General features: G+C 47.6%; 58 protein-coding genes and 3 pseudogenes (1 of these 61 running past the window's edge). 40 read left to right on the forward strand and 21 right to left on the reverse strand.

What is annotated here, in order from left to right:
- Positions 1-30: 30 nt before the first annotated feature.
- Positions 31-993, reverse strand: coding sequence for a hypothetical protein (locus tag UNITIG_RS14660; RefSeq protein ID WP_235015401.1), 963 nt, complete (start codon positions 991-993; stop codon positions 31-33).
- Between the two features lie 486 nt (positions 994-1,479).
- Here UNITIG_RS14660 and UNITIG_RS14665 point away from each other — a divergent pair.
- A pseudogene (locus UNITIG_RS14665) lies at positions 1,480-2,195 on the forward strand (diguanylate cyclase domain-containing protein); the annotation flags it as partial.
- Positions 2,196-2,216: 21 nt separating this feature from the next.
- Positions 2,217-3,074, forward strand: coding sequence for a bifunctional diguanylate cyclase/phosphodiesterase (locus tag UNITIG_RS14670; protein WP_101759057.1), 858 nt, complete (start codon positions 2,217-2,219; stop codon positions 3,072-3,074).
- A gap of 24 nt (positions 3,075-3,098) precedes the next feature.
- Here UNITIG_RS14670 and UNITIG_RS14675 read toward each other — a convergent pair whose 3' ends face one another.
- Positions 3,099-4,175: an NADP-dependent oxidoreductase gene (locus UNITIG_RS14675; RefSeq protein ID WP_101759058.1), complete on the reverse strand. Its 1,077-nt coding sequence runs from the start codon at positions 4,173-4,175 to the stop codon at positions 3,099-3,101.
- Positions 4,168-5,373, reverse strand: coding sequence for an NAD(P)/FAD-dependent oxidoreductase (locus UNITIG_RS14680; protein ID WP_101759059.1), 1,206 nt, complete (start codon positions 5,371-5,373; stop codon positions 4,168-4,170). Before UNITIG_RS14680 ends, UNITIG_RS14675 begins: the two co-directional genes overlap by 8 nt.
- A 254-nt stretch (positions 5,374-5,627) precedes the next feature.
- Between UNITIG_RS14680 and UNITIG_RS14685 the strand changes: the two genes are divergently transcribed.
- The 3 genes from UNITIG_RS14685 to UNITIG_RS14695 all read left to right on the forward strand — a co-directional run bounded on the left by UNITIG_RS14685 (position 5,628) and on the right by UNITIG_RS14695 (position 8,988).
- Entirely contained in the window at positions 5,628-6,326 is a 699-nt protein-coding gene (locus UNITIG_RS14685; RefSeq protein WP_200821303.1) for a hypothetical protein, read from the forward strand.
- A gap of 183 nt (positions 6,327-6,509) precedes the next feature.
- A complete protein-coding gene (locus tag UNITIG_RS14690) occupies positions 6,510-7,697 on the forward strand; it encodes an MFS transporter (protein ID WP_101759060.1) in 1,188 nt (395 codons plus the stop codon).
- Positions 7,698-7,767: 70 nt separating this feature from the next.
- Positions 7,768-8,988 carry a lipopolysaccharide assembly protein LapB gene (locus tag UNITIG_RS14695; RefSeq protein WP_101759061.1) on the forward strand — a complete coding sequence of 407 codons (1,221 nt, stop codon included), beginning with the start codon at positions 7,768-7,770 and terminating at the stop codon, positions 8,986-8,988.
- Between the two features lie 62 nt (positions 8,989-9,050).
- Here UNITIG_RS14695 and UNITIG_RS14700 read toward each other — a convergent pair whose 3' ends face one another.
- The 4 genes and pseudogenes from UNITIG_RS14700 to UNITIG_RS14720 form a co-directional block, all read right to left on the reverse strand.
- The gene (locus UNITIG_RS14700; protein WP_101759062.1) at positions 9,051-9,416 is read right to left on the reverse strand and encodes a PilZ domain-containing protein; all 366 of its coding nucleotides are present in this window, start codon (positions 9,414-9,416) and stop codon (positions 9,051-9,053) included.
- 79 nt (positions 9,417-9,495) lie between these two features.
- Entirely contained in the window at positions 9,496-11,157 is a 1,662-nt protein-coding gene (gene ettA, locus UNITIG_RS14705; RefSeq protein ID WP_101759063.1) for an energy-dependent translational throttle protein EttA, read from the reverse strand.
- Between the two features lie 135 nt (positions 11,158-11,292).
- Positions 11,293-13,013, reverse strand: a pseudogene (locus tag UNITIG_RS14715) (GGDEF domain-containing protein).
- 97 nt (positions 13,014-13,110) lie between these two features.
- The gene (locus UNITIG_RS14720; protein ID WP_101759066.1) at positions 13,111-13,449 is read right to left on the reverse strand and encodes a hypothetical protein; all 339 of its coding nucleotides are present in this window, start codon (positions 13,447-13,449) and stop codon (positions 13,111-13,113) included.
- 359 nt (positions 13,450-13,808) lie between these two features.
- On the opposite strand from UNITIG_RS14720, the gene glyA reads away from it, so the two are divergent.
- From glyA to ribA, 12 genes are all read left to right on the forward strand, one after another.
- On the forward strand, positions 13,809-15,071 hold the full coding sequence (gene glyA, locus UNITIG_RS14725) for a serine hydroxymethyltransferase (protein WP_101759067.1): 1,263 nt from the start codon (positions 13,809-13,811) through the stop codon (positions 15,069-15,071).
- Between the two features lie 94 nt (positions 15,072-15,165).
- The gene (gene nrdR / locus UNITIG_RS14730; RefSeq protein ID WP_101759068.1) at positions 15,166-15,636 is read left to right on the forward strand and encodes a transcriptional regulator NrdR; all 471 of its coding nucleotides are present in this window, start codon (positions 15,166-15,168) and stop codon (positions 15,634-15,636) included.
- Positions 15,637-15,642: 6 nt separating this feature from the next.
- Positions 15,643-16,752 carry a bifunctional diaminohydroxyphosphoribosylaminopyrimidine deaminase/5-amino-6-(5-phosphoribosylamino)uracil reductase RibD gene (ribD, locus tag UNITIG_RS14735; protein WP_101759069.1) on the forward strand — a complete coding sequence of 370 codons (1,110 nt, stop codon included), beginning with the start codon at positions 15,643-15,645 and terminating at the stop codon, positions 16,750-16,752.
- 45 nt (positions 16,753-16,797) lie between these two features.
- On the forward strand, positions 16,798-17,913 hold the full coding sequence (ribBA, locus tag UNITIG_RS14740; protein WP_101759070.1) for a bifunctional 3,4-dihydroxy-2-butanone-4-phosphate synthase/GTP cyclohydrolase II: 1,116 nt from the start codon (positions 16,798-16,800) through the stop codon (positions 17,911-17,913).
- A 56-nt stretch (positions 17,914-17,969) separates the two neighbouring features.
- Complete coding sequence (gene ribH / locus UNITIG_RS14745; RefSeq protein ID WP_101759071.1) at positions 17,970-18,449, forward strand: 6,7-dimethyl-8-ribityllumazine synthase; 480 nt, start codon at positions 17,970-17,972, stop codon at positions 18,447-18,449.
- Positions 18,450-18,509: 60 nt separating this feature from the next.
- Entirely contained in the window at positions 18,510-18,974 is a 465-nt protein-coding gene (gene nusB / locus UNITIG_RS14750) for a transcription antitermination factor NusB (RefSeq protein ID WP_101759072.1), read from the forward strand.
- 83 nt (positions 18,975-19,057) lie between these two features.
- Positions 19,058-20,059, forward strand: a complete 1,002-nt coding sequence (gene thiL, locus UNITIG_RS14755; RefSeq protein WP_101759073.1) for a thiamine-phosphate kinase — start codon at positions 19,058-19,060, stop codon at positions 20,057-20,059.
- Positions 20,060-20,083: 24 nt separating this feature from the next.
- Entirely contained in the window at positions 20,084-20,566 is a 483-nt protein-coding gene (locus tag UNITIG_RS14760; protein ID WP_101759074.1) for a phosphatidylglycerophosphatase A, read from the forward strand.
- Between the two features lie 16 nt (positions 20,567-20,582).
- Complete coding sequence (locus UNITIG_RS14765) at positions 20,583-21,146, forward strand: DUF4136 domain-containing protein (RefSeq protein ID WP_101759075.1); 564 nt, start codon at positions 20,583-20,585, stop codon at positions 21,144-21,146.
- Between the two features lie 72 nt (positions 21,147-21,218).
- Positions 21,219-22,064: a bifunctional hydroxymethylpyrimidine kinase/phosphomethylpyrimidine kinase gene (locus UNITIG_RS14770; protein ID WP_159931168.1), complete on the forward strand. Its 846-nt coding sequence runs from the start codon at positions 21,219-21,221 to the stop codon at positions 22,062-22,064.
- An 18-nt stretch (positions 22,065-22,082) separates the two neighbouring features.
- Entirely contained in the window at positions 22,083-22,718 is a 636-nt protein-coding gene (locus UNITIG_RS14775; RefSeq protein WP_235015402.1) for a TIGR02281 family clan AA aspartic protease, read from the forward strand.
- A 298-nt stretch (positions 22,719-23,016) separates the two neighbouring features.
- On the forward strand, positions 23,017-23,607 hold the full coding sequence (gene ribA / locus UNITIG_RS14780) for a GTP cyclohydrolase II (RefSeq protein ID WP_101759077.1): 591 nt from the start codon (positions 23,017-23,019) through the stop codon (positions 23,605-23,607).
- A gap of 24 nt (positions 23,608-23,631) precedes the next feature.
- Here the strand turns inward: ribA and dxs are convergent, their stop codons facing one another.
- The 3 genes from dxs to UNITIG_RS14795 all read right to left on the reverse strand — a co-directional run bounded on the left by dxs (position 23,632) and on the right by UNITIG_RS14795 (position 26,835).
- A complete protein-coding gene (gene dxs, locus UNITIG_RS14785) occupies positions 23,632-25,542 on the reverse strand; it encodes a 1-deoxy-D-xylulose-5-phosphate synthase (RefSeq protein WP_101759078.1) in 1,911 nt (636 codons plus the stop codon).
- A 115-nt stretch (positions 25,543-25,657) separates the two neighbouring features.
- Positions 25,658-26,590, reverse strand: coding sequence for a polyprenyl synthetase family protein (locus UNITIG_RS14790; RefSeq protein WP_101759079.1), 933 nt, complete (start codon positions 26,588-26,590; stop codon positions 25,658-25,660).
- Positions 26,587-26,835 carry an exodeoxyribonuclease VII small subunit gene (locus UNITIG_RS14795; protein ID WP_101759080.1) on the reverse strand — a complete coding sequence of 83 codons (249 nt, stop codon included), beginning with the start codon at positions 26,833-26,835 and terminating at the stop codon, positions 26,587-26,589. Before UNITIG_RS14795 ends, UNITIG_RS14790 begins: the two co-directional genes overlap by 4 nt.
- A 331-nt stretch (positions 26,836-27,166) precedes the next feature.
- On the opposite strand from UNITIG_RS14795, the gene pomA reads away from it, so the two are divergent.
- The 5 genes from pomA to UNITIG_RS14820 all read left to right on the forward strand — a co-directional run bounded on the left by pomA (position 27,167) and on the right by UNITIG_RS14820 (position 30,638).
- Positions 27,167-27,925 (forward strand): flagellar motor protein PomA, encoded by a 759-nt coding sequence (gene pomA, locus UNITIG_RS14800; protein ID WP_101759081.1) that lies wholly within the window; start codon positions 27,167-27,169, stop codon positions 27,923-27,925.
- Positions 27,926-27,956: 31 nt separating this feature from the next.
- Positions 27,957-28,976 carry a flagellar motor protein MotB gene (locus UNITIG_RS14805; RefSeq protein WP_101759082.1) on the forward strand — a complete coding sequence of 340 codons (1,020 nt, stop codon included), beginning with the start codon at positions 27,957-27,959 and terminating at the stop codon, positions 28,974-28,976.
- A 29-nt stretch (positions 28,977-29,005) separates the two neighbouring features.
- Positions 29,006-29,587, forward strand: coding sequence for a PilZ domain-containing protein (locus UNITIG_RS14810; RefSeq protein ID WP_101759083.1), 582 nt, complete (start codon positions 29,006-29,008; stop codon positions 29,585-29,587).
- 186 nt (positions 29,588-29,773) lie between these two features.
- On the forward strand, positions 29,774-30,343 hold the full coding sequence (locus tag UNITIG_RS14815) for an HNH endonuclease (protein WP_200821304.1): 570 nt from the start codon (positions 29,774-29,776) through the stop codon (positions 30,341-30,343).
- A 34-nt stretch (positions 30,344-30,377) separates the two neighbouring features.
- The gene (locus tag UNITIG_RS14820; RefSeq protein WP_101759084.1) at positions 30,378-30,638 is read left to right on the forward strand and encodes a hypothetical protein; all 261 of its coding nucleotides are present in this window, start codon (positions 30,378-30,380) and stop codon (positions 30,636-30,638) included.
- 11 nt (positions 30,639-30,649) lie between these two features.
- Here UNITIG_RS14820 and UNITIG_RS14825 read toward each other — a convergent pair whose 3' ends face one another.
- The 6 genes from UNITIG_RS14825 to UNITIG_RS14845 form a co-directional block, all read right to left on the reverse strand.
- Complete coding sequence (locus UNITIG_RS14825; protein ID WP_101759085.1) at positions 30,650-31,249, reverse strand: hypothetical protein; 600 nt, start codon at positions 31,247-31,249, stop codon at positions 30,650-30,652.
- A 238-nt stretch (positions 31,250-31,487) separates the two neighbouring features.
- Complete coding sequence (locus tag UNITIG_RS24430; RefSeq protein ID WP_235015403.1) at positions 31,488-31,982, reverse strand: hypothetical protein; 495 nt, start codon at positions 31,980-31,982, stop codon at positions 31,488-31,490.
- 43 nt (positions 31,983-32,025) lie between these two features.
- The gene (locus tag UNITIG_RS24435; RefSeq protein ID WP_235015404.1) at positions 32,026-32,328 is read right to left on the reverse strand and encodes a hypothetical protein; all 303 of its coding nucleotides are present in this window, start codon (positions 32,326-32,328) and stop codon (positions 32,026-32,028) included.
- A 40-nt stretch (positions 32,329-32,368) separates the two neighbouring features.
- Complete coding sequence (locus tag UNITIG_RS14835; RefSeq protein ID WP_101759086.1) at positions 32,369-32,668, reverse strand: hypothetical protein; 300 nt, start codon at positions 32,666-32,668, stop codon at positions 32,369-32,371.
- Positions 32,665-33,177 (reverse strand): hypothetical protein, encoded by a 513-nt coding sequence (locus tag UNITIG_RS14840; protein ID WP_101759087.1) that lies wholly within the window; start codon positions 33,175-33,177, stop codon positions 32,665-32,667. Before UNITIG_RS14840 ends, UNITIG_RS14835 begins: the two co-directional genes overlap by 4 nt.
- A gap of 180 nt (positions 33,178-33,357) precedes the next feature.
- A complete protein-coding gene (locus tag UNITIG_RS14845) occupies positions 33,358-34,116 on the reverse strand; it encodes a hypothetical protein (protein ID WP_235015405.1) in 759 nt (252 codons plus the stop codon).
- A 41-nt stretch (positions 34,117-34,157) separates the two neighbouring features.
- Between UNITIG_RS14845 and UNITIG_RS14850 the strand changes: the two genes are divergently transcribed.
- Genes UNITIG_RS14850 through UNITIG_RS14860 form a run of 3 tightly spaced genes read left to right on the forward strand, consistent with a single transcriptional unit; the run spans position 34,158 to position 36,200 of the window.
- Positions 34,158-34,973 carry an SDR family oxidoreductase gene (locus tag UNITIG_RS14850; protein WP_101759088.1) on the forward strand — a complete coding sequence of 272 codons (816 nt, stop codon included), beginning with the start codon at positions 34,158-34,160 and terminating at the stop codon, positions 34,971-34,973.
- A gap of 49 nt (positions 34,974-35,022) precedes the next feature.
- Entirely contained in the window at positions 35,023-35,802 is a 780-nt protein-coding gene (locus UNITIG_RS14855) for an Asp/Glu racemase (protein WP_101759089.1), read from the forward strand.
- A 38-nt stretch (positions 35,803-35,840) separates the two neighbouring features.
- Complete coding sequence (locus UNITIG_RS14860) at positions 35,841-36,200, forward strand: YkvA family protein (protein ID WP_101759090.1); 360 nt, start codon at positions 35,841-35,843, stop codon at positions 36,198-36,200.
- Positions 36,201-36,268: 68 nt separating this feature from the next.
- Here UNITIG_RS14860 and UNITIG_RS14865 read toward each other — a convergent pair whose 3' ends face one another.
- On the reverse strand, positions 36,269-36,712 hold the full coding sequence (locus UNITIG_RS14865) for a pyridoxamine 5'-phosphate oxidase family protein (protein WP_101759091.1): 444 nt from the start codon (positions 36,710-36,712) through the stop codon (positions 36,269-36,271).
- Between the two features lie 267 nt (positions 36,713-36,979).
- Positions 36,980-37,186, reverse strand: a complete 207-nt coding sequence (locus UNITIG_RS14870) for a hypothetical protein (protein ID WP_101759092.1) — start codon at positions 37,184-37,186, stop codon at positions 36,980-36,982.
- Positions 37,187-37,617: 431 nt separating this feature from the next.
- On the opposite strand from UNITIG_RS14870, the pseudogene UNITIG_RS14875 reads away from it, so the two are divergent.
- Positions 37,618-37,976: pseudogene (locus tag UNITIG_RS14875) on the forward strand (FKBP-type peptidyl-prolyl cis-trans isomerase).
- A 46-nt stretch (positions 37,977-38,022) separates the two neighbouring features.
- Here UNITIG_RS14875 and UNITIG_RS14880 read toward each other — a convergent pair.
- Positions 38,023-39,369, reverse strand: a complete 1,347-nt coding sequence (locus UNITIG_RS14880) for an MFS transporter (protein ID WP_235015406.1) — start codon at positions 39,367-39,369, stop codon at positions 38,023-38,025.
- Positions 39,370-39,798: 429 nt separating this feature from the next.
- Here UNITIG_RS14880 and UNITIG_RS14885 point away from each other — a divergent pair, with 429 nt between their 5' ends.
- The 7 genes from UNITIG_RS14885 to UNITIG_RS14915 all read left to right on the forward strand — a co-directional run bounded on the left by UNITIG_RS14885 (position 39,799) and on the right by UNITIG_RS14915 (position 48,796).
- A complete protein-coding gene (locus UNITIG_RS14885) occupies positions 39,799-41,508 on the forward strand; it encodes a carbon-nitrogen hydrolase family protein (protein WP_101759094.1) in 1,710 nt (569 codons plus the stop codon).
- A 65-nt stretch (positions 41,509-41,573) separates the two neighbouring features.
- Positions 41,574-42,851: an acyl-CoA dehydrogenase family protein gene (locus UNITIG_RS14890; RefSeq protein ID WP_235015407.1), complete on the forward strand. Its 1,278-nt coding sequence runs from the start codon at positions 41,574-41,576 to the stop codon at positions 42,849-42,851.
- Between the two features lie 62 nt (positions 42,852-42,913).
- Positions 42,914-44,347 (forward strand): aldehyde dehydrogenase, encoded by a 1,434-nt coding sequence (locus UNITIG_RS14895; protein WP_101759096.1) that lies wholly within the window; start codon positions 42,914-42,916, stop codon positions 44,345-44,347.
- Between the two features lie 10 nt (positions 44,348-44,357).
- Positions 44,358-45,143: an alpha/beta fold hydrolase gene (locus UNITIG_RS14900; RefSeq protein WP_101759097.1), complete on the forward strand. Its 786-nt coding sequence runs from the start codon at positions 44,358-44,360 to the stop codon at positions 45,141-45,143.
- A gap of 22 nt (positions 45,144-45,165) precedes the next feature.
- Entirely contained in the window at positions 45,166-45,759 is a 594-nt protein-coding gene (locus UNITIG_RS14905) for an isochorismatase family protein (RefSeq protein ID WP_101759098.1), read from the forward strand.
- A 23-nt stretch (positions 45,760-45,782) separates the two neighbouring features.
- Positions 45,783-47,240, forward strand: a complete 1,458-nt coding sequence (locus UNITIG_RS14910; protein ID WP_101759099.1) for a sodium/proline symporter — start codon at positions 45,783-45,785, stop codon at positions 47,238-47,240.
- Entirely contained in the window at positions 47,237-48,796 is a 1,560-nt protein-coding gene (locus tag UNITIG_RS14915; RefSeq protein WP_101759100.1) for an FAD-binding oxidoreductase, read from the forward strand. The genes UNITIG_RS14910 and UNITIG_RS14915 overlap by 4 nt, the downstream gene beginning before the upstream one ends.
- Before the next feature lie 9 nt (positions 48,797-48,805).
- On the opposite strand, the gene UNITIG_RS14920 is transcribed toward UNITIG_RS14915, so the two are convergent.
- Positions 48,806-49,969 (reverse strand): methyl-accepting chemotaxis protein, encoded by a 1,164-nt coding sequence (locus tag UNITIG_RS14920; protein ID WP_101759101.1) that lies wholly within the window; start codon positions 49,967-49,969, stop codon positions 48,806-48,808.
- Positions 49,970-50,194: 225 nt separating this feature from the next.
- Between UNITIG_RS14920 and UNITIG_RS14925 the strand changes: the two genes are divergently transcribed.
- The 3 genes from UNITIG_RS14925 to UNITIG_RS14935 are packed head-to-tail and all read left to right on the forward strand — an operon-like array spanning position 50,195 to position 52,430.
- Positions 50,195-50,674, forward strand: coding sequence for a TRAP transporter small permease (locus tag UNITIG_RS14925; protein WP_101759102.1), 480 nt, complete (start codon positions 50,195-50,197; stop codon positions 50,672-50,674).
- A 2-nt stretch (positions 50,675-50,676) separates the two neighbouring features.
- Positions 50,677-51,930 (forward strand): TRAP transporter large permease, encoded by a 1,254-nt coding sequence (locus UNITIG_RS14930; protein WP_101759103.1) that lies wholly within the window; start codon positions 50,677-50,679, stop codon positions 51,928-51,930.
- A gap of 41 nt (positions 51,931-51,971) precedes the next feature.
- Positions 51,972-52,430: an SRPBCC family protein gene (locus UNITIG_RS14935; protein WP_101759104.1), complete on the forward strand. Its 459-nt coding sequence runs from the start codon at positions 51,972-51,974 to the stop codon at positions 52,428-52,430.
- A gap of 14 nt (positions 52,431-52,444) precedes the next feature.
- On the opposite strand, the gene queG is transcribed toward UNITIG_RS14935, so the two are convergent.
- Complete coding sequence (queG, locus tag UNITIG_RS14940) at positions 52,445-53,539, reverse strand: tRNA epoxyqueuosine(34) reductase QueG (RefSeq protein ID WP_101759105.1); 1,095 nt, start codon at positions 53,537-53,539, stop codon at positions 52,445-52,447.
- 42 nt (positions 53,540-53,581) lie between these two features.
- Here queG and UNITIG_RS25645 point away from each other — a divergent pair, with 42 nt between their 5' ends.
- The 4 genes from UNITIG_RS25645 to UNITIG_RS14955 all read left to right on the forward strand — a co-directional run.
- Complete coding sequence (locus tag UNITIG_RS25645) at positions 53,582-54,280, forward strand: NAD(P)H-hydrate epimerase (RefSeq protein ID WP_369809168.1); 699 nt, start codon at positions 53,582-53,584, stop codon at positions 54,278-54,280.
- On the forward strand, positions 54,277-55,134 hold the full coding sequence (locus UNITIG_RS25650) for an NAD(P)H-hydrate dehydratase (protein ID WP_369809169.1): 858 nt from the start codon (positions 54,277-54,279) through the stop codon (positions 55,132-55,134). The genes UNITIG_RS25645 and UNITIG_RS25650 overlap by 4 nt, the downstream gene beginning before the upstream one ends.
- A gap of 18 nt (positions 55,135-55,152) precedes the next feature.
- Positions 55,153-55,653 (forward strand): tRNA (adenosine(37)-N6)-threonylcarbamoyltransferase complex ATPase subunit type 1 TsaE, encoded by a 501-nt coding sequence (gene tsaE, locus UNITIG_RS14950; RefSeq protein WP_101759106.1) that lies wholly within the window; start codon positions 55,153-55,155, stop codon positions 55,651-55,653.
- Positions 55,654-55,794: 141 nt separating this feature from the next.
- Positions 55,795-56,316, forward strand: partial view of an N-acetylmuramoyl-L-alanine amidase gene (locus tag UNITIG_RS14955; protein ID WP_235015408.1) — the 5' end (the start) only. Its footprint extends 786 nt past the window's final position; 522 of the gene's 1,308 nt are visible here — the first part of the coding sequence; its start codon is at positions 55,795-55,797; its stop codon lies beyond the right edge, outside the window.

Consider the following 56,316-nt stretch of genomic DNA (forward strand, 5'->3'; position numbering starts at 1 on the left):
TTTAGTTAATCATACTTTTGAAAGCCGTCACTAATAGGATTTTGATACCCGTCCTGGTTTTGTAATGTAGAGTTTGTTTCTTGCTCTCACCAATCGACCTAGTAGCACTGGTAGCCAGGCAATAGCAACAATAATAAATAGTAAGCCATATTCAGCTACGGGTATCCGCACGATTGCAATCATCGCGCCCCAGTCACCAAAGTAACTGAACACAATGGCGGCAATATAAAGTCCGACTATGCTGCAACGGGTTTTGTTACCTAAGCCAATGCCGTGCATTTGGGTGATAACGAACATGGTTAGAAAACCAAATAAAAACATCCGCCACTGTCCACTCTCTGCCGTCATATAAGCCATCAGTGCACCATGAATCAGCACGAAGGTTTCTAATAATAACGTCCAGTGGCGATTGGTGTGGAACCGGGTAAAGAATAAGCTGCCCTGGAGCATCAGCATGATGGTGTAAAAAGTCCCGAGCAGGTGGCCGACGGTATCTTCAATCGGGTGAAACCAAAAGGTATAGATAATCGCCCAGGCAAAATAGTAGCCGTGGTAGCGTTTGAGAAAACCGGCAGGTTTCTCTACTGCTTCGATGGATTTGCCAAAAAATAAACCGCGGCGTTTGTTTTCCATGATCAGCACAAATATCAGCATGAATACTACTGAGGCTTGTGAGGTCCATACCGGAGTATCTTGTGCTAAACCATCGTACCAGTATTTGGTTTGCCAGATGTGCAGCAGAATAAACAAGGCATTAACGGCAATGGCAGCGATATTGACAGGATTTAAGGTTTTGGAGTATTTAGGGCGCTGCAGCTGGGCATAGGCTATTAAGCCCCAGAGGCTTATCTGGTGGAGTGCGTATAAGCTCCAGACACTAAAGCGTGACCAGAAATCCGGATTCTGCAATTTCCAGTAGTACCAGAATGAGCCCTGATCTGGTGCAAACATGGCCGCATTGCTATAAGGGCCCAGGCTAATAATGATAACCATAAGCACCAGGCAGCCTAGTATTCCTAAATAATGTGTACGGGTCATAGTGTTGGGGTTTATTCGCGAATTTACAGTTGATACGGCAGCGCAGGGTTTTTAGATCAGTATGCCGGCATGCCAGTAATACCGTGCAGTCTGTGAGTCATTTGCTAGACTTGTTGGCACTCAGAGTCGTATCTAATGCGGGAATTCATGTCAGTTGAAGAAAACAATAAGAGTCAGTTAGCCTTTCGTGGCAAGCGACTGGAGCAGGTGTTCTGGTTTGTCGAGGCTATTCTTGGCCTGATCGCCCTTCAGCAGTTTTTTTATGAGGCCAGTGGCTGGGTGCCGGCATTGCTGCTGGTGCTGATGCTATGTCTCCTGAGTGTCTATTTCCTGATTAAGCAGGGCCAGATTGATAAAGCCGCGGTAGTGTTAACAGGGAGTATCACTGTTCTGTGCGTGGTATTTATGTGGACTTTTCAGGGGCTGCGCGATGAAGTGTTAATGGCGTTTCCCGGAGTGCTTATTTTCAGCGGCCTATTAGGCAATAGAAAATTATTTTTCACGCTAACCTTTTTTATTATCGCGAATGTGTTGTTGCTGGGGTACTTCAATTCTCAGGGTTGGTACGTCAATGTAATCTCTACCGCTGACTTTTCCGTAGCTGTGGTGTTATCACTTATCCTGTTGCTAGTGGCCTTTAGTATCTGGCTACTGTCGAGTGATCTGCACAATGTGCTGCAAAAACTATCCAAAGAAAACTTCCGGGTTAAAGAGTCGGAGAAGAAAATTCAGCGATTGGTTCATCATGATGCATTGACCAATTTGCCCAATCGATTATTGGCCAAGGATCGTTTTGAACATGCCTATAAAGCTTCCAAGCGGGAGTCCTCTATGGTGTGTTTGATGTTCCTTGACTTGGATAATTTCAAGGTGATTAATGACTCTTTCGGTCATAGTGCGGGTGATATTTTTTTACAGGAAATAGCATCAAGGCTGCAGTGCTCGGTAAGAGATACCGATACTATCTGCCGTCAGGGGGGGATGAATTTCTGGTTATTCTGGAATCTATTACTGCAGAGCAGCAGATTTCATCAATTGCCGTTAATATTCTGGATAAAGTTAAACAGCCTTTTATTATTGGAGATTCATCAGTTGCTGCGACTGTCTCAATTGGTATTGTCGTCGCGCCGGATGATGGCAGTGATTTTGAAACCTTGTGCAAAAAGGCCGATATAGCGATGTATCACGCCAAGAGTCTGGGGCGTAATAGTTATCATTTTTTCAATGAAGGCATGGAGCTGAATGCAGAAAAAAATATTCGCTTGATTGCAGATTTGCGCAGCGCAATTAATAAAAATCAGTTTGAACTTTTTTACCAGCCAAAAATTAATTTAAGCGATGGCTCTATCATCGGAGCTGAAGCCTTGATCCGTTGGCGGCACCCCGAGCAGGGATTGATATTCCCTCTGGATTTTATTCCGGTAGCTGAATCGTCGGGGATTATTTTTGATATTGGCGAATGGGTTATTCAACAGGCTTGCAGAGATTGCAAATCCTGGTCTGATTTGGGTCTGGCAGGACTGGGCGTAGCGATTAATGTTTCGGCAATGCAATTCAAACGCGGTAATATCGCGTCGGTGATCCATGAAGCCTTAATCAAGAGTGAGCTGCCCGCTGCATCGCTGGAGCTGGAGTTAACGGAGTCAACCTTGATTGATGACTCGAAAACGTTTCGTGCGGTATTATCCAGTCTGCGCTCTTATGGGGTGCAATTTTCCATCGATGATTTTGGTACCGGCTATTCAAATTTAGGATATTTGAAAAAAATGGAAGTGGGTATTTTAAAAATTGATCAGTCTTTTGTGCGGCGTTTGCTGGAAGACACACAGGATAAGGCGATTGTGCTTGCAGTAATCCAAATTGCTAAAAGTTTAAATTTAAAAACTATTGCGGAAGGTGTCGAGCAAGAAGAGTTGATAGCCGTGTTGCGGGAAATGGGTTGTGATTATGGTCAGGGTTATTATTGGTCCAGGCCCGTACCCAACGACGAATTTGTGCAGTATGTGCGACAGCAACGTGCCAGCAATCAGACCTGACTGCGTTGCTCTTTTAGTGCGCTATTATAAAGACGGTATTTCCAAAGGGTCTTCGGCTACTCGAATGACACAGCCACCGGTATGACCGCCGGTAAATAAACTGCCTAAAGCGATGGGTGCGCTTTCAAGTCCTTCAAATACATCGTCCACCAATTTTAACTTACCTTCGCTATACCATTGCCGCAGTTTAATTTCGAATTCTGGCCAGCGCGGCACATAATCAAATACGAAAAAACCCTCCATACGCGAGCGCTTGTACAGCAAATTAAAGTAATGTTTAGGGCCGTCGGGGCGCGGGTTTAAATATTCGGTTGAAATCATACCGCAGATAACCACGCGGGCACCCACGGCTATATTTTGTAAAGCTGCATCCAGCATATCGCCACCGACATTGTCGAGATAAACGTCGGCGCCATCGGGACAGTGGCTGGCGATGGCGGTGACCAAGTCTTCGCTTTTATAATCGATGGCGGCATCGCACAGTCCTTGTTCGAGCAGCCACTGGCATTTTTCTTTGCCGCCTGCAATGCCAACAACTTTGGCCGCGCCTTGAATTCGTGCCAACTGACAGGCAACGGAGCCAACACCGCCCGCAGCTGATGAAATCAGTACTACATCACCGGGTTTCACCTGACCAATTTCGATAATGCCGACATAGGCGCTGAAGGCCAGCTGGCCGAACAAGCCCATGATGGTTGTTAGTGGTCGCACAGGCTGATCCACTTTTTGAACGGTGCGTACATTTTTACCGGTGTCGGTTTTGTCATCAGGGGTGAGTGCTACATATTGCTGCCAGCCTAGTGTGGCTTGAATAATATCGCCGCTTTTGAAATCGGGGTGTTTGGATTCCAGTACCAGGCCGACACCGCGGCCGCTCATTACTTCGCCGATTTCTACTGCAATGTGAAAGGTGCGTTGCTCGGTAACGTACATACGTTGGGCGGGACTGGTGCCAAGTAATAAGGTCTGCACCAGTATTTGCTGGTCGCCAATAGTCGGCATCGGCGAGCTAACCATTTCATAATGTTGCTCACCAAGCACTTCATCTGCCTGTACAAATTGCTTTAACAGCCACTGTTTATTCTCTGCCGGTTTATTCAATTTCGCTGGCTTCCTGTAAACAGTTCAACATGGAATTTTCCCGGCAAAAGTCTTTATGGCGAACCGGATCCTGAGTAATTTCAATCATTGCCTGGATTTGTTTGCGGGAGGATTCAGGATCTTTATTTTCCAGCATTTCTTTATTACGTATAGATTGTCGCTGCACAAATTTAGTGGCGATAGTACGACGCTGGCGGTCGTATAAATCAAAGGCGTCTTCACTGACTTCACCGCGTAAAAACGCTACCATTTTTTCTGCCAGATTATAAGCGTCGTGGATGCCGCCGTTCATGCCCATGCCGCCTAGCGGGTTATTGATGTGGGCAGCGTCACCGGCCAAAAACACCCGGCCTTTGTGGTAGGTTTCGGCAACGCGCTGGTGTACCGGGTATAAAGTGCGATGGCCAATTTCGTAGCGGCCTTTTTTCGGCACCAGGCTTTGTAGTGTTTTTTCCAGATAGTCATCCGACATTAATTCTTCCGGGTCGGCGGCGGGGTCGGTAGGTACCAGAATGCGCCAAAGTGGGCGGCAATGCAGCGCCAAAAACCATTGTTCCGGGTCGGCAAAATAACTGACCGGTGCCAGGTTTGGAATGTGTTCATCTAACGCATAAGGTGTGCTGGCAATCAGAAAGCGCTCCGGGAAAGTAAAGCCCTGGTAAGCGATACCTGAACTGACGCGAATATTAGAGCTGGCGCCGTCAGTGCCAATGACGTAGGGCGCACGAAATTCTTTGGTGCCTTCGGGGGTGCGTGTTTTTACCATTACCCAATCGTCGCTTTGCCAGACCGTTTCTACTACGGTATTAAATTGAATGTCGGCATCAGGCAGGGTTTCAAGCATTACCTGAGCGATTTTGGTCATGCGATATTGCTCGACCTGCACACGGTAGGGGTGATTGGTGTCGCCAGCGAGGGTACCTAGATCAAACTCTGCGCACAGATCGCTGCGTCGGTCGCGATACTGGTAGCGAGGGACTTTTAAGCCGGTAGCTACTAACGGTTGGCCAATGCCGAGGTTATCCATCATATCCAGAGTGGGTGGGTGCCAGGTAGAAGCGCGCAGGGTAAGCGGCATTTGTGGCTCGCTTTCAAGGATGCGCACCGGAATACCTTGCTGTGCTAAATACAATGCGAAGGTACAGCCTACAGGGCCTGCACCGGCCACGATAATAGGATTCTCTTTAGAAACTTCCATAGTGCTACCTGAAGAATTTTACGGCGGCATGACGTTGCCGCTATCAGAGTAGCTACACTAACAAAGGCGTAAATTGAAGCCAATAGAGCTGCGTCGGATTAACCATATTTTACTTTTCTTTACAGCAACTTGGCAGCGATCTACGAGCACTATGCGGTACTATATTGGCCGTTATAGCTGGCCAAAAATTGCTGCCGGTGACAAATAAGCATAGTGAATCTGGTCGCTCTTTAAAGCACAAATGTAGAGGTTTGATGATGGAATTTTTGCTGGCCCACGAGCTGGGTACGTTGCGTTGGTTACATATCATTGCCATGGTTTATTGGTTGGGTGGAGAATGGGGGGTCTTTCAAACGTCATTTAATGTGGTTAATCCGCAAGTGTCACTGGATGAACGTAAAAGGCATTTGGAGACGGCCTACCGAATTGATATTTTAGCTCGTACCGGCATTATTTTGTTATTGCCGCTAGGTTTGCACATGGGCTATTTGTGGGGTGTACAGCCTTATGGCGGCATTTGGTTGACTGCCATGTGGATCGCGTTTATTCCCTGGTTTTTATTGTGTTGGTCTGCCTTTTATTTTCGTGAAACTGATCGCGGCATTAAGTTGACCAAAATGGACGAAAAAATTCGCTGGGTGGTTATTCCATTATTAATGATTTCCGCGGTTTCTTCGTTGCTGGGTTATGGTCCTTTTAATGCAGGAACTATGCAGAAATGGTATTCGATTAAAATTTTCTTATACGGTGGTACTTTAATTATCGGCTTGCATCTACGCTACGTTATGCGTGAGTGGACGGTGATGTTCCGTCGCTTGGTGACTGAGCCCGAAAACAAAGCAGAAATCGAAGCCGTGCTGGACCGTTCTATTCGTATTACTCGCCGCGAAGCGTATTTTTATTGGATTATAATTATGTCGATTGCCTTTTTGTGTGCGACTAAGCCGCTGTAATTTCGACTAGCTAGCGCGCAGTAACGATGCGATTTTTTAGCAGCGAGTAATGAGCCGCAATAAGATCTGTTGGCTGATTACTCGTTTTATCTTTTATAGGATGCGCGGAAAAATATCGGACCTAGTCGCTAAGTTGCAATCAATAACATTGTTTGTAATAGAACTATTATCAGAACTGATGCTATGACATTATTATTTTTTACAGTGCTTATCGATCTCATCGGTTTTGGAATTATCATTCCTATATTGCCTTTTATGGCACCGCAGTTAGGTGCCAGTTACACCGACGTATTTATGATTACTGCGATTTATTCATTGTGTACTGCTGTGATCAATCCGTTTTGGGGAAAAATGAGTGATCGTTTTGGCCGCAAGCCGGTGCTGCTGGTTTGCTTGGGTGGGGCCTGTGTTTCTTATTTGATGTTAGCGTTTTGCACTACCTTGATTGCGGTGTATCTGGTACGTGCTTTTGCAGGATTGATGGCGGGTAATTTTGGTGTAGCTTCGGCGATGGTAGCGGATATGACCGACGCTGAGAATCGTGCCAAAGGTATGGGCATGATTGGTGCTGCGTTTGGTTTGGGCATGACTATTGGGCCAGGCTTGGGTGGTGTGTTATCCGGGGTGGAAGCAAATTTTGTTATCCCTTCGTTTGTTGCTGCAGGATTATCATTTGTAGCGATGCTATGTGGCATGTTTTTTTTGAAAGAATCCCTGGATGTGGAGAGTCGTGCTGAGAACGCCAGACACAGCAAAGCCAATCCATTATCCATTTTAGGAATGCTGCGACAAACCGGCAATATGTTATTGGTATTACAATATTTATTATTGAATAGCTGCGTGAGTTTAATGACGGTGATGTTTCCGATTTGGACCGGGGCGCTATTGGGTTGGACGCCGGTAGAAGTGGGTTACACGCTGGTGGTGCAGGGTTTTATTATGGCCTTGATGCAGGGAACTTTAATTGGTCCGTTATCAAAATTTTTCGGTGAGCTACGGTTTTTATTAATGGGGATTGGTCTGTTAGTGGTGGGGACATTATTGGCGTCGCAAGCCATGACGGTATCTACTATTGTGATTTCGTTTTTTGTATCTCTTACCGGGGCTACTTTTTGTACGCCAGTGATGAACTCTATTACCACCAAACGCACACCGCCGCAGCTGCGCGGTAGAATGTTGGGCTTAACATCTTCGATGGGGGCCATGGGACGAGTGGTGGGTCCGGCAGTAGGTGCCCTAATGATGAAGTTTTCAGGATTTGAAGCCGCTTGGTTATTTGCAGCTACGGTAGCTGTTTTATACGGCGCGTGGGCATTTAGCCAGTTGCGACGCTACGGTATCAACGTCAAAGATATTGCAGAGCAAACCTAGCTCTGCGCCATCGATCGTTGGTGATTAGGTGTTATTTGATAAAATAATTAACAGTTTGAGGAATCGTTGAATGCCAGACTTCCATCGTCATGTTGAACAATACAAAGTCTTAATTGCGCAGCGACAATATGACCAAGCTTGCCATTATTTTATTGAGCACCTGGACAAGCCAACAGTGCAAGGTATCGGTGAGCCATGTTTGATGCGCGCCAGTTTACTGGAAATGCTATTTCCCGATGGCGTTGAAAATGAAACCGGATTAACTGAGCCTGCCAATAATATTTTTGTGCTGGCAGCATTGCCAATCACCTATGGTCTGACCGGGGGTTATCCGGGCAAGGCGGTGCCTTTATATGAGCGTCATGCCAAAATTTGTAAGCAGCAAAATGCAATGGAGTCGTTGGCGGAAGCCATGGGAAATCACTCCAAAGCGTTGCGCCAAACCGGCCGTTTTCGGGAAGCAGAAATAATTGCGTTAAAAGGTTTGGAATTACAACGCAGTGTCGGCAAACGAATGAAGGAAGCGGTAAATTTATATTGGGTGGGAACGGGCTTTGCACATCGCGGCGTGAGTGATGGCAGACCGTTTGCTGCTATGGATCGTTCCATTCGTATTTTTCAGAAATTGTTGGCGGATCAATCGGAGGCGGTGACCAATACTTTTAAGGGGCAGTCAGCGATTTGGTTTGGCAATTACGATGAAGCAGAAATTTATCACACCAGAGCCTGGGAATTGAGTAAAGCTCGCGAGGGTACCGACTTTGCGGATCAGCAAACCGTCACCAAAGTGTTGTCAGCCAGTTCGCGTATGTTGGGTGAAATTGAAATGCTGCGGGGCAATTATGCGAAAGCGCTGGAGTGGTTAGAGATTACAGAAGTGCATACTGCCAATATGGATTTTGGCGAAGAGATATTGCCGCACTACCGCGTAATGGCGGAGTTGGAGCGTCGTCAGGGGAACTTTGATGTTGCTCGTGAGTGGCTGGCCAAAAGTTGGGCGCGGGCAGAGCGTGGCCCTTACCGTTTATATAACGTTGACTCTTATAATATTTTGGCTGAGTTGGAAGACAGTTGTGGTAATAAGGCGGCGGCAATTGACGCGGCGCAAACCGCTTATCAATTGGCGTGGTGTGATGGCCCGCCATACGCCTACCAGCGTGGCCTGGACGATGCAGCCGCTAAACTTGCTTCATTGGGCGGTACACTCCCAACGATGCCTGCCTATAACGAGGCGGCCTTTGAGCCGGTACCGGATGTATTAATTAATCCGCAAGATGAATATTTTGAGTAAGGTTGGTTGCTAACAAACTGTTTTACAGAAAAGACTTGGATTAAGTGACTGGCCAGGCTGAGTTATCGCCCTAGGCTGGCCAGCTCGCGATCCAATAAATCGGCATCACCCAGATTGAGTTCCACCAATCGACGCAAATGAATAATGCTGTCGATATCAATATGTTCGCATTCGAAACCAATTTGGCCGGCGACATCATGGCGCCAGTTGATGCTCATATTGATAAATGCGTCTTCATCGAGTGTGATGTGAGCGTCAACCAGTTGCGTGATGTCGGCGTCCCAGTTTTGCGGTTTCTCGACTAACAATCCTTTTAGTGACAAATCAATCAGCTTTGCTGGCCATCGTTTTTCGCCTTGCGACAAGGTGATGCTGCAGTCAAAAGTAATGCGGCTGAAAACTCTGCGCTCTTCATTGGGATCGGTCATCTAACGGGTCCTTCTGCCTTCCGGATTACCCCTGCGGTAAAGGCTTATAACGGCAGGGGGAGTGTTCACTATAGCAGTTTTACTTGAGTTTTTTGTAGCGGACGCGCTGGGGCAGGGCGTTTTCCCCTTTGCGGGCGACAAAATCCTCATGGTATTCAGTGTAGTTGCCTTCGAAGAAAACGACTTCACTATCACCCTCATAAGCCAGAATGTGGGTACAGATACGATCCAGAAACCAGCGATCGTGGGATATGACCATGGCGCAACCAGGGAAGCTGAGTAAGGCTTCTTCCAGTGCCCGCAGGGTTTCTACATCCAGATCGTTGGAGGGCTCGTCTAACAGTAGCACATTGCCACCTTGCTTCAGGGTGCAGGCGAGCTGCAAGCGCCCGCGTTCACCGCCGGAGAGGTCGCCCACCCGTTTTTGTTGGTCGGCGCCTTTAAAGTTGAAGCGGCCGCAGTAGGCGCGGGAGGCGATTTCGTAGCCGCCAATTTGCAACATATCGTGACCGCCCGAGATAGCTTCCCACACCGACTTGCTGTCATCCAGTTCATCGCGCAGTTGTTCGACATGGACCAGATCGACAGTTTCGCCTAGCTCGATTGAGCCGGCATCGGGCTGTTCCATGCCAGCAATGATTTTAAACAAGGTGGATTTACCGGCACCGTTGCCGCCGATAATACCGACGATAGCGCCTTTGGGAACGCTGAAGCTGAGATCCTGATACAGCATTTGCTCACCAAAGGACTTGCTGATGCCATTCACTTCAATGACTTTGTCACCGAGCCGTTGGCCTGGTGGGATATAAATTTCGTTGGTCTCGGCGCGGCTCTGAAAGTCCTGCGATTGCAGTTCGTCAAAGCGAGCCAGGCGCGCTTTGTTTTTAGCGCGACGGCCTTTAGGATTTTGTCGCACCCACTCCAATTCCGATTTGACGGTTTTTTGATGAGAGGCTTCTTGTTTGGATTCCTGCGCCAGCCGTATTTCCTTTTTCTCCAGCCAGTCACTGTAGTTGCCTTCATAAGGAATGCCGCGGCCGCGGTCCAATTCCAGAATCCAGCCCGCGGCGTTATCTAAAAAGTAGCGGTCGTGGGTGATGGCTACTACAGTGCCGGGGTATTCACAGAGAAATTGTTCCAGCCAGTGTACGGATTCCGCATCAAGGTGGTTGGTGGGCTCATCCAGCAATAGCATGTCAGGGTTGGACAATAGCAAGCGGCATAAGGCCACACGTCGGCGTTCACCCCCGGACAGCTTGGTGACATCAGCATCCCATGGTGGTAGTCGTAGTGCGTCGGCGGCGACTTCCAGTTTGTGGTCGAGATTTTCTGAGCCCGCGGCCTGAATAATATTTTCCAATTCTTGCTGGCGCTTGCCCAGCGCGTCGTAATCCGCGTCAGGTTCGGCATAGGCGGCGAATACTTCTTCCAGTTCTTTCTGGGCGGTCACCACATCGCCCAGGCCGTCTTCGACGTTGCCGCGCACATCTTTATTGGGATCCAGTTCCGGCTCCTGGGATAAGTAGCCAACGTTGATACCTGCTTGTGCGCGAGCCTCTCCTTCAAATTCGGTATCAACCCCCGCCATAATTTTTAGCAATGTTGATTTGCCCGCACCGTTTAAACCCAGCACGCCAATCTTGGCACCGGGGAAAAAGGACAGTGAGATATCTTTGAGAATTTGACGTTTGGGTGGAACAATTTTGCCGACCCGATTCATGGTGTACACATACTGTGCCATAGAATTTTTATCCTAACAGGTATTGAAGAAATTGGCTGAAAGTTACCGGATGGACTGGTTAATGTCGAGTGCTTAATCGTTTGGTGCAGGAGCGGAACTTTGCTGCTTGGCAGTGCAAGTGGTGACAATCAGGTTCTATAGATAATGAATGCTGCTGTCCTTTGTGCTGTAAATTTTATTGCAATTGCGGCCTGCGGCCTTGGCTTGATAGAGTGCTTGATCGGCATGTTGGATCAGCGTTTTAGCTGTTTGCTGAAACAGTGTTTCGGTGGCGATGCCGGCGCTAATAGTGACGGTGTTGATTTGCGGCAATAGGCTGCCGGCGTGTTCGATAGCAGCGTCATTGACTATTTGTCTGAGCGTATTGGCGGCTAACTGTGCTTCGCGATTGTCAGTATTGCTGAGAATAACGACAAACTCTTCACCGCCATAGCGCGCGACTAAATCACCTGGCCGTCTGGCCGTATTGCTTTGGTGTAGGAGTTGCGCAATGTGCTGCAAACACTCATCGCCCGTTGATGACCGTAGTGATCGTTATATTGTTTAAAGTAATCCACATCAATCATGATGAGCGAAAGCGGCTGCTTCATGCGCTTGGCGCGCAGCCATTCACTGGCCAGATGTTGATCAAAGCGGCGCCGATTGGGAATGTTGGTAAGGCCATCGGTATCGGCTACTTGTTCCAGTTTTAGCTGCGCAGATAGTAATTCAGCCGTACGCTGCTGGACCTGTGTTTCCAGCTGTAGCCGCCCGGCTAGCATTTGTTTTTCGTTTTTTTTCTGGGCGCGCATGAGTTTATAAGTGAGTAGTAAAGAGACCAGTACGACGGTAATCATGAGCACAATGATGATAATCCGGGTTTGATAAAAGTCGTGTAGAGCTTCTGCCTGATCGATCTCGGTAGCCAGTCCGATACCCAGTTCCTGATCCCACATCCAACTACCTAGCACCCAAATACCCCGGTAATCCCGGTAACCCATAATGTCGGTATCGTTAATGTTTTGGCTAGCACTTTTGGCCATAGCTGTGAGGGGCAGCCCTTCATTAGATTGCAGTTCTCTATTTTTTTGGGTCAAATTCAGGCCGGGGTCCGCAACGCGCAGGCCAATACTGGTTTGCTGCTGTTTGCCCAATAAACCAATCTTCCGCAGTGTGGGAGTAAAGCGGCTATTGCTAAGCATATAACCTTCGACATTAATGGCATAAGTTTCGCCGGAGTTACCTAGCCTGCCTAGCTGGGTAATATAAGTCAGGTCTTTACCGAGATTAATTTGAAATAGCAGCAGTGCGATGGTGTTGCCTTGTTGGTCGGTAATAGGTGAGGCCAAAAATTGTTGCGGCTGTTGGTTGATCATCACCGGGTGGATAAAGCGTGTTTCTCCGCTAATGACCTGTTCTAACTGGGTTGGTTTTAATGTTGCGAGTGGGTGGCGTTGGCCAAGCTGTAGGTTTTGTATCGCAGCGATAATATTGAAGTCGGTATCCAGCAAGAAAAAACCACTGTCTTCATTACGGCTTAAAGCTGGCAGCAGGAGTCCACGTAGCGCATCAAGTTGGCTGGGTCGATTGGCGGTATCAGCCAGTAATTGTTGGGCCATGTCAGTGAGTTGCACTGACTGAGAGAGCGTTTGCTGGTATTCGATGCGTCTTGCGGCCCAGCGTTGAATAGCATCATGGTTGGTTTGTAGAACGGTTTGCAACGCGTCGCCAGCGGAGTAGCGAGTATTCATTTCAATTTGACCCAAGGCAGCCTTATAAATGATGGCAGCAATGACTAATAATATCAGCCCGGTACGCACTAGTGGTCGCCATGCAGGCGAGGAAATTGGGTCGGTAACCTTCGGTGTGCTGGTCATGGCAGGAGTAACCAAGCGAGGTGTGTCCTGACAGTATAGATGAAGTTGGCGGCGGGCTGGGTGTTTTTTAGGCTATTGAGCAGTTGATATTGGGCACTTATGCCCGGGTATCGATATTTTGTCCCATCGCCTGCATGGCTTCAAAATTGGATTTGTAGCGCTCGGTGATAGAGTCCATTGTGGTTCTATTATTGAGTAGTTGCGGTTGCTGTATTGAATTTACCGGTCTGGGCATTTCGCGGTTCGCCAGTGGTGTTTCTGTTACACCTTCGGTGATACTGTCCTGATCGACTTGCTTGGCTCGCTCCAGCAAATCCCTGGCGCTGCTCTGCTGTTGTTTGTTGCTGTGATTTTTGTCTACCAGTTGTTGAGCGATAGAGGTACTTGAAGAGTTGATCACCATAAATGTCAGGCCATAGTCTAAAGTGGCCGGCAATAAGCCGGCAGCTTGCTCATAGAGCGCGATCGTTGAGAATTTGAATGTATATCGCCGCTGTGGAGGTGACGACGGTGGCTATTTTAATGGCCAAATTTTTTCCGTCCAATAAATTTTTATGCAGGATTTTCAGTTATTTATAGCTGAAAGTTTGTTGTTTGATCGTTCTGTAAACAGTTGTGTATGACGGCTGATTGGGCGAAAGCCAAGTCGCTGGGTCAACTGTAATTCAGCCCTTGAAGTGGAGATTAGCTGGCAGCAATATCGCGCTAAATAGAGCTGCCTAAATTGAGCCAATAATGTACAATGCGCGGCTTTCTAAAAAGCCGTTATTGCGGCCACGATGATAGGGGTTGCCCATGTTTACAAAAGATATGCAAATTGAAGGATTTGATGATGAGATTTTTTCCGCCATCGGTGAAGAGAATCTGCGTCAGGAACAGCATATCGAGCTGATCGCTTCTGAGAATTACACCAGCCCCAGAGTAATGCAGGCTCAGGGTACCTCAATGACCAACAAGTATGCCGAAGGTTATCCCGGCAAGCGTTATTACGGTGGTTGTGAGTATGTCGATAAAGCAGAAAATCTGGCGATTGAACGGGTAAAAGCCTTGTTTGGTGCCGATTACGCCAATGTCCAGCCTCACTCAGGCTCACAGGCAAACTCGGCAGTGTATTTGGCCTTATTGCAAGCGGGCGACACCGTTCTGGGCATGAGCCTGGATGCGGGTGGCCATTTAACTCACGGTGCCAAGCCTAACTTTTCGGGCAAGGTGTATAACTCGGTTCAATACGGTTTGGATGCGGACACCGGCATGATCGATTATGCGCAGGTTGAGGCGCTGGCCTTAGAGCACAAGCCAAAAATGATTGTGGCTGGTTTCTCTGCCTATTCCGGTATTGTCGATTGGGCAAAATTCCGTGAAATCGCCGATAAAGTCGGTGCTTATTTAATGGTGGATATGGCGCACGTTGCCGGCTTGGTTGCGGCGGGGTTATACCCCAACCCAGTGCCATTCGCTGACGTGGTGACCTCGACTACACACAAAACCTTACGTGGTCCTCGCGGCGGTATTATTCTGGCCAAACATAATGAAGCGCTGGAAAAGAAATTTAACTCGGCAGTGTTTCCCGGTGGTCAAGGTGGTCCATTAATGCATGTGATTGCGGCCAAAGCGGTCAGTTTCAAAGAGGCAGCCACACCAGAATTTAAAGCCTATCAGCAGCAGGTGGTGGATAACGCCAAAGTAATGGCTGCGACCTTTATTGAGCGCGGTATTAAAATCGTATCGGGTGGGACTGAAAACCATTTGATGCTGGTTGACCTGATCGGTAAAGAATATACCGGTAAAGATGCTGATGCGGCTTTAGGTGAAGCCTTTATCACCGTCAACAAAAACGCGGTGCCTAATGATCCACGCTCGCCGTTTGTAACGTCCGGTTTACGGGTAGGTACCCCCGCTATCACTACGCGTGGTTTCGGTATCGAAGAAACCCGTGAATTGACCCATTGGATGTGCGATGTGCTGGATAGTCTGGAAAATGGCACTAGTGCTGAGGTGATTCCTGCGGTGAAGGCGAAAGTGCTGGAAATCTGCGCGCGTTTCCCTGTTTATAAGTAGTTGATGCTTGCTTGTCGGGCGGTTGGGTGTCAGCTGCCCGGCACTAAAGCTGCTACACTTCAGCCCATAATTAGCTCCATGAAAAGGCCACGGTATGCGCTGTCCGTTTTGTTCCTATGATGATACTAAAGTAATTGACTCTCGGTTGGTCGCCGAGGGCGGACAGGTTCGTCGTCGTCGAGAATGTCTCGACTGTGCCGAACGTTTCACCACCTATGAAAGTGCTGAGCTGTTGATGCCAAGAATCATTAAGCAAAACGGTAATCGTGAACCTTATGACGCCGAGAAAATGCGCGCCGGGTTATTGCGGGCGCTGGAGAAACGTCCAGTCAGCGTGGAAAAAATTGAGGCGGTTGTCAGCCAAATTGAACATGCTTTGCAAGCTGCTGGTGAGCGCGAAGTCGCGTCAATGGCCGTCGGTGAGAGAGTGATGGAGCATCTCAAACAGTTGGATCAAGTGGCTTTTGTACGCTTTGCGTCGGTGTACCGTGATTTTAAAGATCTCAACGAATTCCGCGATGAAATCGATCGTTTGTCGAAAGAACCGCAAACCGACAAAGGTTGAGCAGCTATGACTGACCAGCAGTATATGCAGCTAGCTATCGACTTGGCTCAGCAAGGTTTATACACCACTGCACCCAACCCCAGAGTAGGTTGCGTGTTGGTCAAAGACGAAAAAATTATTGGTCAGGGTTACCATCTACGTGCAGGCGCAGGTCATGCAGAAGTGAATGCAATTGCCGATGCCGGTCATCAAGCGACAGGCGCTACCGCTTATGTGACGTTGGAGCCCTGTAGCCATACCGGTAAAACACCACCGTGCTGTGAGGCATTAATTGCCGCTAAAGTGGCTAGAGTGGTGATTGCTATGACCGACCCTAATCCATTGGTTTCGGGTCGCGGAATTGCTGCTTTACAGCAGGCGGGTATAACCGTGACGACTGGGGTGTTAACCGACCAGGCGAAGGCGTTAAACCCGGGTTTTGTAAAGCGTATGGAAAGTGGCTTGCCATGGCTGCGAGTGAAAATGGCGATGAGTGTGGATGGCCGCACCGCCATGGCATCAGGTGAAAGCCAGTGGATTACCGGTACGGATGCGCGCAGTGATGTGCAGCGCTGGCGTGCCCGTAGCTGTGCCATGATCAGCTCGGTGGATACAGTGATGATGGATAATGCCTCGCTAACAGTCCGTGCTGATGAATTGGGCATTAATCCTGAACTGGCACTATTGGCAGCCGAGCAACAACCCTTAAGAGTGGTGTTGGATTCCCAGCTGCGTTTGTCGCCGCAAGCAAAAATTTTACGTCAGCCTGGGCATACCGTGGTGGTAGCTGCCGTTGAAAATGCAGCAGCACGAGCGGCATTAGAACAAGCTGGCGCCGAAGTGATGATTGTTGCTGGCGCCAATGGCAGAGTAGATTTGCCTGAGTTGCTGCGAGTGCTGGCCGAAGGCGAATGCAACGAAGTGATGGTTGAAGCGGGTGCGGTGTTGGCCGGGGCATTTGCGCAAGCGGGCCTGGTTGATCAGTACCATATTTATATGGCACCGACATTTTTGGGCAGTGATGCCAGGCCGCTATTGGATTGGCCATTAGACACCATGGCGCAACAGCAGTGCTTGATTATTGATGCTATCACGCCGGTCGGAAACGATTGGCGGATAGATGCAAGGCCGGCGTGATAAGGCCGCCAACTCCCACAAGATTTGACTACAAGGTAATAGACAATGGCATTAAATACCGTTGAAGAACTCATTCAGGATATTCGTTTAGGCAAAATGGTTATTCTGATGGATGACGAAGATCGCGAGAATGAGGGCGATTTGGTGATGGCGTCCGAATGCGTGAAACCGCAGGATATTAATTTTATGGCCAAACATGCCCGTGGCCTGATTTGTTTAACGGTCACCGAAGATCGCTGCCGTCAATTGAATTTGCCGTTGATGGTTGATGGTGCGAATGGTGCGCAATTTGGGACTAATTTTACTTTGTCTATTGAGGCTGCCGAAGGGGTGACTACCGGTATTTCAGCTGCGGATCGCGCTCATACTGTGCGTACTGCGGTAGCCCGCGGCGCCAAGCCAGCTGACATCGTGCAGCCAGGCCATATTTTTCCCATTATGGCGCAGCCGGGTGGGGTGTTAACCCGTGCCGGGCATACCGAAGCCGGTTGTGATCTGGCGCGTTTAGCAGGCTTCGAAGCGTCGGGTACTATCGTTGAAATTATGAATGAAGACGGCACCATGGCGCGTCGCCCTGAGCTGGAAAAATTTGCCGAAGAACACGGTTTAAAAATCGGCACTATTGCTGATTTGATTCATTACCGGGTAGTGAACGAACGTACTATCGAAAAAATTGGCTCGGGCAAAGTCAATACGGATCACGGCGAATTTGTATTGCACAGCTATAAAGATCTGTTAGCCGGTGAGATTCATCATGCTTTAGTGAAAGGTGATGTCAGCAACGGCGATGGTACATTGGTCAGAGTACATCTGGGTTCATCCATCCGTGATTTATTGGGTACCCAGCCAAGTGATACCCCAAGCTGGAATATCCAGCGATGTATTGCTCGCGTTGCGGAAGAAGGCTGTGGCGTGGTGGTGTTGTTGGCCCATAAAGAAACTCTGGACGAAGTGTTAACGAGTATTGAGATAGCGATGGGCAAAAAACCGGCGCCGCTGGCGACGGCTGACGGAAGTAATAATGCCTATATGACGGTTGGTTTGGGTTCGCAAATCCTACGCGATGTTGGCGTCAGTAAAATTCGTTTAATGGGGCCACCCATTAAATACAATGCGATTTCAGGTTTTGATTTGGAAGTGGTTGATTTTGTATCGCCTTAGCATGGCGCTGCCAAGGTTTTAGTCCAAAAAAACAGGTTTAGTCAGAAAGGTAAAATATGAAAGGTATAGACACGCCAGTTTATGATCCGTCGGTGTTAGCGGGTAAAAAAATCGCGATTGTCGTTACTCGCTGGAATACTTTTATAGTTGATAATCTGTTGGCCGCTGCCAAACAGCATTTAACCGCTAACGGTATTGGTGAGGGGGATATTGAGCTGATTATGTGTCCCGGTGCTTATGAAATACCGTTGACTTGCCAGCATGTGGCGGCAACCAATAAGTATGACGCGATTATTACGCTGGGTGCCGTTATCCGTGGTGGTACCCCTCACTTTGAATATGTAGCCGGTGAGTGTTCCAAAGGGGTTATGCAGGTGAGCTTGGATAGCGGTTTGCCGATTGCCTTTGGCGTACTAACAGTTGATAACGAGCAGCAAGCACTGGAGCGTTGCGGTGTTGGTGAAAATTCCGAAAACAAGGGTGAAGAGTCCGCTGCCTGTGTGCTTGAAATGCTTTGTGTTATCGCTAGTTTGTAATCGTTAATCTACCGCGTAGCTTGCCTGCGCTGTGCTCTTTATGTTGAAAGGTTGTTTCTAATGGTTGAAAAAAATCAACAGTCTCCAAAGTCAGAATTTAACCCTGCCGCGCGTCGAAAAGCCCGACATTATGGTATGCAGGCGCTTTATCAATGGCAGATGACGAAAGATTCACTGTCTGATATCGAATTACAATTTTTATCCGATTACGACTTTAGTCGCGTCGATGTGGAATATTTTCACGATATCATTCATCACGTTCCAGCAAGCCTTAATGAATTGGAAGAGGCGTTTATTCCGCATTTGGATCGTGATATTAAGGACCTTGACCCGATTGAGTTGGCCTTGTTGCGTTTAGGGAGTTACGAGTTAATAAAGCGTATAGATATTCCCTATAAAGTTGTTATCAATGAAGCGGTAGCCTTAGCGAAAAAATTTGGTGCGACTGATGGCCATAAATATATTAATGGTGTGCTGGATAAGTTGGCGCAGGATGTGCGGACTGTCGAGATTAAAGCTGGCTAGTATTTAAAATCTAACAATTACCTATAGTGGCTAATGTACCGTCGGCTGATAAATTTTAACGCCGCTTTTAAAAGTAGCTTTTGATGAATGATGCCCAGACACTAACAGAATTCGAAGTAATCCGGCGATATTTTTTGGGTGTCGGTGATGCCGCAACGGATGTGGTGGCATTAGGTATCGGCGATGATTGTGCGCTGCTGAATATTCCTTCTGGCCAACAACTGGCATTGTCAATTGACACATTGTTGGCCGGCCGGCATTTTCCCGAAGATGCTAATCCAGCTGATATTGGTCAGCGTGCGTTGGCAGTGGCTATCAGTGATTTAGCGGCGATGGGTGCAAAACCTTTGGCGTTTACTTTAGCGTTGAGTTTACCGGATGTTGACGAACGTTGGCTTGAGGCGTTTAGTTATGGATTGGCTGCGGCCGCCAAGCATTACCATATTCCCTTGATTGGTGGTGATACCACCCGCGGCCCTTTGAGTATTACCATTCAGGTACATGGCGCCGTCCCTGACGGTCTAGCGATGTTGCGGTCCAAAGCAAAAGCCGGGGATCGTATTTTTGTTACCGGGAGTTTGGGCGATGCCGCGGCAGCACTTGCGGTAATAGAAAAGCGCTTGAATGTCGATGCCGAGCAACAACAGTATTTGCTGAACCGATTTTACCGGCCATCGGCACGGGTGCAGTTGGGGCAGACGCTAGGGGCGATAGTGCATGCAGCGATTGATGTTTCTGATGGTTTGATGGCAGATTTGGGACATGTGATCAGGGCTTCATCTGTTGCTGATGAGGTGTTGTCGGCGGAGTTATATGTAGAGGCTTTGCCGTTGTCATCAGTGCTATCAACCGTGGTGGAAAAACCTCAGGCGCAACGTTATGCGCTGAGTGGTGGTGATGATTACGAGTTATGTATGACTGTAGCGCCTGCGAATAAACAGCTGCTAATCGATACTTGCCAGCAGTTTGGGGTGCCTGTGACAGAGATAGGACGAGTCCTTGTGAGTGAGTCCAGCTGCGTATACTGTCTGGGTTCACAAGGTGCTGTGCTTGATATTTCGCAGCATGGTTATCAACATTTTTAATTTGACAGGGTTTTCAGTTTATCTATGTCCGTCAACGCTAAAAAAATTCTGCTTAATCCTGTTCACTGTTTAGCTTTTGGTTTTGGCAGTGGTTTGGCACCCAAAGCACCAGGTACTTTTGGTACGCTAATGGCCGTGCCCTTGTATTTATTGTTGAATCAACTGCCTTTGGTTATCTATTTTGGTATCGTTGTACTGGCTTTCGCGTTAGGTATTTATCTATGCGGTAAGACCGCTGATGATTTAGGTGTGCATGACCATCCAGGTATTGTATGGGATGAATTTGTTGGATTTTGGATAACCATGATGGCTGCCCCAGCGGGTTGGCAGTGGTTGTTGTTAGGTTTTGCTTTGTTTCGCTTGTTCGATATCTGGAAGCCCTGGCCGATTAAAATATTTGACCAGACAATGGAGACGGGTTTAGGTATTATGATTGACGATGTGTTGGCGGGAATTTACGCATTAGTGATTATTCAAATAGCGTTTTTAGTCATCCGGTCGTTATAATTTAAAGGAGAAAATAATGAGCCATTGGACAAAGTTAAGTATTGTTGTAGCGGCATTTTTATTGCAAGCCTGTGCCACTTCAATTCCGAAAGCAGTGGTCGATTACAAGCCTGATTATGACTTTTCCGGGATTAAAACCTATGCGTTTGAAGCGGATAAAAGTAGTGCCGGTGAAAGCTTGGGGGCTGCAAGAATTCAACAAAACATTGAGCTGCAAATGCAACAGCGCGGGATTAGACCAGCGAATATAGCCGATGCAGATATCAGCATAAGGTTTTTGTTAGCAACAGAAAACAAGCAGGATGTTCGCACATATAATAGTCATTATGGTGGCGCTTATCGCTGCTGGCGCTGTGCACCGGTGATGGCAATGCCAACTACAGAAGTACGCGTTGTTGATTACACTCAAGGTACTTTGGTTATTGATTTTATCGATAAAAAATTACAGCGCACCGTTTGGCATGCTGTGAGTAAAGGTAAGATTCATCCCAAGAATACGCCACAGGAGCGTGATGAGGTGGCCCGTGCGGTTATTGAGAATATGTTAAAACAGTTTCCACCTGAAACCAGTGTAGAATAACGCGCCTAATTGGGCGGTAAGTCAGTACTTGGATACAACATCGTTCATTCATTGTTAGCCTGCGAGAAGCGTGTGAGTAATATTTATAAAAAAGATACACCTATAGTTTGGACTATTGGCCACTCAGATTCGTCTGGCGGTACTGGTGTGCAGGCTGATCTACATACTTTTCATGACTACGGTGTCTATGGTTGTAGTGTTATTACCTCGTTGGTAGCGCAAAATTCGTTTGCCTCTGGATATGCACTGGCAACCGAGCGTAAAAGTGTCGTCGCTCAAATCAATGCATTAGATAGTGATATGCCAGCCAAAGTGATTAAAGTGGCGGCAATCCCTGAAGCACAAGTGCTGGATTCCGTGGTTAAGTATCTGGATGATTTTGACGGCTTTGTGCTTTACGATCTGGAATTGGAAAATAGTGGCGAGCTATTAGCGCAGGTTGGTACAGCATTACAGGAAGATTTCTTGCCCCGTGTTGATTTGTTTATTGTGAACACTGATGAGGTTGTGGCGCTCACTGGTCGCACCATTAATAACGAAAGTTCGATGCTGGCGGCGGCTAACGATTTACTGAAGCAGGGTGCGCGTTCGGTCTTCATTACTGGTGCGCAACTAGTGGAACATGACGGTAAGCGTTTGGACTATTGGACTAATGGCGAGAACAGTTTTTGGCTGGCGATTGAGGCAATTAGTACGGTTAATAATCGCGGCGGTGGCAGCACGTTATCCGCAGCAATTACCGCAGGTTTAGCTAAAGGTATGGCGATTGATGAGGCGATTAAACTGGCCAAGGCTTATGTGACTCGTGGTATTCGCGAAGGTAATCAAATAGGCAGTGGCCCCGGTTCGGTAGCGCACTTGGGGTTGCCTGCCGCCGATGATGCGGATATCCCGGTATTGTTAACGTCCTTGTCTTAATCTTGCGAGTTAAATGCTATGCGCTCATTACTGCTTATCAGCTTATTGTTTGCTACAGCCTTGCCTGCCTGGGGTATGAATATTCAGGCCAAGGCGTTATTAAAAGGTATGGCGGTGTTGGATGTTGATGGCCAGCAGTACACGTTAAAAGTAGGCAAGCGCAGCCCTGAAGGCATTTTATTAGTCTCATCAACACCTAAGTTGGCGGTGATCGATGTCAACGGTCAACGGCGGCAACTGACCTTAAGTACCCTTATTACCAGCACTTATAACCCCACTGTTAAAACTGAAGTCGCTATTCCGCGTAACAATAACCGGCAATATATCACCAATGCCAATATCAATGGCAGGCGCACGCAGGTGCTGGTTGATACCGGTGCTAATTCGGTGGCTATGAGTAGTCAGGATGCCCGGCGTCTTGGTGTTAATTATAAAGAAGGCGAGCCCGGCCGTGTGGTTACTGCCAGTGGTGAAGCTAATGCTTATAGAGTTAAATTGAGTTCGATCAGTGTCGGTGGCATCACTGTGCAGAATGTGAATGCCTCGGTGGTGGAGGGGGATTATCCGGAAATGGTGCTATTGGGAATGACCTACCTGGAGCATGTGGATATGCGTGAGCAAAATGGCAGTTTGATTTTGCAGGCCAAATTTTAACTGGCGCAGCTATACTGAGGTACCTGCAGGGTTGAGGCTTCTTGCAAATATAACAGCAAGTGTGACCGGTGTTGCTCACAGCGCATTTATTTAGCTCGATGGCGGTCTTAGTGCCGCTTCCGCTTAGAATCCAGGCAAAGTCGTTGACACTTCTATTCTTAGATTTGGCCCACTCATTACAGCTTGTTTAAGCCTCATTCTTATATTCGCCACGTCGTGTTGGTGCTGATAGAATGTGCGCCCGCTCACCAGCCTCCTTAATCTTGCTGGGGTCGCGGTTATCATCAGGAGATTGTTTGTGACTGTACGCTATGTTGAATCCTCGAAACTACCCACGCAATGGGGCGAGTTTGATATGCATGGTTTTGAGGATAGCGGCAATGACAAAGAGCATTTGATCCTCAGTATGGGGGATATTGGCAACGGTGAGCCAGTATTGGCCAGAGTTCATTCCGAGTGTTTGACCGGTGATGCGTTGTTTAGCATGCGTTGTGATTGCGGTTCGCAATTACAAGCGGCGTTGCACCGTATCGCAGAAGAGGGTCGCGGTGCCCTGTTGTATTTACGTCAGGAAGGGCGCGGTATTGGGCTGCTGAATAAAATCAAAGCCTATAAACTACAGGATCAGGGAGCGGATACCGTAGAGGCCAATGAGCAATTAGGTTTTGGTGCGGATATGCGTGACTACAGCATCTGTAAAGTGATGCTGGAGCATTTAAATATTCAGCAAGTGAAACTGATGACCAACAATCCGCGCAAAGTAAAAGCGCTGGTTGATCAAGGGGTTGATGTGGTGGAGCGGATTCCTTTACAGACCGGTCAAAACCCGCATAACGCGAAGTATCTGGCGACCAAAGCAGGCAAACTCGGCCATTTGATGGGCGAGTAATTTCCAGTCAAACAATTTTACAATCTAACGAACAATCTCGGCAGTAGCTTTAAGCGGTGATAAGTGCTGTAGGCGCTGTTCGATCGCACGCTTAATTCCTTCGGCATCCAATTCACAAAACGCTAATTGCTGCTGATGGCTACCGTGTTCAATGTATTGATCCGGTAAGCCCAAGTGCATGATCGGTACACTAATACCCTGCGCATTGAGATATTCACTGACCCCAGCCCCAGCGCCGCCAGCGACGACATTCTCTTCCAGTGTGACCAGCAGTGTGTGGCTGCTTGCCAGTTTCTCGATCAGCGCATGGTCCAGTGGCTTAACAAAACGCATATCTGCCACGCTAGCGTTAAGCTGATTGGCTGCAGCAAGGGCGCCATCCAACAGCGTGCCGAAATTGAGAATAGCGACATTAGCGCCTTTGCGCCGGATAATACCTTTGCCAATGGCTAGCGCAGTCATCGGTTTTTCAATGGTTACATTCGGTCCCGTGCCTCTGGGGTAGCGCACTGCTGCCGGGCCGTGATGCTGGAACCCGGTATACAGCAGTTGTCGGGTTTCGTTTTCATCAGAGGGTGCCATAACTAACATGTTAGGAACGCAACGTAGATAGCAAAGATCAAAACTGCCGGCGTGGGTAGGGCCGTCTTCGCCCACCAGTCCGGCGCGGTCAATGGCAAATAATACATTCAGATTTTGCAGCGCGACATCGTGTATCAGTTGATCGTAGGCCCGTTGTAAAAAGGTAGAATAAATCGCCACTACCGGTTTCAAACCATCGCAAGCCATGCCTGCGGCCAGTGTGACAGCATGCTGTTCGGCAATCGCAACATCGTGATAGCGATCGGCAAAACGTTCGGCAAATTCAATCATGCCAGAGCCTTCTCCCATTGCTGGAGTGATCCCTATTAGCTTGTCATCAGCCTCGGCCATATCACAAAGCCAGTCGCCAAAAACTTGTTGATACTTTGGTCCTTTGATCTTGGAGGGGCTTAGCGCAGGGCTGACTTCAATTTTATTGATGGCATGATAGCCCACCGGGTCGAGTTCGGCGGGACCAAAACCTTTGCCTTTCTGGGTGATGATATGCAGCAATTGTGAACCAGGCAGGTCCCGCATATTGCGGATGGTGTTAATTAATGTGGGCAGGTCATGACCATCAATAGGGCCGATGTAATTAAAGCCCAGTTCTTCGAATAAAGTCCCGGGGGCTACCATGCCTTTCATGTGCTCTTCAACGCGGCGGGCAAAGTCCCAGGCTGGTGGAATCTTCGAGAGCACTTTTTTACTGCCCTGACGCAGGCCGGTGTAAGTTTTACTCGCCCAGATTTTAGAGAAGTAAGTATTGAGGCCGCCGGTGTTCCGTGAGATCGACATTTGGTTATCATTCAGAATCACCAGCATATCGCTATCGACATGGGACGCGTGATTGAGGGCTTCAAAAGCCATGCCGGCGGTCATCGCGCCATCCCCGATCACCGCTACAGTTTTTCGATCAAGCTGCTGGTGCTTGGCGGCAATCGCCATGCCCAGTGCTGCGCTGATGCTGGTACTGGAGTGGCCGACACCAAAGGTATCGTAGTCGCTTTCACCGCGTTTGGGGAATGCCGATAAACCATCTTGCTGGCGCATGCTGTGCATTTGTTCGCGTCGGCCGGTCAGGATTTTGTGCGGGTAGCCTTGATGGCCAACATCCCACACCAGTCGATCTTCAGGGGTGTTATAAACGTAATGCAAAGCCACGGTGAGCTCAACGACACCTAAGCCCGCGCCAAAGTGGCCACCGGTCTGGCCGACGGTATAGAGCAGGAATTCGCGCAGCTCATTGACCAGTTGCGGCAGTTGCTGTTCATCGAGTTCCCGCAGCTGTGCCGTTTCGTCGATGTTATCGAGCAGTGGCGTGTTGGGACGTGAGCGCGGTATTTCGTTGAACATAGGGTCTTTTACAGGGTCCGATTTGGTCTGCTCGCAGAAGGGCTAACGGGCAATGGCGGAATTGTAACGTAAAGTATTGTTATTTACTTGCTTTTGTCGATGCCGATTGCCGCTGTTAATGACTGCGATTAATGATGTATTGGGACAGTGCGCGCAAAGGGTCAGCCCCACTGCCAAAGGCCTGCAGGGCGTCGAGGGCTTGTTGGTGTAGGTCCTGTGCCAATGCTTTCGCCTGTTGAAGCCCTAGTAGTGCCGGGTAGGTAGGTTTATTGAGGGCAATATCGGCACCTTGGGTTTTGCCAAGGGTATCGGTATCACTCTCGATATCGAGAATATCGTCCTGTACCTGAAAGGATAGGCCGATGGCCTCGCCATAGCGGTCCAGAGCGGTCAGTTGTTGGCTGTCAGCTGCAGCCAGCGTAGCTCCCATCGCTATGGCGGCACGTATCAATGCGCCGGTTTTCAGGCGGTGAATGGTTTCCAAATGAGCTATATCGATGTGCTGGTTAACGGCTCTCAAATCAATGGCTTGTCCGCCGACCATGCCTTGCTGTCCTGAGGCCTTGGCCAACAGCCTGACCAATTGCAGCGCTATTGCTGGCTCGCAATCCTCCAGTTCTGTCAGCAGCTCAAAGGCGCGTGACTGTAAAGCATCGCCGGCTAAAATGGCGGTGGCCTCATCAAAGGCCTTGTGGCAGGTAGGTTGGCCACGACGCAGGTCATCGTCATCCATCGCGGGTAAATCGTCGTGAATTAGTGAGTAGGCGTGGATCATTTCCAGCGCGCAGGCGGCGCGATCCAGGTTGCTGGCCAACGTTGGTGAGGCACCGCCGACGGCATTGGCTGCGGCATAGACTAACAATGGTCGGACTCGTTTGCCGCCGTTCAGTAAGCTGTAGCTGATGGCTTGTTGTAAACGTTCTAAATAGGCGCTGCTATCGACAGTGGCGTAGGGGGAGTCAAAACTGCCGGTGTATTTTACCAGTGCCAGATTAATACGTTGGGTAGATTGTTGCCGGTATTGGTCGAAGGCGTTGCTGTCACTCATTCCTGCAGGTCTTCCTCGGCATCGAGGGCGACGGTTTTGAGTTTGCCGTTTTCAGCGATCAGCATTTGCACTTTTTGTTCTGCCTGGGTGAGTGCGGATTGGCACTCGCGGGTCAACTTAATGCCTTGCTCAAAGGCTTTCAGGGATTCTTCCAGAGACAGGTCACCATTTTCCATATCTTCAACCAGCTCTTCTAGCTGGTCGAGCGCTTCTTCAAAGTCGACACCTTTTTTGGCCTTGACCATGTAAATTCTCCGAGGATTTATCGCCCTTTTGACAGGCGCTACAATGCCGGCAACGTTAACCGAGCGCATGGGGTGGGTCAATGCTTACTGGCTATTTAGCGGCTTTTCTCCGGCAGCTGGCACTAAAGTCCGCCGAGTTAAGGCCGCTATCCTATAGAGATGTTTATTCCTTGTGCAATTGCGCAAAAAAGACTTTGTTTAAGTGTTATTAACCCCGCATAAGTTAGGTGCTTGCAACTGATAGCAGCTAGACTGTAAGCAACGGAAAATACCGTTTTTGCGAATGTGTATTTAAAATGTTCCAGCCAGTAAATCATTCAGGAGTCAGGTAGTGGATCTAGCAACCCTCATCGGTATGATTGGCGCTATGGCCATCATCATCACAGCGATGGTGCTCAGTGGCGGCGTCGGTATGTTCGTCGATATTCCTTCAGTGCTTATTGTTATTGTCGGCAGTATTTTTGTGGTCATGGCCAAGTTTGGTTTGGGTCAGTTTTTGGGTGCGGGTAAAGTTGCGGCCAAAGCCTTTATGTTCAAGGTAGAAGATCCAGCTGAGATTATTGATGAAATTGTCGGTTTGGCTGATGAGGCTCGTAAAGGCGGTTTGCTGGCGTTGGAGGGTAAAGAGTTAAGTAGTGATTTTTTGCAAGGCGGTATTCAGTTGTTGGTAGATGGCCACGACCCTGATGTGGTTAAGACACTGTTATCGAAAGATAAAGATAAAGCGGTTGAGCGTCACTCGAGTGGCGCAGATATTTTTGCGGCATTAGGGGATGTTGCCCCGGCGATGGGGATGATCGGGACTCTGGTCGGCTTGGTAGCAATGCTATCCAATATGGATGACCCTAAGTCCATCGGCCCGGCGATGGCAGTAGCACTATTAACGACATTGTATGGTGCGATGCTGGCTAATATGGTTGCGATTCCTATTTCCGACAAGCTCAGTATTCGTCGCGCTGAAGAAGAGATGAGTAAAAGCTTAATCATTGATGCGCTACTGGCCATTCAAGGTGGGCAAAATCCACGGGTGATTGACTCCATGTTGCGTAACTACTTACCGGAAAGTAAGCGGGCCAAAGCCGATGAGTAAGCCTGTCGGTGAGATGGTTGTGTAATCGCTTATGAGTGATGACGAAAACAATTGCCCTGAATGTCCGCCCCCGGGTTCCCCTGGCTGGATGGGTACCTTCGCCGACTTAATGTCGCTGTTGATGTGTTTCTTCGTTTTGTTGTTATCGTTTTCAGAAATGGATGCAATGAAATTCAAACGGTTGGCGGGTTCGATGGCGCAGGCGTTTGGTGTGCAAAACAAATTGGATGTTAAAGACCCTCCCAAAGGTACCAGTATTATTGCTCAGGAATTTAGTCCCGGCCGTCCCGAGCCAACGCCCATCAGCGAAATTTATCAGCACACTGACGATTTAACTGAATTGTCTTTAGAAGTGAACGACTCTAAAGAATACGATATCGAGGCCGGTATTGAAGGTCAGGAAGGTGGTGCGCCTGAGAAGCCTGAAGAGGTTGATGAGCAGGCCGTGATTGAAAAAATCGAAGAAATGATTAAACAAACGCAGCAGGATGCGCGAGAAATTGCCGAGGCTTTACAGGAACAAATTGCCAAAGGTGAAGTGGAAATAGAAACACAGGGGCGGCAGATTATTGTCCGTATTCGCGAGCGCGGATCCTTCGCTTCAGGTTCGGCCGAACTGACCGGGAATTATTTGCCGCTGTTGCAAGAGATGCGTGATGTGCTGGCAACGAAAGAAGGGTCTATTGCTATCCAGGGGCACACCGATGATATTCCGATAAACACTTCCCGCTTTCGCTCTAATTGGGAGTTGTCCACCAGTCGTGCAGTGTCAGTTGCCCATGCAATTTTTGATGGCGGCATTCTCAATCCGAATCGGGTCGAAGTCAGTGGCTTTGCCGATACCAAACCGCTGGCCAGTAACGAAACCGCTGAAGGGCGGTCTAAAAATCGTCGCGTTGAAATTGTTATACAGCAGGGCTTGGGTGGTCAGGCAATGAAACAGGGATTACAAGAATTAAAACGAAAGGACCCGGTGTTTTTTGAGTCGCTGGAGTTGCAAGACGAGGATGAAGGTCCGGCTTTTAAGCTCGATAAGAGTGATATTTTTTAATGTTATCCCTGAGATAAGTATTCCACATTATGATTGAAGAGCGACGCCGTTTTTTTCGGATTGAAGATTTTATGGGGGTTGCTTGCCGTCACTTGGGCGAGCAGGAAGCTAAAGTATTTTCCCGTCAACGCCGTGAGCAAGCTGGGCAATTTGATTTTGCCTCAAATTTTGATAATCGAATCCAGACTTTAGTTGATGCTTGTAAAATTCAGTCGCCGCTGGCTGCTGAATTAATTGACTTGATGAATAAGAAATTAAATTTTGTTATTCAGCAGTTGGATGTGGATTCGAGCTTGCTGCATCAAGTTGTGTTTACCCAGCGAATGGTCAGTGTCAGTGCTTGCGGCATGGGCTTTATGTACGAGCAGGCCTTACAGAAAAATACGTTTTTGCAATTAGATCTACAGTTATTACCATCTAAGCTGCAACTGGTCACATTGGCAAAAGTAATTGAGTGCAATGTATTATCTGCAAACGAGATAACGGATAATAAAACGCATTTCGTGCGTTTGGAGTTTCTTGAAATGAACAGTAATGATCAGGAGTTGTTAATTCAGCATATTGTTAAACGCCAATCAGGCCAAATCAAACAGCGTCGCGATGATAGTTAAATTCGTTGGGCCTAATTCGTCTTCTTGTAATAACAGTATCGATAACATCTAGTAATACTGGTGGGCTAGGTCTATAGTCATTGGTATCATCTGTTTATGATTAATCCATCCGTAAAGGATCAGCTTCTCTAAACTTGTTTAACACTGTATCGATTGATTCAGCGGCTGAAAGCAGGAGACGGGCTTGTGCAAATACTGCGTTTAAACAAAGCGGGTCAACCCATCGAGTGGTTACACTGGCAGGATGCGGTGTGTTTGTATTCCAGAGATTTGGTATGTTGGAGTTTGGGTGAGCCCATTTTTCGGATTCGCGGCGGCTTTAATCGCCATTTGTGTCAACAAACTCAGGTGGATTTGCCCAGCATTATTGCTTGTGGTGGTGATCAGTTGGCCAGACCTAAAGCTAAGCCGCCACTGAGTAACCGCGCCTTGTTTGAGCGTGATAATTATCAGTGTTTATACTGCGGGCATTTTTTTGAGGGTGCGCGGCTTACCCGCGACCATATTATTCCCCGCTCCAAAGGTGGTAAGGATGTCTGGGAAAATGTAGTGGCTGCTTGTCGACGTTGTAATCAATATAAGAGTAACCGCAGTTTGCATGAAACACAGATGGAATTGCTGGCTTTACCTTATCGGCCTAACCCCGCAGAGTATTTGGCACTAGTGAATAGTCGGAGGATATTGCCGGAACAAGCGGATTTTTTAAGTAAACAATTTTCATCGAATTGTCGTTGGCAGATGCCTGCGGTGGCATAGCTGTTATTCTATTAACTTTACTGTAGGACGTATTATGTGGCCCGCCTTTGTAATTGCTCTATTTGCCGGTTTTTTAATTGGTTATTTGTTCAGGAAAGTATTTTTTCGCGATGCTATTGTTATCAAACAATTGGATCGAGAATTAACAGAAGCTAGCGAGGCTTTAGAACAGGCAAGGTCAACGCAAAAATTATTAGAGCAGGAAAATGCCGATTTAAAATATCAGCTAGGGGAAGAAAAAAAATCCCGAGCCTACGCTGAAAGTAAATACGATCAAAGCCAGGATCCTAATTAATTTTCTGCTTGTTATTCTGCAATGTCTCCATCTTCTTTGGCCGCAGGGTTAGCTTCAGTTGCGGTGTTGTTGAGTTTCTTGATGCTAGTGGCCAGCTCTGATACTAACTCTGCACTTACCGCCCCTTTTATGGTGGCCGCAATGTTGCCCTCGGCATCCAGTAGCACCACTGTGGGCAGCTCGTTTAGAGGTAGTGACGCGCTATCGGCAAAACTTTGCAAGTCGTCAACAAACAACACTCCCGAATGGTCTGTGCTAACAGTGCCTTCATAAACGTCTGCCATGGCATTGCTGATAATGCCTTTGACAAAAAAGGGTGGGCTTTTCATGACCGGAAAGTGGTATGCGCTTATGGTGTTATCAAGTACGTTAGCCGCAACCAATTCTTTGTGCCAGGCAATTAATTGTTGTTGTTGTAATGTGCCATTTTCGCGATCGCTGCTCATGGCTAAAAATAATAAGCTTAGCGGCTTGCCTTGAATATCGTCAGGAAATAAAAACTTCTCGTCGTCAAAGGTTTTGCTTTTGATGCTGGGGAAGTCGGCTTGGGCGCCAAGGCTGCATAGAAGAAAAAGAAAGCCAAGCAAATGGGTTATAGTTGTGCGGCGCATAGATTGAGTTCCGTTGTGTCGGGGCTAGGTTATTAGGGTTTTACGTTAGCACAAACGTTTTAGATCTACTAAAAAGGGGCGCATGGCCCTTTGATTATTACTAATGATGATTATTCGATGTATTGTGCACCGAGTATTTCATCACCTTCTTCCCAGGTTAGAGTGCCGTGGGTCATATACTTCTCTTTTTGTGATTCCAAAAATTGCCAGGTACAGACCTGGGTGTAGTTATCATCTACTACCGCTTCACGTGACCACAGTTTGTATGACTCGGCGTAGCTGTGGCGAGTAGAATATAAATAGCGGCCATAGCTAAAACCATTACCAAACATATCGGGCCATGAAATTGATGGCTATTGCTGGTGCGGGTGCGCATGGCAGTCCATTTGCGGTTAATCACCCCTTCGACTTCAATGGTTTGCTCGGAATGAATCAGATTGATTGGCTTGTGATGGATAGTCACCTTGTTATGGCCGATTAATTCCTGTTGATCATTATAGACTTCAAATTCGCCAGTAAATTTACCTTCATTCTTAACCGGTAGATTGTAGGCTTTGCGGCCTAGTTTCTTTTCCTGGGCTAAAAAATCCGCGACTTTTTTCTGAGTAGCAGGATTGGTTTTGTGATCCTGGGTGACACAATAGATACCGTTAAAAACACCGACCAGAGTATCCCCTTCAAACAGCTGCGAAGAGTAAACTTGAATGCCTAAGTCTGGCACTACGTGGTTCATGGTACGAAGACCTACATTCCAGCCGGGGAAAAGTAATTGGAATCTACCAATAAACCGAACGGCGACCGGAACCTATAAAATCGGGGCCGGTATAGATGCGGTCTTGATCGGAATCGATAACGCCAAAGTTGAAGCGTGTCTTTAAATCAAAGCGTGTCATTAGCGGACCAACGGCATCAAAGTCGGTGTCCATCCAATAGGTGGTGCGGCCATCCTTGAATTCGCTAGCGCGGGTTACGTTGTTATAACCCACGTGAGTACCGTCGGCTTCAAATAGCGATGGGTAGCCGTGCCATTCGCCGGTGATGGCTTGTTGCCAGTTGCTGGGTTTTTTATCGTCTGCCATGTTTTTATACCTTAATTATCCGTTTGCTCTTATTAAGCTGTTACATATCAATCGCACGAGGTAATTGGCGGTTGCCACCCCACAGTGTAGTGACCAGACGCTCACAAAGCGCTTTGCCAAATAACGTTTCACCGACCACATTGGCGGGGTCAACTTCGGCTACGGTGCGTCTAACCATTAAGTCGCGCTCAGAAACAGCAGCCTGTTTTTCTAGCGGAACCGGTACCGCTTGATCCACCCAGTCCAGCCATAGATCCAGACGCTGATGTGAAATTTCACGTAGTCGCTGAATATTTTTTTCATTGTTGTCTGCGCTTAAGCATAAAGCGTTGGGGGTCAATGAAACGCGGTATACATATGGTGACTGACAAATTCTTTAAAATCGGGGTCAGCTTTCATGTCCAAAAACATTTTATTGGGGATGCCGTTGTAATATTTTTCTACGTAATCGACATCAGTGATGTAATCGATGCGGGGTAAAAAATCCATATAAGCGAATAGGTCGGGAGTGGTGCCCAGGGCAAAACCAAAGTTGGGCACGTCGTACTGTGGCCCTAAGGTAATGGTCAGGTGCATATTGGTGAAGCTGGCTTTTGGATTGCCGGTCCAGGCGTGAACCAGCCAGTCAATATCCTTGGAGGCGTAAGTGTTTAGCAGGCCGCCTGATTCTCCATCAAGACCTTTGTATTCACCGATGCTAGCGCCGTCTTGTTGCAGGTCAAAGCGCGCTTTGACTTTATCGAATAGCTCATTGGTGATCGCCCACAGTTGCTCAAAGGTGGCGGTGTTGTCTACGTCCTGGCTTTCTTTGAACATCTCTTCTATCGATTTAAGGACTTTGTCGGTCATGTTCTTACTCCTCTTCCGGCAGCTGTTGCGCGGGTGTGATCGTCATTGCTATCGTTATATTAACAAAAAGTTATATTGATATGTTTTTAAGCTATTTTAGCGTTTGTGCTTACTGTCTTGCAATCTTTTCCATGCTTAAAGTAGGGCAATATTGCCCATTAGGACAATGTTGCTAACGGGCTAGGATTCTTCATCAACCAAATGTTGCCAAATAGGGGATACAAATATATCGCCATGTACTGGGCCGTTGGGGCCTCTTGGGTCGCTAGGGTGGCGCTGTTCACAGGTAGGCGATAAGCGGCTGCCTTTAGCGGTGAGTGTCCTTACGGCTTTACCGTCGCGGTACAGCACAGTATGGCGGATGCGCTGCCCGGGCCCGGTGACAATAATAAAATCCGGCTCCAGATACACATCGGTTGATTTGTTAAGCTCGGAGGCGTTAAACGTTAGAATGCCTGGTCCGCCGGACATGCCAATATTATGGAAAGCACCAGGCCCCATTTCCTGAAACACCAATAACCCGTCTTCCATGGTGCCGGCAAAAGTTTTGCTCGTCAGCTCACGGCCACGAATATGGACGTTGGTCAGTTTCAGCCGATAGCCATCAAAATCGATATAGGCTAGATTATCAAACGGACTAGGGCCAGGTGTGCCAGCCCCTAAATCGCTATCCGTATTCAGTGGGGTGCCGTCCAGATTGTATAGTTCGATATGGTCATGCCAGATACCGCGCAACAACATCAAGTTATAGCCTACAGAGCCTATCGGGAAGGTGGGGAAGGGTTTCATAATCGAGTCCAAGGTGTTGATGTTAAAACTATAGGCTAACGGCCGCTGTTTGGGTGCGCTTGTTAGTCTTTGTGTAACAATAAGGTTGACGGCAAAGCCTAATGATATAACAATGATATATTGTTCGTTGAATACTATAGCTAAACTCAACTAACTGCCAGCCTAAAATTCAATCCTTGTGGAGTATGATCATGATCACCGTTGTTGTCACCGGTAGTACGCGCGGCATTGGCCGTGGTCTCGCAGAGAATTTTTTAACACGTGGATGTAATGTCGTCGTCAGCGCGCGTAATCAGCAGCAAGTGGAGGAGGCTATCGCGCAACTTGGTGCTGAATTTGGTGCTGAAAAGGTAGCTGGAATTGCCTGTGATGTGGCTAGTTATGAGGATCTGCAGGGCCTGTGGGATTGTGCTGAAACTGCATTTGGTCGGGTTGATCATTGGGTCAATAATGCCGGGCGTACGCTGGATCGCAGCCCGTTTTGGGAGGCTGAAAATGCTGAAATTGAGAGCATTGTCGCCACCAATCTCACCGGTTTATTGTTTGCCAATAAAGTGGCTATGCGTGGCATGATCAAGCAAAGTGATGGTCCACAAGGGAAGGGCCAAATCTGGAATATGGAAGGCTTTGGTAGCACGGGTATGACGCAGGCTGGTTTGGTTATTTATGGTTCGACCAAGCGTGCGGTCAATTATCTCAATAAGGCGCTGGTGAAAGACGCAAAAGATACCGGGGTAAAGATATGTACTGTCAGTCCCGGTATGGTGCTGACGGATTTACTGATCGGCGAATATGATACTAATTCCGAGGACTGGCGGAAGGTGCGCAAAACCTTCAACATTCTGGCGGATAAAGTTGAAACGGTTACCCCTTGGCTGGTTGATGGGATTTTGGCAAATAACAAAGACGGCGGCAAAGTTGAGTGGTTAACGACGCCTAAAGTGATCGGTCGTTTTTTGAAAAACTTGGTGGTTAAGCGCGATTTATTTGCCGGAATGGGTATCTAAGCGATTAAGTGCTCTTTATATACAAATTTATTTAATACAGGTTTATAGCATGGAAAATTATCAAATTGCTCGTCGGGCACAAATCGGTGTATTGATTCCTTCAACGAATACCGGAGTCGAATACGATTTACAAAAATTCGGTTTGGACGGGGTGACTTGGCATCCATCGCGTTTTTGGATTGAGTTAAAAAACTGGGCCGATGAAAAAGCGGCTACCGGTGATAGTGAAAATGTGGTGTTCGAACGCTTTCTGGATTTAATGCGTGATGAAATGCCACCAGCAATAAAAAATGTATTAAGCTCAAAAATTTCTCACCTGATGCTGGGGATGTCCGCAGAAACTTTCTGGGGCGGCAAAGAAGGTAATATAGAATTTGAAAAAGCCGTGCGCGAGCAGCTGCCTGCAGGTTTTGGTTTAACCACTGGCGCTACTGCCAGCCACGATGCGCTGCAGGCTTTTGGCGCCAAAAAGATTTCGGTTATCACGCCGTACCCACCGGTAGGCGATGACAATGTGCGCCAGTATTTCACTGAAATTGGTTATGAAGTAAAAGCAGTGAAAGGTTTGAATCGTCCGTCAGCAACAGCGATTGCTGAAACGTCGATTAAGGAAGTGATGGATGCAATAAAAGAAGTGGACGGGGATGACGTTGATGCTATTTTGCAGTGCGGTACCAACCTCTCTACCGTTGATATTTTCCCGACTTTGGAACACTGGTTGGAGAAACCGTTAATCCCCATCAATATTGCCACGGTATGGCATGCATTGAGAGCCTGCGGTATTAACGATAAGATCACAGGCAAAGGGCGACTGTTAGAAGAGTTTTAAGTTGTTGCCCACCTAACGTGAAGTTATTGGGGGCAGTTATGGATGAGAACACGCCGGATTATCCCGCCAGTTATTCTGAACAAGGTTTTTGGAAAAAACTGGCGAACTACGCCAAAACTGCGGGTAGTGAAGTAGTGGAGAGGGCCTTGTTACTTTACTATGCCGCGCAAAAACCCGCCGTGCCTGCTTGGGCAAGGGCTACCATTATTGCTTCGTTGGGCTATTTTATTTCGCCTATTGATGCTATCCCTGATTTAACTCCCTTGTTAGGTTATAGCGATGATCTGGGTGTGTTGGCGTTGGCGATTGCAACGGTGGCGGCCTATATCGATGATGAGGTTCGGCAGCAGGCAAAGGCGAAAATGCAGCAATGGTTTATGGGCGCTAATGAGGAGTAAGTGACTAGCGCCTATTGGGCTTTCGTGTTGCATAACCTTAGCCCATGGTAATCAATGGTCCTGCATTATTACGCTTCCATCCTTGTTGAGAAATCCCAGGCATTAATAGTTGTTGGTGCTATTTTAATCGCGTATTCGTCGTCAATTCTGCTTAACAGCCACTCTCTCAAAGGCTCATTGCTGTTGCCGAGGTAGCGATCTATTAATCGTGGCAATACGCCTTGCTCGTCTTTACTAATCTCAATGGTGGCTTTGCCGCGCACACCTTTATAAGGGTAGTCATTGGTGGCAATTTCGAATGCTACTTTTGAATTTTTACTGAGTACTTTAATGATGTGAGAATTTTTATGGGATGCCGACCAAAAACAGCCATCGCTATAGTAAAACCATAAGGAGCAGACTAAAGGAAAATCGTCGTGGTCAATGCACGCCAAACGAATGGGGATGTGCTGCAATTGAATAAATTGTTCAATCTCACTTAGATGCCACTGGCTTTTTGGGTGAATTTTCATAGTTGTTTGTCCAGGTTTTGAATGCTGTTCCGGGCGTGTTGTTTTGATATACGTCGCAATAGTTAGATGAGATTGTTTTGATTTACAGGCAGTACGGTGTAGCTGATAAGAAGCTTGAACTGGTATGGCTATGAGTTAAGTGAGTTGCGCTTCAGGCGGGCGTTGATTCTGGTTTTTGGTGGGCCTAAAGGTATAGCGCTGCGCTGCTACGGTTGCTAGCAGCGCCAATGGCAATTTTTGAGCGCGAGTAAATAAGCGGCTAGTGATTTAGGCTTGAGTATCTATTTGTGTGCCTACTCTTTCATTGGGGTCAGCCTGACGTGGTTCAGGACGCTCATTTTCTCTTGGGGCCTCGGCGCGTTCAGGCTCTGGCTCTGGTCGCTCGGCGCGTACTTCTTCTTGTTCCCGGGGTGGGGGGGGGAGGGTTTGTACCGGGACTGGTGGTGGGCTATTACTGCTGATCGCATCGGTCATGGCTAGCTCCGCTGATTGGTTGTGCTGAACGTGTTTATTAAACCGTGGCCGATCATTTTAACAGTTGTTGTTTAAAAAGTGTACGTTCGTTTTTTTGCTTGTTAAGTTTTTCCGTAAGTGGCTGATAATATTGATTTTTTAGTTTATTTAGAGTGAGTCTTTGGGTTCGAATGTAGCGTTTTTTCTAGTCAGTAGGTGTGCGGCTGCCGGCAGAGTGCAGATTGAAGTACTTATCGATGGTGTTGATCGGTGCAAAACTCTAAAATCGCTGCCTTTAAATTTTCTATTATCCAAATAGTTATGTAATGGGAGCTGATGTGACAAAAATTATTCTTGTGGTGGCAGTGGCAATTGCACTGGTGTTTTTTCTCTTACGGGGTGCTGGCGGTGGTAAAGCCGCAGCAGAAAATCAGCAAAAGGGCACAGCTTTTATGTTGGATAATCAAGCGCGTGAGGGTGTGCTGACAACGGCTTCCGGTTTGCAGTATCAACGATTAGTGGAAGGTAGTGGCAAGGTTCATCCTGCGGCTAACGCTGTCGTAAAGGTGCATTATCACGGGACTTTAATTGATGGCACTGTGTTTGATAGTTCAGTACAGCGGGGGAGCCAATAGAATTTGGTTTGCATCAAGTGATAAAGGGCTGGACTGAAGGGTTGCAGCTAATGGTAGTGGGTGAAAAAGCCCGCTTGGTTATCCCTTCAGAATTGGCTTATGGTAACCGTGCTACCGGTAAGATCGGCCCCGGCTCAACATTGGTTTTTGAAGTAGAATTATTGGCTATCAACTAGTCGATTAATGGTTTGACCGACTAGTTGATAGCTAAGCTGGTTTAAATTAATGCCCGGCCGATAGCTGGGCATTTTCATTTAAGGGGACAATTTTATCCTTCACCAAAATTGCCCATACCAGAACTACCAGCGCCATTGCGCCCATAAATACAAACGGGCCTTGACCTAGCCAATTGTCAAATAACCAGCCACCCACTACTGCAGAAATTAAAATACCAACACCGCCACTTAAGTTGAAGAATCCCATCACTGAGCCGCGTATTTTTACCGGTGTCTGTTGCGAAATTAACACCGCGCTAGTAATGATGCAGCCAACTTCCGCCATGCCGATAAAGGCGGCACAGACAAGCATGCCAGCACTAAAGGGGTCGGAAACGAAGTAGGTGCCGCAATAACCAATAACCGAGCAAACCAGCGTGATAATCAGTGCGGTGGTGCGATTAATGCGGTCGGTTAGGATGCCGAATACAGGGGCTGATAGCAGAGCAATAGATTGAGCAATACCCAAAATCATACCGGCTTTGGCAAGTGCGTCGGCGCTGGACATGGCTTTTTCTTCAATCCCGTAATCTTTAAGCCAGAGCGTAAAAAAAGCGCCAACCAGGGCGACATTGCCGCGGGCGATGAATGAGGCGCCGTAAGCGAGTGCGACACCAGGGTCCTTACCGGCAGTCAGGCCTTGTTTCGCGAGTGACAACATGCTTTCAGATTTGCTGCCAGCAACCTGTACCACTTCAATTTTTTTCAATCCAAACCACATGATTACTGCGGTTACTATGGCGATAATTGCGGCAGTATTATAGGTCGCATAACCCGCCTCAATGGGGTCCATACCCTGACCCTGAAAAAAAGCTGGTAGTTGAAGCAGGATAAAAACACTCAACATAGCGCCCAGTCCGTTCCCCATTCCCAGTAGTCCTGATGCTTTGCCGCGGCTATTGTCTCTTGCGTAGTCCGCCATCAGGGTGATGATGATGCAGCTATAAGCGCCGATACCGGCGTTAAAAATAATTCTCGCCACGATCAGTTCGTCATAGCTGGTGACGCGAGGGTATAGATACATGCTTAAGGCAACAATTAAATAGCTGCCTGCCATCAACGGCCGTCGTCCAATTTTATCTGACAGTGTGCCCCAGATGCCGGTGGTTAGGATGATGGTGATCTCACCATAAAAAGCCAGATTACCGGTAATCATGCCCTGTTCTGAGCTGGGTATTTTCAAAAATTCATCGAGAATATAAGGTTGCAGCTGTGGCGTGAAAGCCGCCAGCATAATGCCGGTAAAGCAGGCAAAGTAAAAAGTGACCATATTGCCAAAGCCGACGCCTTCATTGAGATCAATGAAACCAAGGAAGGTGTTCGGTCGTGCAGTGGGGGAGTTTGTTGTGCTCATTAGTGTTATTAACTCTCTACAGGGCGGGTTGAGTATCGTTGTTTTTCTATGCGCCCAGCACAATAGTTGCTGTTAGCACTATGACAAGATAACAGGATTAGCAGATTGTACGCAGTCATGGTTAAAAACGATCAGTATTGGCGATATTGTTCTGGTGCGCCAGTCTATGGCAGGTGCGAAAGAATAACGTTTAAGAATTGTTAAGTTATTGAAAATCCAATCAAACCAGTGGCTTTGCGGGTTGTGAAAAGTGCTGATTGGCGGCATTGTGACTATCGTTGGAATGAATAAAAGGTATAATGTTATTAGTTTATATCATTTGCGGATTTTGTCTCTGATGGCATGATCGGGATAAGTCTACAGAAGTGGTTCCGCAGTAACCCCCTTGGCTCTTGTTTAGAGCTGAGTTTTAAGTGAAGAGTTTGACTGATGAGTGAGAGTTCAACAATCCGTGTAGCGGCCGCCCAGTTTCATATTGGCCATGATCTTGATGAGAATTTACAGACCTGCTTACGAATGATTCGTAAGGCGGCTGAGTGTAAGCCTGACCTGATTGTTTTGCCTGAGTTTTGTAATCACTTGTCCTGGTATGAAGATCAGCAACATTGTGATCGAGTATCCGTCAGCCTGGATGGTGATTGGTTAAAAGCGATTGCCGCTGCGGTGAAAGAAGTGGCTACCTATTTGGTCATCAATGTGACAGTGCTGCGTGAAGATGGCGCTTGTACTGGCACTTCCTTGCTGTATTCCCCTAAGGGAGAATTGCTGGCCGATAACGATAAGCAGATTTATATTGGCCATGAGAATGATTTTCTGCGTCCAGCTCAGGTTGAAGGCCCGATTATCGACACGCCTTTAGGTAAGTTGGGAATGTACGCTTGTATGGACGGGGTGATAAATGAAACCCCTCGCTGCCTGAGCCTGAATGGCGCGCAATTAATTTTAAATAGTGTGAATTCCTTTGCCCCTGATGAAGGTTCTCTGCATATGCCGGTGCGGGCAGCAGAGAATCGGGTGTTTATGATAGCCGCCAATAAAGTTGGCCCTTTGATCCCTGATTTTTTAATGGATCCTGTAAGTGAGGCGACCGGAATCCCCAAGCCGTTTTTATGTGGCGCGGGCGATAGCCAAATTGTGGCGCCTGATGGCACGGTGTTAGCTATTGCCGGTAATGAAGAAGAAGTTATTTTTGCCGATATTAATCCCGCTGATGCACTTAATAAAGTAAATGCCAGTGGCACCGATATTTTTGCCAGCCGCCGCCCGGATTTGTACGGGGTCATTACCACTGATCCGGCGAGTCAGCCACAGTCTGAATATCGTGGTGCCGAAAAAGCCTCCGCTGCGATGATTCAATTATCGCAAACAGGCCCTGCTGCTATAGAGGAGGCAATTGAATATGTTACTAAAGCCGTTGCAGATGGCGCTCAGGTAGTGGTATTGCCAGAATTGTTTTTTGTTGCCGATAGTGCCAATCCTGATTTAATTGCTGCAGCAAAAGACTCTCAGGCGTTAATAGAAAAGTTTACTGCTATTGCAGGGCAAGCCGTGGTGGTGTGCTCATTGGTGGTGGTAGAAGCTGCGGAATATTTTCATACCACCGTGGCGATTGATCAAACCGGGGTGATTGCTGCACAAAAGCAATTACATGCATGCGCGCGTTTAGCCTGGTCGGCCTTAGGCAATGACGTCGTTACTGTTAATACAGATTTTGGTCGCTTGGGTTTAGTGACGGGTGGCGATACTATTTACCCGGAAATGTTCCGCTTGGTGGCTATGCAAGGCGCCGAAGTGGTCGCTGTGCCGTTTGCAGTACAGGAAAAATGGGAGCTGGAAACTGGCCTGATTGAGCGTGCTGCTGAAAACCGATTGAATGTAGTGGCGGTCACTCAGCCATCGCCATTAGGTTGTAGTTTTGCTAATAAGCTACACAAAGATTTTACCGTTATGACGCCGTGGCAAGAGCGGGCGTTCGATGGTAATTTGACCTACCCGATTATTACTAAGGCCGGTATGGCTGCGGGTATTACCTTGGCAGAATTAACGCCGATTAATGCTCAGGATAAAGTTGTATCCCTTGGTACCGATTTAATTCGCAATCGTCCTTGGCGAGTAGCCGGTGCGATTAGCAGGCAGTAATCTATTGGTAACCAAGTCGTTTAAAAGATTGTATTAAAAATTGAAGAACATCTAGGAGAAGCATGGTGAGTAAATTAACTGGTGAATATTACGTTGAGAATCTGAGTGCCGATGAACGGAAAATTCAGGAGATCGTAGAAAGCATCCTGCCGTCGTTAAAAGAAAAATCAATCGAAGTGGATATCTCCGCAGAATTTTATCGCCCTCATGTAAAAACACTTGCCGATGTTGGATTGATGGGGTTGATGGTACCTAAAGAGTACGGTGGTTTAGGTGGTGGATTACGCGATCTTTGTGCTTCGGTATTTGCCATCAGTACTGCCTGTCCTTCTACTGCGATGGCTTACTTTTTTCAGTGTTCTTCGACATCGCGTGGTGTGCTGTTATTAAAGGCGATTGAAGCGGGTTTGTTTGAAGATAAAGATGAAGAAGCGCGCGCCAAAGCTTGGGCTGAAAGATTATTGCGTATTATTGGCGAAGGCAAAAACTGGACGGGTAACTTTACTTCAGAGGGTGCCAAGTCAGAAAAGGCCAAGCTAACAATCGAAACTGTCGCTAAAAAAGTGGACGGCGGTTATGTATTGAACGGAGTAAAATCTTTCGCTTGTGCCTACGATGTTGCCAATTACTATTTGGTTACCGCCTCGCTCGAAGGCACTGATGATGCTGGAGGTTTGTGTACTTTTATTGTGGATAGTAAAACCGAAGGTTTGGATCGTCGGATTAAATGGGATGCAATGGGCTTGCGTGGTAGTGCGACTGACGGTTTGGTGATGACAGATGTTTTTGTGCCGCAGGACATGTGTCTGGATATTCAAGGGGCATTCGTGAAATCAATGTCAATGTCGCGCGGATCTTTTGTAGGTAATCAGGTTGCAGGTCCCGCAGTCTATTTAGGTGTGGCCCACTCCATCTATGAAGAAACCAAAAAGAATTTACGTACTAAAACCTATAAGGATACCGGCGCCACTTATGCAACTAATCCGGTGTATCAAAATATTTTTGGTCAGATGATGCAGGATTATCATACGGCAGTATTATTTATGCGTCGACAGCTGGATCTGGAAACTTCAGAGCCACCTATTTTGCCAAAGGATGAAGTTGTTAAGTTGTGGCGTTTAAGCAAGGGTATTATTGCTGAGGCGGCGTTTGGTGTGGCGCAGGGTGCTTTAAAAATTGCTGGTACCTCCGGTACTTTGGGTACAGCGCCACAGTCTCGTGCCATGCGTGATATCGGCATGGGGTTGGTGCAGGGCTTTTCGCCTGAAATGGGTAGAGCTGATGCGGCTAAAACTGAATTGTTGGAACAAGCTGAGGCTCAATTTGCTGCGGCAAAAAAATAGTAATCGTTGCAGTTGGTTAACGAGTCTTGAAAATTGTTGTGAAAAGGTTGTGAAGTGATCGCATGATTGAACGTGGTTTGATAATTGGTGGTGTCGAGCAGGCAGCCGCCTCAGGTGAAACTTTTGATGTTTTGTCCCCGGCAACTGAGCAGGTTATTGGTAGGGTTGCTCGTGGTGCTAAAGCAGATGTCGATTTGGCGGTAGCTGCTGCACGTAACGGTTTTACCCAGTGGCACCGCCTGACGCCTAGCGCACGTGAAGCTGTTCTGTTGCGTGCAGCCGATATTATGGCAGAGCAGGGTGAGCAGCGTTATCTCGACTTATTAATCGATGAAAGTGGCTCGGTCATTAATAAGGCTCGTTATGAAATCGCTCGCACCGCGGATTTATTACGAGCCGCTGCTGGTGAAGTTCGTCGTTTGTATGGCGAGACCATGCCGAATGACAGCCCCGATAGAATTTCCATGGTTTTCCGTGAGCCTTTGGGGGTTGTCGCTGCCATAGTGCCTTATAACGCACCATTGCTATTGCTGACCAAAATGACGGCATTTCCGCTGGCAGCGGGCAATAGTATTGTCATTAAACCCTCGGAAGAAACCCCGCTAATTGCCATTGAATATGCCAAGTTACTGGTAGAGGCTGGATTACCTGCTGATGCCGTTAGTGTAGTTACAGGATTTGGTGCGGAGTGCGGTTCGCCATTAGTTGAGCATGATGATATCAACGCTATCGCCTTAACCGGTTCTACGGCTACCGGTAAAGCGATTGGAAAAATCGCGATGGAAAAAATGCGTCCGACCCAATTAGAGTTGGGTGGAAAATCTGCCTTAGTAGTACTGAATGATTTTGATGCTAAGTCCGCCGCTAAAATTGCCATCGAAGGGATGTTTACCCACGCCGGTCAAATTTGTATGGCTAACTCAAGGATCGTTGTTGAGGCTGGTATTTTTGATGAATTTATTGCTGAACTTAAAGCAGGTTGCGAACAATTGGTTGTAGGTGATGTGCGCGATACAAAATCGGCGTACGGCCCGTTGATTAATCGCAATGCCTTAAACAAAGTGCTCGCTCATATTGAAGATGCAAAAAGTCGTGGTACCGCTTTGCTGACCGGTGGTGAAGTGCATCAAGGTTTGACGCTGCAACCAACCGTGTTGCTGGAGCCTTCTCGTGAAGCGACAGCCTGGCGGGATGAAAGCTTTGGCCCACTTACCAGCGTGGTTAAGGCGCAGGACCTGGATGATGCTATCGCATTAGCCAACGACAGTGTGTTTGCGTTATCGGCGGCAGTGTTAACCCATAATATTCAACGCGGTTTTAAAGCGGCTCGTGAAATTCGTTCCGGTGCGGTCCATATTGGCATGCACTCTTTTCAGAGTAATGCGATGGCGCCAATAGGTGGTATGGGTGATTCCGGTATCGGTCGCAGCGGTGGTAAATACAGCACAGAGGAATTTACTGAGCTGAAGTGGATCAGTGTTGAGTTAGGTGGTTAATTTCAATCCCATGAGCATTCGTCGCGATTATATTGATACAGCTATTGGTCAAATACACTATCGAAGCAGTGGTGATAGCCGTTTAGGCGTACCGCTAATTTTATTGCATCAGGTTCCTAGTTCTTCCGCTATGTATGATGCATTGCTGACGGAATTGGCGGAAGACTATTGGATGATTGCGCCGGACATGCCGGGTTTTGGTGGCAGTGATCCTTTGCCGGGCAGTATAACCATTGAAGCTATTGCTAAAGTATTTCACGAAGCGTTGTCTAACTTGGGGGTTAGCCAATGTTACCTGTTTGGCCATCACACCGGTGCCTCAGTTGCGGTGCAACTGGAATATGATTTTCCTGGCGTATGTAAAAAAATGGCGCTGTCTGGTCCGACCTTGCTTAATGATAGCTTGCGTGAATTACTGCCGACAATTTCCTGTGCTTTTCCTGTGCAGGAAGATGGTAGCCATTTAATACAAATGTGGCAGCGTATTCGTGGTAAGGATAACGATGCGCCACTGAGTATAAGTCAGCGTGAAACGTTGCTGGGTATTGAGTTGGGGGAGCGCTACCCCGATGCCTACATGGCTGTTATTGCGCAAGATTACGCTACCCAGTTGGCCGCTATACAATGCCCAACACTTATTTTTGCTGGTACTCAAGACCCTTTGTACGGTCAGTTGGATGATGCGCTGGCTTTGTTGTCGCAAGGGACGAGGAAAGAAATTAAAGATGGTCGTACTTACGGCTGTGAGCGGGATGCCGACAAAATGGCGGTCCTGCTAAAGGATTTTTTTCAATAAATTTTAGCTACTGAGAGATATTATGGATCTGGAACGCAAAGCCCTTGGCTTGGGTGATAAGCCTGCACTGGTGTTAGTTGATATGATCAATGGCTTTACCAGTTCAAAATGTCCGTTGGGAACCGATTGCCCTGAAGTGGTGGCGGCTAATAAAACGTTGTTGGAAGCATTTAGAGCCAAAGGGCTACCGGTGTTTTTTACTACCGTTGTTTATCGTAATGATGATGACGCCACTGTTTTTCGTGGCCGTATTAGTGCGCTGAATGTTTTAACGCCTGACTCTGACTGGGTGTTGGTTGACCCTGAGTTGGAGCCTATTGATGGTGAAGTATTAATCGAGAAATGTTGGGCGAGTTCGTTTTTTAAAACGGATTTGGATCAACAGCTTCGAGCCATTGGTGCTGACTCTATAGTGGTCACAGGGCTAACGACTAGTGGTTGTGTGCGAGCCACAGTAGTTGATGGCTTGCAGAATAATTACCCGGTAGTGGTGCCTGTTGAGGCGGTCGGAGATCGCAATCAGGAAGCGCATGAAGCAAATTTACACGACATGCACGCGAAATATGCTGAAGTGCAAACTGTGCAAGATGTAATTAATCATTTAAATAGCATGTAATTGCTACTTCACGGTCGTCCGTTATGGATAAAGTCACCATCGTTCTAGTTACGCTGGTTGTTTATAAAATCTTTTTGATCGGTGTAGGGTTGTGGGCGCAGCGGCGTACTCACGATGAAGCAGATTTTTTTCTTGGCGGTCGTGGTCTAGGTCCCGTTGTCGCCGCTATTAGCTACTCGGCGAGTTCATCTTCTGCCTGGACTTTGTTGGGCGTCAGTGGGGCGGCCTTTGTGATGGGCTTGTCTGCTATATGGCTGGTGATTGGCGCTGTTTTGGGAATGTTATTCGCGTGGGTTTTTGTTGGTCAGCGATTAATGGTATTTAGTCGCGAGCATAATTTGCTGACCTTGACAGACTTTCTTGCACTGGGTGCTGAGGGTTTTTGGCGCAAGGCTATTGTTTACTCCGCGTCCATTATCATTATTTTTGCTTTTTCTTTTTATGTTGCCGCTCAATTTCAAGGGGCTGGCAATACCTTTCACCAGACGTTTAATATTTCAATGACTAACAGCATTGTGCTTGGTGCGGTCATTATAATGATTTATACCTTTCTCGGTGGTTTTTGGGCCGTCAGTGTGACGGATACAGTGCAGGGGTTTTTAATGGCCATAGCGGCTATTTTGTTGCCTACTGCTGCACTGATTGCTGTGGGAGGTATTGATGGTTTTGTTACCGGCCTGCAGGCGGTGAGTACACCTGAGCAAATGAGTTTCACCGGCGCTTTTTCGGGGTGGACGGCACTGGGGTTTGTATTAGGAGCAACCGGTGTGGCGTTCGGTACCTTCGGTCAGCCGCATTTGTTGGTGCGTTTTATGGCTCTAAGAGATGAAAAATCACTGCGACAGGCGCGGTTAATTACGGTGTTATGGTTTTTTGTTGTGTTTGGTGGCATGTGTTTTGTTGGCTTGGTTGGTCATATACTGATTCCGGAAGTTGTAAACCCAGAGTATATTTTCTTTGAATTAACAGATTATTTATTTCCGCCGGTGATTGCCGCGGTACTAGTGGCTGCAGTGTTGTCCGCGATTATGTCGACCGCAGATAGCCAATTGTTGGTGGGGGCGTCGGCAGTATCTTATGACTTGGGTTTAAGTAAGCGGTTTCCCAGTAAGGCGCTATTGATCTCTCGTTTAGCGATTGCAATACTGGTGGTGTTGGCGGTGGTGGTTTCATTAACTTTGCCATCGACTATTTTTAAGCGTGCGTTATTGGCGTGGACAGCCTTGGGCGCTGCGTTTGGGCCGTTAGTATTGTTGCGGGTGTCGGGGGTGAATATCGTACCTAAAGGTGTATTTTTCGGTATGGTTACTGGCTTTACATTGGCAGTATTTTTTCACTTCAATCCCGGAAGTTTTGTCCAAAATTATATTTCTGACAGTTTGCCTGCGACAATTTTTGAGCGAATTTTATCGTTTGTAGCGGGCTTGGTCGTGCTGCTGTTTTTTCGCCAGCGGCAATTACTAAATGAGAAGGTCGTATGAGTGTAGTGGTATCCCTGCAGCAGATTGTTGGTGAGCAGTATTGTTTGCTTGATGAAGAAAGCCGTGTGTTTTATTCCATGGATATATGGAGTCGTGGTGAAACTGCAATAGCTGTAGTGCAGCCGGAAAATGCGGAGCAATTGTCGCAGGTGGTGGCTGCAGCCACTACCGCAGGACATGCTGTCATAGCGCGTGGTGGCGGTATGTCTTATACCAAAGCCTATACACCTGATCACCCTGATGCGGTGATGATTGATTGTTCGCGGATGAATAAAATTATCGAGATCAATCGCGAAGATATGTATGTCACGGTAGAGGCTGGTTGTACATGGAAGGCATTGCACGAAGCCTTAAAGGGCAGCGGCGTAAGAACGCCATATTGGGGACCGCTATCGGGTATAAAAGCAACAGTGGGTGGAAGTGTTTCGCAAAATAGTATTTTCTGGGGTGGTGGTAGTTACGGCAGTGCTGCTGACTCGGTAGTCAGTATGGATGTGGTAGTGGCTGATGGTACCATTTTGTCTACAGGTTCGGCGGCACAAAAAAATGGGACGCCATTCTTTCGGCATTTTGGACCTGACTTAACGGGCCTGTTTACCTGTGATTGTGGTGCGTTGGGTATTAAGGCTGCAGTGACATTAAGGCTAACACCAGAGCTTGGCGCGCATCGCTATGTTGCTTTTGATTTTGCGGATCATCATGGCTTGCTTGCCACTATGAATGAAATTTCCCGCTCGGCGTTAGCGGCGGAGTGTTTTGGTTTTGATCCTTTGCTCACTGAAATGCGCGCACAGCGCGATAGTTTGGTGAATGATGCTAAAGCGTTTGCTGGAGTACTGAAGAATAGCGGTTCGGTAATGGGCGCGTTAAAGGACGGCGCTAAGTTAGCATTAGCTGGTCGACGTTTTATGAAGGATTTGCGATGGCCGATGTATGTTGTCATTGAGGAGCGAGTTGCTGCCGCAGCTGAAGATGCTTTGGAAAAAGTAGTCGCCATTGGTAAAAAGCATGGTGGTAATGAGGTGGAAAACTCTATCCCTAAAATCATTCGCGCTAATCCATTCGGGCCGGTAAATAATATGATTGGCCCCGGCGGCGAGCGTTGGGCGCCGGTTCATGCATTGATGCCCTTATCAAAAGCGAGTGCGGCTACGGAAGCGGTGTTGGCGATTTTTGCCAAGCATGCAGCTCTCATTGAACAATATCAAATTAAAACCGGTTTTCTTTATAATAATGTATCGACTAATTGTATTGCAGTGGAGCCGTTGTTTTTTTGGCCGGATGCAGTGGATGAAATACAAAAGGCCAGTGTAGAGCCAGCTTTCTATCAAAAAGTGGTTAAGCATAATGAGGATCTAGTCGCGCGTGCAGCAGTGGCGAAGATTAGGCAAGAAGTAGCGGATCTGTTTAGTGAGATGGGCGGTGTGCATTTACAAGTAGGCCGGTCTTACCATTATAAAACCGGCTTAAAGAAGAATGCTTTTGACTTAGTGGCGAGTATTAAAAAAGTTGTAGACCCGAATGGAAAAATTAATCCAGGGGTATTAGGTTTATAGTTGTTAACGTTAAACGCACACACGATTTAATTCGGTATTTACTTTGTGTGCGATTTCTTGCTGGTCATGAGCTTGTTCGGCAATGACACCCAGGCCGGCACTAACTTCCCTGATTTGCTCCGCGATGGCGGTCATTTGTTTATTAATATCTTCAGTAGCACTGGTCTGCACACTCGTGCCTTGATCGATTTGGCTGGCTAAACTATTGACCTCACCCACAATGGATTGGACTTGTTGCAAAACCGATTCAACTTGCTGGCTTTGTTCAAGACTGTTGCGGCTCAAAGTCAGACCCTGTTCCATTGCCTTTACAGCACTGCGCGCTTTTTCTTGTAGCCCTTCTACCATGGTTTGAATTTCACCGGTAGAATCTTGAGTGCGGTGGGCCAGTGCGCGAACTTCATCTGCTACTACCGCAAAGCCGCGACCTTGCTCACCGGCTCGGGCGGCTTCGATGGCAGCGTTCAAGGCTAGCAAATTAGTTTGTTCGGCAATGCCGCCGATAACATCAAGTACTGAGCCAATTTGAGCGCTTTCTTCCTGAAGCCGGGCGATGTTGGCGCTCATGGTTTCTACATTACTCACTAGCTCTTTCATAGATGCTTGATTGGCATCTGAAGCGGCACAGCCTAGTTCAAGCGAGTCAATGACTTCGCCCACAGTGCTAGTAATTTGGTGTGTGTTGTCAGATAAGGTAGAGGAAGTAGCGGTAATTTGGCTAAGTGATTCAGCTACGGTTAGCACAGACTGATTGCTGCTTTCTAGCTGGGCTACAGATGATGACATGCGTTGTGCCTGGTTTTCTGCACCCTGTAACACTTGATCGGCATCGGTACGAATATTGGATAACACTTCACGTAGGTTACCAATGAAGTTGCTTAGGTTATTGGTGATTTGCGCTAATTCATCATTGGCTGTATCACGTAATGGGTTTGAAGGTGCTGTTTCTGTGCTGATAATCAGTGAGAGGTAGCGGCCTAGCGCTTCCAGTCTGTTGCTTGCCAGACTTTTTAAGCTTACAGCACTAACGATTACCATAAGGGCCAAACTGATGACCAAATTAATCAGGCCCTCGCTGCCGCTAATAAAGACGTTGGCTAATATAAGAAGGATGGCGGTAATGCCAATGGGTAACAGTGCGCGCCCGATCAGGCTGCTGCTTAATATGGACATGGTTATTGATACTCTGATTAGGTCTGGATGACTGTTAATTATAGGAGAAGTATTAACATATAGCGGTAAAATAACCAATAACTTAAGGCTTTTGCTGAGATTATTGGGGTGTCAGTAATATCTTCAAACTTGCAGCTAAAGTCGCTAATATAGGCATTGTTATACGCGATAACAATATAATACGTTAACCACTTCTAAATTCCGGCCACTGTGAACACTTCGTCAATGTTAGCTATTTTAAATCATATCGAGCGAGTGCTATGCAATAGTGCCCTAGCCTTGTTAGCGTTGGTGCTATTTGCCGATGTGTTACTCCGGACTTTATTTGGAAACGGCTTAAGCTGGGCGCATCAAGTGGCGGTATATGCCAATATCGTGGTTTCCTTGTTGGGATTAGGTTTAGCTTCTGCCAATGGTAGCCATTTGCGCCCGCGATTTGCCGACCATTGGCTACCACGGGCCTGGGAGCCGCAGATACAGCGCTTGGCTGCGTTGCTTAGTGCTATGTTGCTTGGGTTTTTTGCTTTTTTAGGTGTGCAGTTGGTGTTGGAGAGCTACGCGCTGGCTGAGAAGTCTAGTGTGTTGTTAATACCGGTATGGCCGGTGCAGTTGTTATTACCGCTGGCTTTTGTTTTGTCGAGCATCCGCTACTTGTTGTTTTCATTTTATCCCGCATTGCAGCCCGTAAATGAGTCGGTGGAGTAGTGGTGACGATTCTCGGCTTGATAGTGCTGGTGTTGTTGTTGCTATTGTTGCGACAGCCAGTGATGATAATTTTGATGGCAGTACTGGCCTACTGTTATTACTTCTTTAGTGATAGTGAATTACGTTTTATTCTGCTGGATGCGTGGGGGGCATTAAACAAAGAAGTATTGCTCTCTATTCCACTGTATATCTTGGCCGGTAATTTAATGAGTGCCGGTTCTATGGCCAGCCGTATCACCGATGTGTTGCGAGAAGTGACCATTATAATACCAGGTGGCCTAGCGCTATCGGCAGTGCTGGCTTGCGCAATTTTTGCTGCTATGTCCGGGTCCTCCACGGTGACATTGTTAGCAGTCGGTAGCGTCCTGTATCCGGCTTTAATTGAGGCGGGTTATCCCAAGCGTTTGTCCATAGGCGTACTTTGTGCCGCTGGCACGCTGGGTATTATTATTCCGCCTAGTATCCCGCTTATTTTATATGGTGTGATGACCAAGGCTTCAATTGTTGATTTATTTCTCGCGGGCTTCGGGCCGGCACTACTACTAACGTTCATTATTTCAGCTTATGTTTTATTTAAATGCCGACATATGCCAACGGGGCGTTACTCAGTCGCGTTGTGGCATAGTTTAAAACGTAGCATATTGGCGTTGTTGGCGCCTGCTTTAGTATTGGGTGGCATATACAGTGGTTTTTTTACTGCTACTGAGGCGGCGGTAGTAGCCGTTTTTTATACATTGTTTATACAATTATTTGTTTATAAAGAAATGCAAATAAACGATGTATTAAAAATTACGGAAAAGACCTGCACGTTAATTGGCGGTTTATTTCCAGTGTTGATGCTAGCCGTTTGTCTGAATATGTTTCTTACCTACCAGCAGCTTCCCGACCAGTTAGTGGCCACAATGCTGCAATATATTGATAGTAAGTTAAGTTTTTTACTGGCTAGTAATATCCTGCTGTTATTAACTGGCAGTATTATTGATATTGGTTCGGCTATTTTGATTTTAGCGCCATTACTAAAGCCTGTTGCCAATAGCCTGGGGATAGATACCATTCACTTTGGTATTATGATGATTGTGAATTTGGAAATCGGGTATTTAACGCCGCCTATGGGTCTGAATTTAATTATTGCCATGGGCGCTTTTAGGGAAAGTTTCTGGGAGATATGCAAGGCGGCGGTGCCTTTTATGGGCTTGATGTTAATTGGCTTAATAATAGTTGCGGCTGTACCCGAGATTAGTTTGTTTTTACTTTAAGTGTCACCCGTTCTGGTGCTGAAATTTACAGGGAGAGTGAAATGCCGTTTATTGATTGTGTCGATGAAATAACAATCGAAGCGCCAGCCTCAATGGTATACCAGGTAGTGGCTAACTATCCGCAATGGAAAAAGTGGATACCTGTTTACCAGTGTTCTCTTATTAATCAAGATAGCGTGGTTGTGGGGGCGCAGCTGCGTCATCAGTATGGTTATAAACCAATAATTCTCAGTGATTTTGTTCGGCAAATTGATGCCATGATTCCCGGTGAAAGCATTGAGGAGTCTTATATTGAGGGCGATCTTATTGGTAAAGGCATTTGGCGCTTTCTAGAAAAAAATAATAAAACCACTGTATCTTTTCATTGTGCGGTGCAATCCAATAAAGTCTTTTCTCATTTGTCTTTTTTGTTGATGGGGAAAATGGCGCATCGAAATGTCTATAAGCCGCTACTGAAAAAATTAAAAGAGCATTGTGAGTCACTAGTGGCGATCGAGTGAAGCAGAAAAAGTGATTAGTTTAATCGGGATAAGGCCCAGTTAATGTGCTCCGCGACCATAGTAGACGCCTGTTTTTTTTTGGCTTCAAGTGCAGCAATGACGGCAGGATTTTTAGGCCCATTACCCAGCGCAACAGCAATATTGCGCTGCCAGCAGTCATAACCAATGCGCCGAATGGCTGAGCCCTCGGTACGTTGTAAAAATTCTTGCTCATCCCAGTTAAATAAATCCAGTAATTGTGCTGACTGTAAATCGTTGCGCGGTTGGAAGTCGTCTTCTTGCGAGGGTTTAGAAAATTTATTCCAGGGGCATACTAGCTGACAGTCATCGCAACCGTAAATGCGATTGCCCATTAACGGGCGCAATTCTTCTGGAATGCTGTCTTTTAGTTCAATGGTTAGATAAGAAATACAACGGCGCGCATCCACTTGGTTGGGGCCGACGATGGCGCCAGTGGGGCAGTCATCAATACAGGCGGTGCAGCTACCGCAGTGCATGGTTTGTTGTGCTGGGTCCGCAGGTAGTGGCAAGTCGGTATAAATCTCGCCAAGGAAAAACCAGGAACCTGCCTGTGAGTTGATTAGCATAGTGTTTTTGCCAATCCAGCCGAGACCGGCGTTTTCTGCCAGTGCCCTTTCCAGTACAGGTGCGCTATCGACAAATGCGCGGTGGTTGTGTTGACCGGCAACAGCGGAAATTTTTTCGGCTAATTTAGCCAGGCGTTTACGCATTAATTTATGATAATCCCGACCGAGGGCATAGCGTGAGACATAGGCTTGGCTGGGGTTGTTGAGCACCTCAGTCATGTCGTCAGTATCGGGCAAGTAGTCCATGCGGGCACTGATCACGCGGATAGTGCCAGGTAATAACTGCTCTGGATTGGAGCGCTTGTCACCGTGGCTCTCCATATAGTGCATGTCGCCATGGAAGTTTTTTTCCAGCCAGTGCTGTAAGTGCGCTCTGTGTTCGCCTAAATCAATGTCGCTGATGCCGATTTGCTGAAAACCCAACTCAGCGCCCCAGTGGCGAATATCCTCGACCAGGCGGTATAAGTCGATGGTATGGACATCAGGCTTATTGTCGGTGTTAGATGTGGGATTATTGACCATGGCGGCTATTGGGTTTCGTAGTAATGCGATGCATCATTTATAATGAAAACTATTCTGACAGATTGCGACATTAAAGTAATGAACAGTCATCAACCCTTACCGACAAACTTATACCGCGCGGCGGCCGTTCGTGAACTGGATCGGCTGGCCATTGAGCAGGGGGGGATTGCTGGTTTTACGCTGATGCGCCGGGCTGGCAAGGCCGCTTTTAATGTATTGCAGGAAGCCTGGCCTGAGTTGGAGCGCATCACAGTGTTTTGCGGCACCGGTAATAATGGCGGGGATGGCTATGTGATGGCATCACTGGCGCGCCAGCAGGGTATTGCAGTGCAAGTGGTGCAGTGCGGCGACGCTGAAAAAATTCAGGGTGATGCGTTGCAAGCACGTAAATTGGCGCTGCAGGATGGTGTTGAGGTTATTGCCTTTTCTGAGTCTGTCATCATTCAGCAAGGCGTCATTGTTGATGCTTTGCTGGGAACCGGCTTAAGCGGTGAGCTACGGGCCGACGCGCTGACAGCAATTGCGGCGATGAATGCTAGCGACTGCCCTGTACTGGCCGTGGATATCCCTTCGGGGTTGTGCAGTGACACCGGCCGGGTGATGTCTTCAGCAGGTAATAATAGTGCAGTCTATGCGGAGCATACGACTAGTTTTATTGGCTTTAAGCAAGGCCTGTTGACGGGGCCGCACCGGCGTACACAGGCACTGTCCATTTTTTTGATTTGCGGGTTCCCGCAATGATTTTTGGTCAGGTGGCTGCTAGTAGTGAACGATTGGATTTAGCCGCATTAATGAAGCACCTTCCCGCTCGGGCAACAACAGCCCATAAAGGACATGGTGGGCATGTCATGATTACCGGCGGCGATGCAGGTATGGCCGGCGCGGCGGTAATGGCGTCGCAAGCGGCCTGCCGAGTCGGCGCCGGACTTATTTCCTGTGCGACACGTCCCGAACATATCCCTGCATTGATCAGCCGCTGCCCTGAAGTGATGGCTCATGGTGTTATTTCCGGGCAGGAGCTGGCAGAGCTATTGCCCAGAGCTAATGCTGTGGTGGTTGGGCCAGGCTTGGGTCAGGCGGCGTGGGGTGAACAATTATTTCAGCAAGTGTGCCAGTTGGATGTGCCTTTGGTAGTGGATGCTGATGCGCTTAATATGTTGGCTGCAAGAACTTTTATAAAGGAATGTACCCGCGACAAGTGGATATTAACGCCGCATCCCGGTGAGGCGGCCAGATTGTTGAATTGTTCGGTCGCCGAAATCCAGCAAGACCGTTTTGCAGCCGTTATTGAATTACAACGTCGTTATGGCGGGGCAGTCATTTTAAAAGGCGCGGGTACTTTAGTGGCTGATAGTGAGCACCAATTGCCAGCACTTTGTGCTTATGGCAACCCGGGCATGGCCAGCGGCGGCATGGGCGATGTGCTTAGTGGCGTGCTGGGTGCTTTATTGGCACAAGGCTTGTCGGTTGCCGATGCAGCCAGACTAGGTGTGTGCTTGCATGGTGCGGCGGCAGATTTGGCTGCTTTAGATGGTCAGCGTGGGATGCTGGCGACAGATTTGCTGCCTCATTTACGTCATTTGGTGAATGAATAACTGGATGACCTATTTTATATGAATACCCTGCAAGCAAACGCGTTCGAATTCTCTATTCAATTATTGGGCGAAGCTGCCATGGTCGCGTTTGGTGCTGAGCTGGGCCGCGCCTGTCTCCAGCGGCAAGTAGTCATTTTTCTGGATGGCGACTTGGGTATGGGTAAAACCACCTTGAGTCGGGGCGTATTACAGGCTTTTGGTCATCAAGGGGCGGTAAAAAGCCCGACCTATACGCTGGTCGAACCTTATGAGTTTAATGATGCTAGTGTCTACCATTTCGATTTATACCGTCTGGGAGATCCAGAAGAATTGGAATATATGGGGATACGCGACTATTTTGAGTCTAAAAATAGCCTATGCTTAGTAGAGTGGGCGGAAAAAGGGGCGATGTTTTTGCCCATGGCGGATTTAGTGGTTAGGATACAGGCCATCAGTGACGGGCGGGATTTAGTTATTGTTAGCCAGACAAAAACCGGAGCGGCGATATTGAAGTTGCTGGCCACTAGCCATAATAATTAACGGTTGATCGAAGTGGTTGTTGTTACGGCGGCATCGATTGGCAATAAAGTTGACCAGAACGAGAATTAATAAAGAGTGATGCGGTTAAATCAATCTTTCGAACAGCTGCTTTGGTGTGTAAACATCAAGGTCTTTCGCCCCTTGAAAAAGGCTTATCTTCCGGTATTCCTGCTGCTGCCAATGTATTGGACTGTGTTTGCACAAGCGGCGACAGTGGACGATGTACGGGTCTGGCGGGCACCGGATCACACCCGGGTGGTCTTGGAATTATCTGCACCCACTTCCCATAAAGTCATTACGCTGGCAGCACCGAATCGTATTGTGGTGGATATTGATAATGCCACTCTTAAAGCCAAGTTGACGCAGTTGGATTTGCAAGGCAGTCCTATCTCAAGGGTGCGCTCAGGTATTAAAGATAAGTCGGATCTGCGTTTGGTTCTGGATGTGAATAGTGACGTTAAGCCGCGCAGCTTTTTACTAAAGGCCAATCAGGAATTTAAGGATCGATTGGTAGTTGACTTGTACGACAAAAACACCAGCCAGCCGGTAGTAAAGCATGTCGATGATCAAAGTTTACGGGATATTATTATTGCTATCGATGCCGGGCATGGCGGCGAAGATCCCGGTGCCAGTGGTGCTAATAAATTGCGTGAAAAGCACGTG

Origin of the sequence: Oceanicoccus sp. KOV_DT_Chl (assembly GCF_900120175.1) — a bacterium.
GTDB lineage: Bacteria > Pseudomonadota > Gammaproteobacteria > Pseudomonadales > Dasaniaceae > Oceanicoccus.

Excerpts from the sequence above, each read along its gene's own strand:
- UNITIG_RS14660 (WP_235015401.1), bottom strand. The coding sequence starts at position 993 with ATGGTTATCATTATTAGCCTGGGCCCTTATAGCAATGCGGCCATGTTT.
- UNITIG_RS14670 (WP_101759057.1), top strand. The coding sequence starts at position 2,217 with ATGTATCACGCCAAGAGTCTGGGGCGTAATAGTTATCATTTTTTCAAT.
- UNITIG_RS14680 (WP_101759059.1), bottom strand. The coding sequence starts at position 5,373 with ATGGAAGTTTCTAAAGAGAATCCTATTATCGTGGCCGGTGCAGGCCCT.
- UNITIG_RS14685 (WP_200821303.1), top strand. The coding sequence starts at position 5,628 with ATGATGGAATTTTTGCTGGCCCACGAGCTGGGTACGTTGCGTTGGTTA.
- UNITIG_RS14690 (WP_101759060.1), top strand. The coding sequence starts at position 6,510 with ATGACATTATTATTTTTTACAGTGCTTATCGATCTCATCGGTTTTGGA.
- UNITIG_RS14695 (WP_101759061.1), top strand. The coding sequence starts at position 7,768 with ATGCCAGACTTCCATCGTCATGTTGAACAATACAAAGTCTTAATTGCG.
- UNITIG_RS14700 (WP_101759062.1), bottom strand. The coding sequence starts at position 9,416 with ATGACCGATCCCAATGAAGAGCGCAGAGTTTTCAGCCGCATTACTTTT.
- ettA (WP_101759063.1), bottom strand. The coding sequence starts at position 11,157 with ATGGCACAGTATGTGTACACCATGAATCGGGTCGGCAAAATTGTTCCA.
- glyA (WP_101759067.1), top strand. The coding sequence starts at position 13,809 with ATGTTTACAAAAGATATGCAAATTGAAGGATTTGATGATGAGATTTTT.
- nrdR (WP_101759068.1), top strand. The coding sequence starts at position 15,166 with ATGCGCTGTCCGTTTTGTTCCTATGATGATACTAAAGTAATTGACTCT.
- ribD (WP_101759069.1), top strand. The coding sequence starts at position 15,643 with ATGACTGACCAGCAGTATATGCAGCTAGCTATCGACTTGGCTCAGCAA.
- ribBA (WP_101759070.1), top strand. The coding sequence starts at position 16,798 with ATGGCATTAAATACCGTTGAAGAACTCATTCAGGATATTCGTTTAGGC.
- ribH (WP_101759071.1), top strand. The coding sequence starts at position 17,970 with ATGAAAGGTATAGACACGCCAGTTTATGATCCGTCGGTGTTAGCGGGT.
- nusB (WP_101759072.1), top strand. The coding sequence starts at position 18,510 with ATGGTTGAAAAAAATCAACAGTCTCCAAAGTCAGAATTTAACCCTGCC.
- thiL (WP_101759073.1), top strand. The coding sequence starts at position 19,058 with ATGAATGATGCCCAGACACTAACAGAATTCGAAGTAATCCGGCGATAT.
- UNITIG_RS14760 (WP_101759074.1), top strand. The coding sequence starts at position 20,084 with ATGTCCGTCAACGCTAAAAAAATTCTGCTTAATCCTGTTCACTGTTTA.
- UNITIG_RS14765 (WP_101759075.1), top strand. The coding sequence starts at position 20,583 with ATGAGCCATTGGACAAAGTTAAGTATTGTTGTAGCGGCATTTTTATTG.
- UNITIG_RS14775 (WP_235015402.1), top strand. The coding sequence starts at position 22,083 with ATGCGCTCATTACTGCTTATCAGCTTATTGTTTGCTACAGCCTTGCCT.
- dxs (WP_101759078.1), bottom strand. The coding sequence starts at position 25,542 with ATGTTCAACGAAATACCGCGCTCACGTCCCAACACGCCACTGCTCGAT.
- UNITIG_RS14790 (WP_101759079.1), bottom strand. The coding sequence starts at position 26,590 with ATGAGTGACAGCAACGCCTTCGACCAATACCGGCAACAATCTACCCAA.
- UNITIG_RS14795 (WP_101759080.1), bottom strand. The coding sequence starts at position 26,835 with ATGGTCAAGGCCAAAAAAGGTGTCGACTTTGAAGAAGCGCTCGACCAG.
- UNITIG_RS14805 (WP_101759082.1), top strand. The coding sequence starts at position 27,957 with ATGAGTGATGACGAAAACAATTGCCCTGAATGTCCGCCCCCGGGTTCC.
- UNITIG_RS14810 (WP_101759083.1), top strand. The coding sequence starts at position 29,006 with ATGATTGAAGAGCGACGCCGTTTTTTTCGGATTGAAGATTTTATGGGG.
- UNITIG_RS14820 (WP_101759084.1), top strand. The coding sequence starts at position 30,378 with ATGTGGCCCGCCTTTGTAATTGCTCTATTTGCCGGTTTTTTAATTGGT.
- UNITIG_RS14825 (WP_101759085.1), bottom strand. The coding sequence starts at position 31,249 with ATGCGCCGCACAACTATAACCCATTTGCTTGGCTTTCTTTTTCTTCTA.
- UNITIG_RS24430 (WP_235015403.1), bottom strand. The coding sequence starts at position 31,982 with ATGAACCACGTAGTGCCAGACTTAGGCATTCAAGTTTACTCTTCGCAG.
- UNITIG_RS24435 (WP_235015404.1), bottom strand. The coding sequence starts at position 32,328 with ATGGCAGACGATAAAAAACCCAGCAACTGGCAACAAGCCATCACCGGC.
- UNITIG_RS14840 (WP_101759087.1), bottom strand. The coding sequence starts at position 33,177 with ATGACCGACAAAGTCCTTAAATCGATAGAAGAGATGTTCAAAGAAAGC.
- UNITIG_RS14850 (WP_101759088.1), top strand. The coding sequence starts at position 34,158 with ATGATCACCGTTGTTGTCACCGGTAGTACGCGCGGCATTGGCCGTGGT.
- UNITIG_RS14855 (WP_101759089.1), top strand. The coding sequence starts at position 35,023 with ATGGAAAATTATCAAATTGCTCGTCGGGCACAAATCGGTGTATTGATT.
- UNITIG_RS14860 (WP_101759090.1), top strand. The coding sequence starts at position 35,841 with ATGGATGAGAACACGCCGGATTATCCCGCCAGTTATTCTGAACAAGGT.
- UNITIG_RS14865 (WP_101759091.1), bottom strand. The coding sequence starts at position 36,712 with ATGAAAATTCACCCAAAAAGCCAGTGGCATCTAAGTGAGATTGAACAA.
- UNITIG_RS14870 (WP_101759092.1), bottom strand. The coding sequence starts at position 37,186 with ATGACCGATGCGATCAGCAGTAATAGCCCACCACCAGTCCCGGTACAA.
- UNITIG_RS14880 (WP_235015406.1), bottom strand. The coding sequence starts at position 39,369 with ATGAGCACAACAAACTCCCCCACTGCACGACCGAACACCTTCCTTGGT.
- UNITIG_RS14885 (WP_101759094.1), top strand. The coding sequence starts at position 39,799 with ATGAGTGAGAGTTCAACAATCCGTGTAGCGGCCGCCCAGTTTCATATT.
- UNITIG_RS14895 (WP_101759096.1), top strand. The coding sequence starts at position 42,914 with ATGATTGAACGTGGTTTGATAATTGGTGGTGTCGAGCAGGCAGCCGCC.
- UNITIG_RS14900 (WP_101759097.1), top strand. The coding sequence starts at position 44,358 with ATGAGCATTCGTCGCGATTATATTGATACAGCTATTGGTCAAATACAC.
- UNITIG_RS14905 (WP_101759098.1), top strand. The coding sequence starts at position 45,166 with ATGGATCTGGAACGCAAAGCCCTTGGCTTGGGTGATAAGCCTGCACTG.
- UNITIG_RS14910 (WP_101759099.1), top strand. The coding sequence starts at position 45,783 with ATGGATAAAGTCACCATCGTTCTAGTTACGCTGGTTGTTTATAAAATC.
- UNITIG_RS14915 (WP_101759100.1), top strand. The coding sequence starts at position 47,237 with ATGAGTGTAGTGGTATCCCTGCAGCAGATTGTTGGTGAGCAGTATTGT.
- UNITIG_RS14920 (WP_101759101.1), bottom strand. The coding sequence starts at position 49,969 with ATGTCCATATTAAGCAGCAGCCTGATCGGGCGCGCACTGTTACCCATT.
- UNITIG_RS14925 (WP_101759102.1), top strand. The coding sequence starts at position 50,195 with ATGTTAGCTATTTTAAATCATATCGAGCGAGTGCTATGCAATAGTGCC.
- UNITIG_RS14935 (WP_101759104.1), top strand. The coding sequence starts at position 51,972 with ATGCCGTTTATTGATTGTGTCGATGAAATAACAATCGAAGCGCCAGCC.
- queG (WP_101759105.1), bottom strand. The coding sequence starts at position 53,539 with ATGGTCAATAATCCCACATCTAACACCGACAATAAGCCTGATGTCCAT.
- UNITIG_RS25645 (WP_369809168.1), top strand. The coding sequence starts at position 53,582 with ATGAAAACTATTCTGACAGATTGCGACATTAAAGTAATGAACAGTCAT.
- UNITIG_RS25650 (WP_369809169.1), top strand. The coding sequence starts at position 54,277 with ATGATTTTTGGTCAGGTGGCTGCTAGTAGTGAACGATTGGATTTAGCC.
- tsaE (WP_101759106.1), top strand. The coding sequence starts at position 55,153 with ATGAATACCCTGCAAGCAAACGCGTTCGAATTCTCTATTCAATTATTG.